53 protein-coding genes, 1 tRNA gene and 1 pseudogene (1 of these 55 cut by a window edge) are annotated in these 56950 nt (G+C 57.3%); 30 read left to right on the top strand and 25 right to left on the bottom strand.

From position 1 onward, the window contains the following. The 3 genes from Q1B46_RS18995 to Q1B46_RS18985 all read left to right on the top strand — a co-directional run. Window positions 1-783: the 3' portion of a hypothetical protein gene (locus Q1B46_RS18995; protein ID WP_299950580.1), read on the top strand. It extends 33 nt beyond the left edge of the window; 783 of the gene's 816 nt are visible here — the last part of the coding sequence; the start codon falls outside the window, past its left edge; its stop codon occupies window positions 781-783. Then, window positions 780-1589, top strand: coding sequence for a tRNA (guanosine(37)-N1)-methyltransferase TrmD (gene trmD / locus Q1B46_RS18990; RefSeq protein ID WP_299950577.1), 810 nt, complete (start codon window positions 780-782; stop codon window positions 1587-1589). Before Q1B46_RS18995 ends, trmD begins: the two co-directional genes overlap by 4 nt. A 134-nt stretch (window positions 1590-1723) precedes the next feature. Further along, complete coding sequence (locus tag Q1B46_RS18985; protein WP_299950574.1) at window positions 1724-2149, top strand: hypothetical protein; 426 nt, start codon at window positions 1724-1726, stop codon at window positions 2147-2149. On the opposite strand, the gene Q1B46_RS18980 is transcribed toward Q1B46_RS18985, so the two are convergent. Together Q1B46_RS18980 and Q1B46_RS18975 are read right to left on the bottom strand one after the other, a co-directional pair. Continuing rightward, window positions 2128-2949, bottom strand: a complete 822-nt coding sequence (locus tag Q1B46_RS18980) for a GH25 family lysozyme (protein WP_299950571.1) — start codon at window positions 2947-2949, stop codon at window positions 2128-2130. The genes Q1B46_RS18985 and Q1B46_RS18980 overlap by 22 nt on opposite strands. A gap of 14 nt (window positions 2950-2963) precedes the next feature. Next, entirely contained in the window at window positions 2964-3248 is a 285-nt protein-coding gene (locus Q1B46_RS18975; protein ID WP_299950566.1) for a hypothetical protein, read from the bottom strand. A gap of 82 nt (window positions 3249-3330) precedes the next feature. Between Q1B46_RS18975 and rplS the strand changes: the two genes are divergently transcribed. Next, window positions 3331-3714 (top strand): 50S ribosomal protein L19, encoded by a 384-nt coding sequence (rplS, locus tag Q1B46_RS18970; RefSeq protein WP_058273331.1) that lies wholly within the window; start codon window positions 3331-3333, stop codon window positions 3712-3714. Between the two features lie 11 nt (window positions 3715-3725). Beyond that, window positions 3726-3947 carry a 50S ribosomal protein L31 gene (rpmE, locus tag Q1B46_RS18965; protein ID WP_010437577.1) on the top strand — a complete coding sequence of 74 codons (222 nt, stop codon included), beginning with the start codon at window positions 3726-3728 and terminating at the stop codon, window positions 3945-3947. 48 nt (window positions 3948-3995) lie between these two features. Here rpmE and Q1B46_RS18960 read toward each other — a convergent pair whose 3' ends face one another. From Q1B46_RS18960 to Q1B46_RS18950, 3 genes are all read right to left on the bottom strand, one after another. Further along, entirely contained in the window at window positions 3996-6020 is a 2025-nt protein-coding gene (locus Q1B46_RS18960) for a cellulase family glycosylhydrolase (protein ID WP_299950563.1), read from the bottom strand. Window positions 6021-6188: 168 nt separating this feature from the next. Next, window positions 6189-7775 carry an MFS transporter gene (locus Q1B46_RS18955; RefSeq protein ID WP_299950560.1) on the bottom strand — a complete coding sequence of 529 codons (1587 nt, stop codon included), beginning with the start codon at window positions 7773-7775 and terminating at the stop codon, window positions 6189-6191. Window positions 7776-7918: 143 nt separating this feature from the next. Continuing rightward, a complete protein-coding gene (locus Q1B46_RS18950; RefSeq protein ID WP_299950557.1) occupies window positions 7919-8806 on the bottom strand; it encodes an AEC family transporter in 888 nt (295 codons plus the stop codon). Window positions 8807-9024: 218 nt separating this feature from the next. Between Q1B46_RS18950 and Q1B46_RS18945 the strand changes: the two genes are divergently transcribed. Both Q1B46_RS18945 and Q1B46_RS18940 read left to right on the top strand, forming a co-directional pair. Next, on the top strand, window positions 9025-9834 hold the full coding sequence (locus Q1B46_RS18945; protein ID WP_299666832.1) for a division plane positioning ATPase MipZ: 810 nt from the start codon (window positions 9025-9027) through the stop codon (window positions 9832-9834). 201 nt (window positions 9835-10035) lie between these two features. Further along, window positions 10036-10830 (top strand): class II glutamine amidotransferase, encoded by a 795-nt coding sequence (locus tag Q1B46_RS18940; protein ID WP_299950552.1) that lies wholly within the window; start codon window positions 10036-10038, stop codon window positions 10828-10830. 82 nt (window positions 10831-10912) lie between these two features. Here Q1B46_RS18940 and Q1B46_RS18935 read toward each other — a convergent pair whose 3' ends face one another. Together Q1B46_RS18935 and Q1B46_RS18930 are read right to left on the bottom strand one after the other, a co-directional pair. Next, window positions 10913-12148: an adenylate/guanylate cyclase domain-containing protein gene (locus Q1B46_RS18935; protein ID WP_299950547.1), complete on the bottom strand. Its 1236-nt coding sequence runs from the start codon at window positions 12146-12148 to the stop codon at window positions 10913-10915. A 62-nt stretch (window positions 12149-12210) separates the two neighbouring features. Then, window positions 12211-12663 carry a MarR family transcriptional regulator gene (locus Q1B46_RS18930; RefSeq protein ID WP_299950545.1) on the bottom strand — a complete coding sequence of 151 codons (453 nt, stop codon included), beginning with the start codon at window positions 12661-12663 and terminating at the stop codon, window positions 12211-12213. 58 nt (window positions 12664-12721) lie between these two features. Here Q1B46_RS18930 and hmgA point away from each other — a divergent pair, with 58 nt between their 5' ends. The 8 genes from hmgA to Q1B46_RS18890 all read left to right on the top strand — a co-directional run bounded on the left by hmgA (window position 12722) and on the right by Q1B46_RS18890 (window position 20000). Continuing rightward, a complete protein-coding gene (gene hmgA, locus Q1B46_RS18925) occupies window positions 12722-14077 on the top strand; it encodes a homogentisate 1,2-dioxygenase (RefSeq protein WP_299950542.1) in 1356 nt (451 codons plus the stop codon). A 66-nt stretch (window positions 14078-14143) separates the two neighbouring features. Further along, a complete protein-coding gene (gene fahA, locus Q1B46_RS18920; RefSeq protein ID WP_299950539.1) occupies window positions 14144-15400 on the top strand; it encodes a fumarylacetoacetase in 1257 nt (418 codons plus the stop codon). Window positions 15401-15486: 86 nt separating this feature from the next. After that, entirely contained in the window at window positions 15487-16437 is a 951-nt protein-coding gene (locus Q1B46_RS18915) for an MBL fold metallo-hydrolase (RefSeq protein WP_299950536.1), read from the top strand. 134 nt (window positions 16438-16571) lie between these two features. Continuing rightward, window positions 16572-18182: an FAD-dependent oxidoreductase gene (locus tag Q1B46_RS18910; RefSeq protein ID WP_299950534.1), complete on the top strand. Its 1611-nt coding sequence runs from the start codon at window positions 16572-16574 to the stop codon at window positions 18180-18182. A gap of 5 nt (window positions 18183-18187) precedes the next feature. Further along, complete coding sequence (locus tag Q1B46_RS18905) at window positions 18188-18385, top strand: DUF2783 domain-containing protein (protein ID WP_299950531.1); 198 nt, start codon at window positions 18188-18190, stop codon at window positions 18383-18385. A gap of 5 nt (window positions 18386-18390) precedes the next feature. Next, window positions 18391-18933: a VOC family protein gene (locus Q1B46_RS18900; protein WP_299950528.1), complete on the top strand. Its 543-nt coding sequence runs from the start codon at window positions 18391-18393 to the stop codon at window positions 18931-18933. A gap of 7 nt (window positions 18934-18940) precedes the next feature. Then, complete coding sequence (gene maiA, locus Q1B46_RS18895) at window positions 18941-19579, top strand: maleylacetoacetate isomerase (protein WP_299950524.1); 639 nt, start codon at window positions 18941-18943, stop codon at window positions 19577-19579. Between the two features lie 88 nt (window positions 19580-19667). Then, window positions 19668-20000 (top strand): DOPA 4,5-dioxygenase family protein, encoded by a 333-nt coding sequence (locus tag Q1B46_RS18890; RefSeq protein WP_299950521.1) that lies wholly within the window; start codon window positions 19668-19670, stop codon window positions 19998-20000. On the opposite strand, the gene Q1B46_RS18885 is transcribed toward Q1B46_RS18890, so the two are convergent. Then, window positions 19997-21625 (bottom strand): acyl-CoA synthetase, encoded by a 1629-nt coding sequence (locus tag Q1B46_RS18885; RefSeq protein ID WP_299950518.1) that lies wholly within the window; start codon window positions 21623-21625, stop codon window positions 19997-19999. The genes Q1B46_RS18890 and Q1B46_RS18885 overlap by 4 nt on opposite strands. Window positions 21626-21844: 219 nt before the next feature. On the opposite strand from Q1B46_RS18885, the gene Q1B46_RS18880 reads away from it, so the two are divergent. The 14 genes and pseudogenes from Q1B46_RS18880 (at window position 21845) to Q1B46_RS18815 (ending at window position 39007) form a co-directional block, all read left to right on the top strand. Continuing rightward, on the top strand, window positions 21845-23236 hold the full coding sequence (locus tag Q1B46_RS18880; protein WP_299666799.1) for an aminotransferase class III-fold pyridoxal phosphate-dependent enzyme: 1392 nt from the start codon (window positions 21845-21847) through the stop codon (window positions 23234-23236). Between the two features lie 157 nt (window positions 23237-23393). Further along, window positions 23394-24209 carry an ABC transporter substrate-binding protein gene (locus Q1B46_RS18875; RefSeq protein ID WP_299950512.1) on the top strand — a complete coding sequence of 272 codons (816 nt, stop codon included), beginning with the start codon at window positions 23394-23396 and terminating at the stop codon, window positions 24207-24209. A 1-nt stretch (window position 24210) separates the two neighbouring features. After that, complete coding sequence (locus tag Q1B46_RS18870) at window positions 24211-25044, top strand: amino acid ABC transporter permease (RefSeq protein WP_299666794.1); 834 nt, start codon at window positions 24211-24213, stop codon at window positions 25042-25044. Then, the gene (locus Q1B46_RS18865) at window positions 25044-25775 is read left to right on the top strand and encodes an amino acid ABC transporter ATP-binding protein (RefSeq protein ID WP_299950509.1); all 732 of its coding nucleotides are present in this window, start codon (window positions 25044-25046) and stop codon (window positions 25773-25775) included. The genes Q1B46_RS18870 and Q1B46_RS18865 overlap by 1 nt, the downstream gene beginning before the upstream one ends. A gap of 100 nt (window positions 25776-25875) precedes the next feature. Next, complete coding sequence (locus tag Q1B46_RS18860) at window positions 25876-27351, top strand: DNA polymerase Y family protein (RefSeq protein ID WP_299950506.1); 1476 nt, start codon at window positions 25876-25878, stop codon at window positions 27349-27351. Then, the gene (locus Q1B46_RS18855; RefSeq protein ID WP_299950503.1) at window positions 27348-30695 is read left to right on the top strand and encodes an error-prone DNA polymerase; all 3348 of its coding nucleotides are present in this window, start codon (window positions 27348-27350) and stop codon (window positions 30693-30695) included. Before Q1B46_RS18860 ends, Q1B46_RS18855 begins: the two co-directional genes overlap by 4 nt. A gap of 145 nt (window positions 30696-30840) precedes the next feature. After that, entirely contained in the window at window positions 30841-31827 is a 987-nt protein-coding gene (cobS, locus tag Q1B46_RS18850) for a cobaltochelatase subunit CobS (protein ID WP_299666784.1), read from the top strand. 120 nt (window positions 31828-31947) lie between these two features. Continuing rightward, a complete protein-coding gene (gene cobT / locus Q1B46_RS18845; RefSeq protein WP_299950499.1) occupies window positions 31948-33825 on the top strand; it encodes a cobaltochelatase subunit CobT in 1878 nt (625 codons plus the stop codon). 265 nt (window positions 33826-34090) lie between these two features. Next, complete coding sequence (locus tag Q1B46_RS18840; protein WP_299950496.1) at window positions 34091-35266, top strand: winged helix-turn-helix domain-containing protein; 1176 nt, start codon at window positions 34091-34093, stop codon at window positions 35264-35266. Between the two features lie 71 nt (window positions 35267-35337). Further along, complete coding sequence (locus Q1B46_RS18835; protein WP_299950493.1) at window positions 35338-37128, top strand: aminopeptidase P family protein; 1791 nt, start codon at window positions 35338-35340, stop codon at window positions 37126-37128. 63 nt (window positions 37129-37191) lie between these two features. Further along, on the top strand, window positions 37192-37536 hold the full coding sequence (locus tag Q1B46_RS18830) for a DUF427 domain-containing protein (RefSeq protein WP_299666773.1): 345 nt from the start codon (window positions 37192-37194) through the stop codon (window positions 37534-37536). A 557-nt stretch (window positions 37537-38093) separates the two neighbouring features. Further along, complete coding sequence (locus tag Q1B46_RS18825; RefSeq protein ID WP_299950490.1) at window positions 38094-38426, top strand: YegP family protein; 333 nt, start codon at window positions 38094-38096, stop codon at window positions 38424-38426. 98 nt (window positions 38427-38524) lie between these two features. Further along, window positions 38525-38644: pseudogene (locus tag Q1B46_RS18820) on the top strand (IS5/IS1182 family transposase); the annotation flags it as partial. A 123-nt stretch (window positions 38645-38767) separates the two neighbouring features. Next, complete coding sequence (locus Q1B46_RS18815) at window positions 38768-39007, top strand: hypothetical protein (protein WP_299950485.1); 240 nt, start codon at window positions 38768-38770, stop codon at window positions 39005-39007. A 103-nt stretch (window positions 39008-39110) separates the two neighbouring features. Here the strand turns inward: Q1B46_RS18815 and Q1B46_RS18810 are convergent. The 8 genes from Q1B46_RS18810 to Q1B46_RS18775 all read right to left on the bottom strand — a co-directional run bounded on the left by Q1B46_RS18810 (window position 39111) and on the right by Q1B46_RS18775 (window position 44479). After that, a tRNA-Phe gene (locus Q1B46_RS18810) sits at window positions 39111-39185 on the bottom strand. Between the two features lie 79 nt (window positions 39186-39264). Continuing rightward, window positions 39265-39447: a DNA gyrase inhibitor YacG gene (yacG, locus tag Q1B46_RS18805; protein ID WP_299950482.1), complete on the bottom strand. Its 183-nt coding sequence runs from the start codon at window positions 39445-39447 to the stop codon at window positions 39265-39267. After that, a complete protein-coding gene (locus Q1B46_RS18800) occupies window positions 39444-40466 on the bottom strand; it encodes a ribonuclease E/G (RefSeq protein ID WP_299950479.1) in 1023 nt (340 codons plus the stop codon). Before Q1B46_RS18800 ends, yacG begins: the two co-directional genes overlap by 4 nt. After that, window positions 40463-41041: a Maf family protein gene (locus Q1B46_RS18795; protein WP_299950475.1), complete on the bottom strand. Its 579-nt coding sequence runs from the start codon at window positions 41039-41041 to the stop codon at window positions 40463-40465. The genes Q1B46_RS18800 and Q1B46_RS18795 overlap by 4 nt, the downstream gene beginning before the upstream one ends. 10 nt (window positions 41042-41051) lie before the next feature. After that, entirely contained in the window at window positions 41052-41270 is a 219-nt protein-coding gene (infA, locus tag Q1B46_RS18790; RefSeq protein ID WP_005978431.1) for a translation initiation factor IF-1, read from the bottom strand. A 90-nt stretch (window positions 41271-41360) separates the two neighbouring features. Next, entirely contained in the window at window positions 41361-42236 is an 876-nt protein-coding gene (locus Q1B46_RS18785; RefSeq protein WP_299950472.1) for a carbon-nitrogen hydrolase family protein, read from the bottom strand. Window positions 42237-42377: 141 nt separating this feature from the next. Beyond that, window positions 42378-43076, bottom strand: coding sequence for a hypothetical protein (locus Q1B46_RS18780; RefSeq protein WP_299950469.1), 699 nt, complete (start codon window positions 43074-43076; stop codon window positions 42378-42380). 557 nt (window positions 43077-43633) lie between these two features. Further along, the gene (locus Q1B46_RS18775; RefSeq protein WP_299950466.1) at window positions 43634-44479 is read right to left on the bottom strand and encodes an alpha/beta fold hydrolase; all 846 of its coding nucleotides are present in this window, start codon (window positions 44477-44479) and stop codon (window positions 43634-43636) included. A 122-nt stretch (window positions 44480-44601) separates the two neighbouring features. On the opposite strand from Q1B46_RS18775, the gene Q1B46_RS18770 reads away from it, so the two are divergent. Continuing rightward, entirely contained in the window at window positions 44602-45618 is a 1017-nt protein-coding gene (locus tag Q1B46_RS18770) for a helix-turn-helix domain-containing protein (RefSeq protein ID WP_299950462.1), read from the top strand. Between the two features lie 308 nt (window positions 45619-45926). Here the strand turns inward: Q1B46_RS18770 and Q1B46_RS18765 are convergent, their stop codons facing one another. The 9 genes from Q1B46_RS18765 to Q1B46_RS18725 all read right to left on the bottom strand — a co-directional run bounded on the left by Q1B46_RS18765 (window position 45927) and on the right by Q1B46_RS18725 (window position 56424). After that, window positions 45927-47183, bottom strand: a complete 1257-nt coding sequence (locus tag Q1B46_RS18765) for an aminotransferase class V-fold PLP-dependent enzyme (RefSeq protein WP_299950459.1) — start codon at window positions 47181-47183, stop codon at window positions 45927-45929. A gap of 13 nt (window positions 47184-47196) precedes the next feature. Beyond that, window positions 47197-47898 (bottom strand): type 1 glutamine amidotransferase, encoded by a 702-nt coding sequence (locus Q1B46_RS18760; RefSeq protein WP_299950456.1) that lies wholly within the window; start codon window positions 47896-47898, stop codon window positions 47197-47199. Beyond that, window positions 47895-49637 carry a hydantoinase B/oxoprolinase family protein gene (locus tag Q1B46_RS18755; protein ID WP_299950453.1) on the bottom strand — a complete coding sequence of 581 codons (1743 nt, stop codon included), beginning with the start codon at window positions 49635-49637 and terminating at the stop codon, window positions 47895-47897. Before Q1B46_RS18755 ends, Q1B46_RS18760 begins: the two co-directional genes overlap by 4 nt. Window positions 49638-49640: 3 nt before the next feature. Beyond that, window positions 49641-51752 carry a hydantoinase/oxoprolinase family protein gene (locus tag Q1B46_RS18750; protein ID WP_299950450.1) on the bottom strand — a complete coding sequence of 704 codons (2112 nt, stop codon included), beginning with the start codon at window positions 51750-51752 and terminating at the stop codon, window positions 49641-49643. Window positions 51753-51842: 90 nt separating this feature from the next. Further along, window positions 51843-52532, bottom strand: a complete 690-nt coding sequence (locus tag Q1B46_RS18745; protein ID WP_299950446.1) for a glutathione S-transferase N-terminal domain-containing protein — start codon at window positions 52530-52532, stop codon at window positions 51843-51845. After that, window positions 52532-53536 (bottom strand): GlxA family transcriptional regulator, encoded by a 1005-nt coding sequence (locus tag Q1B46_RS18740; RefSeq protein WP_299950443.1) that lies wholly within the window; start codon window positions 53534-53536, stop codon window positions 52532-52534. The genes Q1B46_RS18745 and Q1B46_RS18740 overlap by 1 nt, the downstream gene beginning before the upstream one ends. 7 nt (window positions 53537-53543) lie before the next feature. Further along, window positions 53544-54851 carry a TRAP transporter large permease subunit gene (locus Q1B46_RS18735; RefSeq protein ID WP_299950440.1) on the bottom strand — a complete coding sequence of 436 codons (1308 nt, stop codon included), beginning with the start codon at window positions 54849-54851 and terminating at the stop codon, window positions 53544-53546. A gap of 11 nt (window positions 54852-54862) precedes the next feature. Beyond that, window positions 54863-55387, bottom strand: a complete 525-nt coding sequence (locus Q1B46_RS18730; RefSeq protein ID WP_299950437.1) for a TRAP transporter small permease — start codon at window positions 55385-55387, stop codon at window positions 54863-54865. A gap of 59 nt (window positions 55388-55446) precedes the next feature. Continuing rightward, window positions 55447-56424, bottom strand: a complete 978-nt coding sequence (locus Q1B46_RS18725) for a TRAP transporter substrate-binding protein (protein ID WP_299950434.1) — start codon at window positions 56422-56424, stop codon at window positions 55447-55449. Window positions 56425-56950: the final 526 nt, after the last annotated feature.

The raw sequence follows: 56950 nt of genomic DNA, 5'->3' as shown, positions 1-56950 counted from the left end.
AAGACCGGGACGACGGCGGCACAGTCCTTTCTGTTTGAAAACCGTTCCCTGATCTGGCCGCACCATGCGTTGGTCCTGCCTTATCGGACCCGAAAAACCGGCCTGTCCGAGGCCGCCACACGCTATTCCGTTTATGGAACGCCGGGCGCGCTGAGCGATTTCAGGGATCAGATGCGGCACTTTCTGAACTCACTGGAATTTGGCCAGAAACGCGGGCTGATCCTGAGCGAAGAGAATTTCTCGGGCCTGCGGCCCAGCCGAAATGTCGCTGTTGGTTATGAGGCTGCGCCCGAGCTCGCCTCTTGTCTGGTGGGTCTGATCCGGGACCGGTTTGCAGGCGAAGAGGTGCATATCACGCTCTACTACTCGCTGCGCCAACGCGGCAGCTGGTTGCGCAGCCTGTGGGCACATGATCTGCAGCGCACGCGACTGATTCAAGATTTTGAAGCCTACCGCGCCCGCCTGGAACCGGTGCCGTCGCCCCAGATCGCAGCCGAAGCGGTGCGCGACCGCCTGCCCTCGGTCTCGGTCCGGACCGAATGGTTGGAAGACCTGCAGGGCCTGCGCCATGGGTTGGGAAACGCATTTGCCGAGTTCCTTAATCTTCCCCGAGACACGGCTGCCGAACTGGTGGGCCCTACGCGGTCAAACCCGCGCTTGCCCGAAGATGTGTTGCAGCAGATGTTAGAGATGAACCGCTCATCGCTGGATGATGCGGCATTGATCGACCAAAAGGCGGCTTTGGTTCAAAGCGTCCAAAATGATCTGATCGGCACGAAATGACAGAGAAACCCGGAAAATCCCATGGCCGCAAAGCCATCCGTCCAACGCTGAAGCCGCGCGAATTGCTGACACCAACGCCTGATCTTCACGGGGTCTGGAAGGCCAAGATCATCACCCTGTTTCCATCCGCATTTCCGGGCGTGCTGGGTGAAAGCCTTACAGGCAAGGCCCTGCAAGAGGGGCTGTGGCAGCTTGAAACTGTCGATCTGCGCCAATTCGGGGTTGGCAAGCATCGCAACGTGGATGACACGCCTGCGGGTGGGGGCGCAGGTATGGTCCTGCGTGCCGATGTGTTGGGTGAAGCCATTGAGCACACGATGGATGGCATTCAAGGCAACTGGCCGCTGATCTACCTTAGCCCGCGTGGTCGGCGGATGGATCAGCAGATGATGCAAAATCTGGCCCGTTGCGATGGCATGACGTTGCTGTGCGGTCGGTTCGAGGGCGTCGATGAACGGGTGCTGGAACATTACGGCGTGCAGGAAGTCTCGCTAGGCGATTTTGTCATGACCGGGGGCGAGATCGCGGCACAGGCGTTGATTGACGCGACTGTGCGGCTGATCCCCGGCGTGTTGGGCAATCAGGCATCCGCCGAGGAAGAAAGCTTTTCCTCGGGCTTGCTGGAGCACCCGCAATACACCCGCCCCGCAGACTGGAAAGGCCGCCCGATCCCGGACATTCTGATGTCAGGTCATCATGGCCGCATTGCAGACTGGCGCCACGAGATGTCCGAACAGATCACCCGCGAACGGCGGTCTGATCTTTGGGACGCCTACCGAAAAGCACGAAACGAAACATCGGATTAGGCCACCTAGTGTGGCGCAGGTGCCGCAGAACCAGCCTTTTGGTGCACTCTTCTTGCAGCTGATCGAACGAATAAATACTCATGCTTCAGATGTTGCATGAAGCAATTTTTATTCAGTTCATAGCAGGTTGAAATATGAAAAAAGCCCTTTGCTTAGCTGTGCTTGCCGTATCGGCCTGCACTACCAAACCCATTGAAATGTCGGTCCCCACGCAAGCCGGTCATAATCTGCACTCTGCGCGCATCGCCGTGCAAAATTGCGCGACCGAGGCCGATATCGGTGGCAATGCTGCCGTGATCGGGGGGTACGCAACCAACGTACTGGTGTGGGGTATTATCTTGGGTCCTGCCATCACCGCCCCATTTGATGATCGGCTACGCAGACAAGGCGAAATCGATCAAGTCGACCGCTGCATGACCGAGCAAGGGTTCGAACGGCGTGAACTTAACGAAGGCGAACGCTTCTGGCTGCGCGACTCTGTCGGAGAGGAACGCGCGCGCCGTTTGGATCACCTTGTCGGCGGCGGCACCATAGAAACCTATGGTGTGCCCGAAACGTGAGGCGTTCCTGACTTCCACCGTGCCCAGGTCTCGGGCGTGCCGTTGAAGGTGTTGATGTCGACCTTGCCCTGAACCCCCGGCACCAAACCCGTGCCGGTATACTGCCAGAACCGCCAGATCGCGCGCGGGTAGACGTTGCGGGGGTGGCCTGCGACCGAACGCAGCCAAAACTCAGTTTTGGGCAGGCGGCCAATATCGGTGTCCTGATAGAAATCCACCGTCGTATAGACGATGGGTCGACGGCCGTAATGGCGCTCTAGAATATCAAGGAATTTTTGCGCCTCGGACCGAATAGTGCGGCCATCGGGACGCAGGGTGCACGTTTTCGAATGCGGCGTCCATTCCATGTCGAGCACATGCGGCAGGTCAGCGCCTTTGGGAACGTTGCGAATGAACCATCGGGCCTGTTCGGCGGCGGGACGACAGAAGTAGTAATAATGATAAGCGCCCCAAGGCACCCCGGCGGCTTGCGCGCCGCGCCGATGCTCATCAAACATTGGGTCAGAGAAATCTCCGCCCTCGGTGGCTTTGATAAAGGCAAAGCTGACACCCGATTTGCGCGCGGTGCGCCAGTCTATCGGTCCTTGCCAACGCGAGACATCCAGCCCGTGCACCGGGTAGTGTCCGGGATGGCGGCCCTCCCACGGGTGCGGATCGGCATCGCCAAAGGCTGGATAGATGATTGAGGGTGGGGTCGTATCCGCGAATGCCTGCGGTTCGACCGCCTGAGGTTGTGGGCCACGACGGCCACATGAGACAAGTGCCAACGCCAGAACGGCCAGCAGAAGTGCTTTGCGCATCTTATGGTCCTGTATCAAATATCTGCTCTTATAATTGAACCCAGTGTGCCTGATCTGACCGACAAGGCAACGATGTATTTGATGGTTGGCGAAAACACACCGGCATATACGATGAATAGTGCCAGTTTAGGCTTGATCCCTGCGTTCAAAGCCCGTAAAGCACCGCAATCCGGTGCCGTGTTATGCGACTCCGGTGTTTTGGTTTTCATCATGGCGTGACGCCCGGCTTTCTTCGGCCACGGCGCGTCGGGACAAACCGGACCAAAGGAACATTCGATCTGACCTCTGGCGGGCTGCATGGCAGGACCCGGTGAAGACCAAGAGCTCTCAGGCCGTGCCCAAACTTCGTGGACCAACCACGAGCATATAGGAGTACCTGCGATGGACCTGATCGCACAGCTTGAGGCGGAACAGATTGCCGCCCTGGGGAAAGACATTCCCGATTTCAAAGCCGGTGACACAATCCGTGTTGGCTTTAAAGTGACCGAAGGGTCACGCACCCGTGTACAGAATTACGAAGGCGTCTGCATCGCCCGCAAAGGCGGCAACACCATCGCCGGTGCGTTCACCGTACGCAAGATTTCGTTTGGCGAAGGCGTGGAGCGTGTGTTCCCGCTGTATTCGACCAACATCGACAGCATCACCGTTGTCCGCCGTGGCCGCGTCCGTCGTGCCAAACTGTACTATCTGCGCTCGCGCCGTGGTAAATCCGCGCGTATCGCCGAAGTCACCAACTACAAGCCCAAGGCTGGCGCCGAAGCGTAAGGAGCGGAAAGATGAAAAAAGACATCCATCCCGATTATCACGTCATCGACGTCAAAATGACCGATGGCACCGTAGTTCAGATGAAATCCACCTGGGGCGCCGAAGGCGACCAGCTGGCCCTGGAAATCGACCCCTCCGTGCACCCCGCATGGACCGGTGGTTCGTCGCGCCTGTTGGACGCTGGCGGCCGTGTGTCGAAGTTCAAAAAGAAATACGAAGGTCTGGGCTTCTAAATCCGCCTTGTTTCGAATGCGAAAGGCCGCCCCTAGGGGCGGCCTTTTCTATTGAGCCTGCTCAAGGTACAGCCAGCGCGCGCCTTTGATTTCGGCCAAATCAATCACATGCCGTCCCCCCTCATAGTGATGGGCATTGGATGGCAGGGCAGCGTTTTGATCAACAGACCTCAGCATCAGGCCAGCAGGGGCCTTGATCTGCAAAGTGCCGGTCACCGGTTCGACCCTGAAATCTGCCGATTTAGCCTCGACCGGAACACTTCGCCCTGTGATCGAGATCAGTATCCGACCCGATTGCGCAATCTCATTGCCGTCGAGGCTTTGGACCGCGACAGCTGCCATGGGGGTGGTGATCCCGAATACTACATCTCGGGTCTCGATGGTTTCGTCCTGAAAGCTCCCTGCCACGATCTGACTTTTGCCGGTATCAACCTTGAACCGGGCGTTGCCGAAATCGCGCTGAAACTCTCCGGTATCCGCGCGGACAACGGTCGCATCTTTGGGCAGATAGGATTTGTCGAGGTCAAGCAGGCGATAATCATCGCGATTCAATTCGGTTGCTGCGAGCCACGGCAATGCGCGGGTCTGGGGCATACATGTGACTAGCCTGCTTTGTTCAAACACGGTGCGAATGGCAACAGACGTCTCGGGCGAGACGGGGCGTCCAAAAAACTCGTCTTCGTCCAGGCAAATCGCATAGGAATTCTCGGCCTGCCGGACATGTCCTTCCCGAAAAAGAAGCGCTGCGGCTGGCATCATCCATATCAATCCGGGATCTTCGGCCATACTCCAATTGCTCGGCGCCGTGGATCCGTCAAGAGATTGCTGTGAGTATCCATAGATCATCATCGCATCCCAGCCTTGATGCGCCGCACTTGTGGCGACACGGAGCGGTGTGATGAAACGATCCTCAGCAGGAAATTCTCCGATGTTCCACTCGGAAACACTCAGCGGCATGCCTTCGACCTGAGCTATGGCGATCCATTCCATAGAGCCAGACCGCTGGCGCGGATCAAATCCGATTTCCCCGCCGGTGCCATAGCTATGCGCGTCGATTATGGAACCAACCGTCAGAGACGGCAGCCCCGAAATCGACATCGCGCCCCACAGGCTTGTTGTCGAGATCAGGCCCTCAAACCCGGTGTCGCGGACCGCAGGGATCAGTCTCCCATTGAAACGACGCTCCAGATCGCTTAGGAAAATCCTTGAGGCACCATGCTCCCATGTTCGCCACGTCTCATCTGGATCAAGGTCGTTCGAGCGCGCGAATTCATCTGCAAGAGCCATGAAAAGCTCACTATGCAAAGGCACGTTCTTGTTAGGCAGAAGGCTGTGACCGAAGTGATGGGTAAGATCATTTTCATTCGTCAACATCACGGCGACAACTGCCGGATCTTCGGCATAGGTCAGGCCCGTCATAGCATTCTGATGACTAAGATATGCCTCCTGGAACTCAACCATTCGCGCCTCGATCGTGGGCGAAATGTAATTGAAGCCCCGGACATCGGCTAAGCCTTCATCCTCTGCAATCTCGTCAAACCCTGAAATTCCATCCTGCTTTGTGAACCTCCGCCCGACATGGAGATCAAGCCAAACGTAAATTCCTTGATCTTTGAGCGCCGCGATCCAGGCATCAAGCTTTTGCATCGACGCAGGGTCGAGCCCAAGCGTGTCGGATGGCTTTGTTCCGAAGACATTGGGATGAACCCAGTGGGAATCGTGGTGATGGATTCGCACAAGATTGATCCCCAGGCGTGCCATCCTTTGCGCGTGTAACTCTATCGCGCTGGTGTTGGTATGAAACAGGGCGTAGGCCTGCAGGTTAACGCCCCAGAAACGGATTGGCGTTCCGTCCTCGAACACCAATGCCCCATCCTGTGTTTGAATTTTCCCATGAAGACCAGCGGGCTTGTGGTTTAATTCGCTCAGATCAGGAGTGGGCGCATCGGACGGCATTCCTTGTATCGGCCAGGTTTCCACATCCGGGCCTACCTGCGCCAACGTGCACACGGGCGTCACAAACAGGCACAAGAAGGCGATCAGAACCCGTTCTAGAGCGCCTTGTTTAATCATCAGCTTTTCTCGCACAAACACATTCACAATCGCACCATAGCCTCTGCTCCAACAGATTTTGTTCCTTACAGTAGTTCATCGGGTAGAACCGGAGGGGTTTGATGCCCCCTGAAACTCAGCCTGAGGCACAGGTTTCATCCGCACCTTTGACGCATAATTGCTTCTATACTAGCGCGTCAGGTCCGCCGCGCTGTGTACCGGTGGAACAGGCCCTCTGAGCAGCAGCAGGGCCAGCAACATTCCAGCCAGCGAAACGCTGGCCGCAACCAACATCACGCTGTCAAAAGCGTTATCCTGCAAATCACGCAGCGCGCTGGCAACCTTGCTGCTGATTGTAGGATCCAACCCGGCGATAAGCTGTTGCACCTGCCCCGAGGAGCCATGTGTCAGCGCATGAGCCAAATCGGTGCGTTCAACCGACCCCGCAGGCAACGCACCAATGAGCTCTGACAGGCCCCGCCGGGTGGTCAGGGATGCAGAAAGCCCGCCGACGACTGCCCCAAGTGTCGCACCGAAATATAGGCAGGCGTTAACCACACCCGACCCCTGCCCCATATGCTCTTCCGGCAGCAACCGCAGGCCAAGCCGGGGCAAGAGCGAAAAGCAGATACCAAGCCCGATACCGATGATCATCAGTTTCCACCAGATCCCTGTCATACCGGTTGTGTTCGTCGTCGTTGTCAAAAGCAGAAATCCGCAGGCCATGAACCCCATTCCAACGACCACGGGCCACCGAAAACTGTACGGTGCAAGGAAACGTGGAGCGATGACAGAGACCACGAACATGCTGCCGCTCAAAGGCAGGATCGCTATACCCGCCCCAACGGCGGACAAGCCGAATGCATCCGGCGATTGAACGAAGACGTTGAAATAAACAAAAAAGCTGAACAGCGCGAAGCCCGTTATGAACATCCCCGCTGCCGCCATGAAATAGCGGGGATGGCGGAAATAGCGCAGCTCGACCAGGGGGTCCGCGCTGCGGCGCGAGGTGATCACCAATGCAACCACGGCAAGCCCCGAAACACAAAGTGGGATCAGGGTCGATCTGCTGGCCCATCCGTGGCTTTCACCGTTGCTGAGCGCGAAGGACAGGGGACCTAGCAGCAGGACCAACGCGACGGCACCTGCCAGATCAAACTTTGCGCCTGCTTGACGGGTGTCGGGGACGTAATGCTCTTTGCTCACCCGCAGACCGATCACAAACGCCACAATGAGCAGCGCAAGATCGGTGGCGAATACGCCACGCCAGCTTAGGTAATGCGCGAATGCGCCACCAACGATTGGGCCAACGCCAATCGCCAACCCAACGATCGCACCCCATGCACCAGTTACGCTAGCCCGTTGATCCTCGGGCGTTGCGGCGGTTAACAGGGACAGCGAGGTGCCGAACAAGGCGGCGGCCCCGGCTCCCTGGGCGCCCCGGCCCACCAACAACATGGCTGCATCCTGTGAAAACAGCACGAGGGTCGAGCCAAGCGCAAAAACGATCATCCCTGCAAAGAACACGCCCATCTTTCCGGTGATGTCACCGAAACGGCTTACGATTGTGACCAGGGTCGCGCTCACCACCGTGTAAATCGCCATCACCCATTGCAGGCTTGATGGCGTGAGGTCGAAATCGGCTTTCAGGTTGGGCAGGATCGTCGCAACAGCCGTGGTGTTGAAGCCAACAACCATCATACACAAAGCGGTCATCATCAGGACCAGCCGTGCCCCGCCCGTGGCCGGCGTGTCTTCAATGGCGTCTTTTGGCATGTGCCTGCTCCTGTTCAGGAATAGCGCTCTGGTCTTAATGGCGCGCACTATTCAGCGCCGTGTTGTGTCTATTATTAAACGATTTTTTGTCGCCACGTATAGTATTTAGCTAACGGCACGTCCCGCTCGACCACCAGCGCTGGTCAGATCCAGTAGGACAGCGCCACCGGCAGAACCAGTATCGTCGTCAACGTCGAGACCAGAATGAAACCGGCCACGTCAGGCCCGTATTCGGGCATATGCTGGTCGATGAACAGATAGGTCGCCACAGATGACGGCATCAAACAGCACAGAATCACCGCGCCCCGTTCAGCTCCGGTGAAACCGAATATCCAAACCAGCGCGCCGGCAATGACAACCGCCATCGCCAGATGCAGCGCCGTCAGCAAAATTGCACGTCCAAGGCTTTTGATCCGCAGCGTCGCCAGAGTATGGCCCAACGTCAGCAGCATCAGCGGGATCGAGAGGCCGCCCAGTATGTCAAATGATTTGGCTATGGGTTGCGGCAAACTATAACCCGTGGCCATCAGTGCCAATGACAAAGCCACCGCATAGATGATCGGAGACGTCGCCAGCTTTTTGGGAGAAAACTCTCCGGCTGGAATCCACATGCCGATGGTGAAGATGCTGATCAGCACAACGACCACAAACCCCATCGTATAGGCCATGCCCGCATCGCCCAGCGCCAGCAGGGTTATAGGCAGACCAATATTTCCAACATTGCCATGCATCAGGGGTGTCAGAAATGCCCGCACCGGCAGCCGCAATAGCTTGAGTATTACAAACCCCAAAAGGCCAAATCCGGCAATCGCCAAGGCTGCGGCCGTCATCACGTCAAGAAAGGTGTCGACCGCAATCTTGGTGGTAGACAGATGCGAGATGATCAGCGTCGGATATCCGACTCGCGACACGATCCCGCCAATAACCTTGTTGTCGAAAGGGGCGCGGATAAGTGCGAGACAATAACCGATTCCAGCGCAGATCAGCACGGGCAGAACCACGTTCAGAACGTTCAGAAACAGGTGATCCAATGGCTGCCCTCGATCACAATACCCTGTTGGGGACAGTGAAACAGGGGCGACCTTTTGGCAAGGATTTACCCTAACCCCCAACCATCACGCGCTTTTCCGAAATAGAGTGTGATAATGCCTCTCAGGACGGTTCGAGGTTCTTCCATTCCCGGCCTACACAACATATAGTGGCTGCCAACAACGTGTAGGCAAACACGGCGGGACTTGGGAATACAGGCATGGCACATATCATTGTGGTCGGGAATGAAAAGGGCGGCGCTGGTAAATCGACCGTGTCGATGCATGTAGCGACAGCTTTGGCACGGCTGGGGCATAAGGTCAGCACACTGGATCTGGACCTACGGCAGCGCAGTCTTGGTCGATATTTTGAGAACCGCCTGAACTTTCTGAACGGGTCGGACCTGTCATTGCGCAGTCCGCGCCATCACGACCTGCCCGAAATCGATGCGAGCGCACTTAAGCCCGGTGAGAACATCTATGACCACCGTCTGTCGGCTGCCGTGGCCGAGCTGGAAAGCGACAGCGATTTCATTCTGATCGACTGCCCCGGCTCACACACCCGTCTCAGCCAGGTCGCCCATTCGCTGGCGGATACTCTGGTGACGCCTCTGAACGACAGTTTCATCGATTTTGACCTTCTGGCTCGGATCGATTCCAAGGGTGAGAAAATCCTTGGCCCCTCGGTTTATTCCGAGATGGTCTGGAACGCACGTCAGTTGCGGGCACAGGCCGGGCTGAAACCCATTGATTGGGTGGTGGTGCGCAACCGGGTCGGTACCCAGCGAATGGTCAACAAAGAAAAGATGCAACGCGCCATCGAAATGCTGTCGCAGCGCATCGGATTCCGCGTTGCGTCAGGTTTTTCTGAACGCGTTATCTTCCGCGAATTGTTCCCACGCGGGCTGACGCTACTGGACCTCAAGGATATCGGGGTCAAACAGCTTAACATCTCGAACATCGCCGCGCGTCAGGAATTGCGTGACATGATGAAGGAATTGAACTTGCCGGGTGTCGAGATCGATTTCTAGGATCTGGCCCCGGTGAAAATTCAGGCCTTTGACTAACTAGCTTTACAGAACCAGTCCGCAGGGTGGGATTTTGACCCACTCATGACACCATGTCGTCGTCATTTGATAGGCAAAACCACCGGAATTTACGAAGATTGGGGAACTCTTCTTTGTTCGCCGATGCTATTGATAGCCGGAATTCGTGCAATTTTGGAAAAACTGATGTGTCGATTTTTGGCGTGGGTTGGTGAAAACCGACACTTGGATGAGTTGGTCTTCAAACAGGAGCAGTCGCTTGTCGAACAAAGTCGCAACGCGCTTGTTGGCAAGACGCCCATAAATGCAGACGGGTTTGGCCTTGCTTGGTATTCGGATCGCGCAAATCCCTGTTTTTACAAAGACACCAATCCGGCATGGTCAGATGCCAACCTGCGGCAGCTAACGCATCACACTCGATCGAGCCTCTTTCTTGCTCATGTACGCGCGTCTACGGGAACTGCGACTTCACACAACAACTGCCATCCTTTTGGTTATGGCCGGTGGAGCTTCATGCACAATGGGCAAGCTGGCGGTCACAACCGCATCCGGCAGCAGCTTGACGCAATGATTCCAGCCAACCTGTATGAACACCGGTTGGGAGCCACAGAGAGTGAGGCCATCTTCCTGATTGCCCACGGAGAAGGCCTTGAGACTGATCCAATAGGCGCAATGCGCAGATCGGTCGAACGGGTCGAGGAATTGTCAAGGCAGAGCGGAGCCTTGCCGTATATGCGATTTGCAGCATGCTGGTCCGATGGGGAAAACCTTTATGCGGCAAGATATGCCTCGGATCGTTTTGCCCCAAGCTTGCACTACCGTGTATGCAGGGATGGGATCGTTGTATCTTCGGAACCTTTGGACGGAAATTGCGGCAACTGGCTCGAGATACCAGCAAATACGGCAATCGAAACCAATGGGAGCGAGGTGTGCGTACACGCGTTCCAACCCAAGGTTTCGTTCCAGCGTGACGTTGCATAGCCCCGAAATGAATTGGGTGAGGCGTCTGCGCGTAGACGACATCAGGCACAGACCTTAAACCCAAGCGGTCGAACCACGTGATCTATTTGGCTGGAGAGTAGACCGTAAACAACTCTTTCGGCTCTGGCACCCCCCGCAGCATATACCGACCCACTGAAATCAGCTCATGATCGCATGGATGTGCTGCGCGGGCCACATCATCCGAAATCAGGATGCGCTGGCCCAACGAGCGGTGCATACCCGCAATCCGCGAGGTCTGATTTACCGCAGGGCCAATGACAGTGAAATCCAAACGGCTGTCGGCACCGATATTGCCATAGAGAATCTCACCCGCATGCAAGGCCAGTGTATAGTTGGAAACCGGCTGGCCATTTTCTTTGCGCTTTGCATTCAACTCGGCCATTCGTTCTTGCAGCATGGTCGCAGCGGCCAGCGCTGCGCGGGCATCAGCGTCAATCTCGCCCACATCGAACATCGCCATGACACCGTCGCCCATGAACTTCAAAATGTTGCCATCGCATTGATGGACCACATCCACTACGACGGCGAGATAGTCATTCAGTATGTCGATGACCTCGATCCCCGGAAGTTCTTCTGACAGGCTGGTGAAGCCTTCGAGGTCAAAGTTCCAGATCACAGCGTCGATTTGCTGCAAGGATCCACGGCGGATTTCACCGGATAATACGCGCTGCCCGGCATCGCGCCCCAGATAGACGCGCATCAGATCTTTTGACACCCGCGCATTCGAGGCCGATTTCAGTGCCAGCCCCAAGTGAGGTAATACCGTTTCGATCACTTCCAGATCATCGTCGCGGAACCCTTCGGGCGCATAGCTGGCCCATGACATCAGCACGCCATCAATTGCCATTTTAGCATCATACGGGTTGGTTTGGCTTGGTACATCAAAGCTGATACCCGTCGCAAAATAGTCCGTGGCCCCATTTTCCCGCAGCTCATTCAGCAAGGGAAATCGGCTGGGTTCATTTTGATCGACCAGCCGTTCGCGGATCGCGTCGACGTCCTCATTCAAAATCACATAGAGCGGGCTTTGGGTCCAAACCTCGCTCGGCTCCTCGGAGTATTCGAATGTTTGGAAATCACCACCTTGCCCTTTATACCAGCTGTAGCCGGTTCCACCATAAACCGGATGCAATGCCGGTTGCGCCGCGTGGAATCGCATCAGAGGTACACCAAGATCAACCAACTGGTTGCAGTAGCCGTCAAGAAGCTCTTCTTTGTCGGCCCCTTCCAAACCTCGGGTCACAAGCCAATCGATCAGATCATGGGATTTTGCCGTTGGGGAGTCCGGCTTTGTCATGTCTCGTTCCTGTATTCGTTATGACGTTGATCTGGGGATCATGGCCTCAGATTACCAGAGTTCTAATCCATTCCGGCAAGACGTCGCAGCATCATGCGCAGCAATGCGGCCTCACCAGTGGTAAAATGTGCCGCAAGCTTGGCATCATAGTCGCGGGCAATGCCACGCAACTCTCGATATACGGTCTGACCAGAGCTTGTCAGCGACAGCCTTTCGACCCTGCGATCATTTTCGTCCCGTAATCGTTTCAGATATCGGCGCTGTTCAAGCCGACGCACGGCCCGACTGACTTTGGTCTTGTGGATTTTGGCACGCGCACCGATATCCCGGGCCGTCATCTCACCATAGTTTCCAAGATGGAACAGCACACGCCATTCCGTGCGCAACATTCCGTATCGATCCTTGTAGACGCGCTGAAACTCAAGCGAGCTTTCCTCTGCCGCCTGATTCAACAGGAACGGCAGGAAATTCCGCAGATCAAACTCATCTTTTTCGGCATTATTCTGCTGTGTCATCCTTGTTAGTTACAAAATCAACTATTATTCGACAAGCAGCAACTTGAAGGAGCGTCCGATGAATCGCCCCACCGATCCGCATAAAATGACCCAGGCCAGCACGCCTGTCGGCACTCATCCCGGCTATATGCCCGGCTTCGGCAACGATTTTGAGACCGAGGCCCTGCCCGGTGCGCTGCCGCAAGGTATGAACAGCCCGCAAAAATGTAACTATGGGCTATATGGCGAACAATTAAGCGGTACGGCCTTCACCGCCAACCCGCCCGAACGCACCTGGTGTTATCGCATCCGGCCTTCGGTGAAGCATTCGCACCGGTACGAGAAGATTGATCTGCCCTATTGGAAATCCGCCCCCTGCGTTGATCCGGATGTCATTTCTTTGGGTCAATATCGCTGGAACCCCGTGCCGCATTCTGAGGAAGGTCTGACATGGCTGACCGGTATGCGCAGCATGACCACCGCCGGGGATGTGAACACGCAGGTCGGCATGGCCAGCCACATCTATCTGGTCACCGAGTCGATGGTGGATGACTATTTCTTCTCGGCTGACAGCGAGCTTTTGGTCGTCCCACAAGAGGGTCGTCTGCGCTTTGCCACGGAAATGGGCATCATCGATCTGGAACCAAAAGAGATCGCGATCATTCCCCGCGGGCTGCTTTATCGGGTGGAAGTGCTCGAAGGGCCTGCGCGTGGATTCGTTTGCGAAAATTACGGCCAGAAATTCGAACTGCCCGGGCGAGGACCGATCGGCGCCAATTGCATGGCCAACCCACGTGACTTCAAGGCGCCGGTGGCGGCGTTTGAGGATCGCGAAGTACCCTCAACCGTGACGATCAAATGGTGTGGGCAGTTCCACACGACAAAGATTGGACACAGCCCGCTGGACGTTGTGGCATGGCACGGTAACTATACGCCGTACAAATATGACCTGCGCACCTATTGCCCGGTCGGTGCGATCCTGTTCGACCATCCCGACCCGTCAATCTTTACCGTTCTCACCGCACCCTCGGGTCAGCCGGGTACTGCCAATATTGATTTTGTGCTGTTCCGCGAACGCTGGATGGTGATGGAAGACACATTCCGCCCGCCTTGGTACCACAAAAACATCATGTCCGAGCTGATGGGCAACATATATGGTCAATACGACGCCAAGCCTCAGGGCTTCATCCCCGGTGGCATGAGCCTGCACAACATGATGATCCCGCACGGACCGGACAAGGAAGCCTTTGAAAAGGCATCAAACTCTAACCTTGGCCCGGACAAACTGGAAAACACAATGTCCTTCATGTTCGAAACCCGTTTCCCGCAGCACCTGACCGCATTTGCAGCGACCGAAGCCCCGCTGCAGGATGATTACATCGACTGCTGGAGTGATATCGAAAAGAAATTTGACGGCACCCCCGGCAAGAAATGAACACCCCCTGAGGTCTGAGATTTTTCGACGAAAAGTCTTGGCCCCTGACAAAGGTCTGGAGACAAAATGCCTTTGATGAAATCCTGGGTCGCAGCGGCCAACTCCGCCGACCACCCGTTCCCACTGAACAACCTGCCTTATGGTGTATTCTCAACCGAGAACACCGAACCACGCTGCGGCGTGGCTATCGGCGACATGATATTCGATGTGACCGCCGCTGAAGCCGACGGGCTGATCGCATTGTCGGACGAGCCGCTTTTTGACCTGCCTTTCTGGAACCCCCTGATGGAGGAAGGTCCAGCCGTCTGGGCCGCCCTGCGCGACCGTCTGACAGCACTTCTGTCCGAAGGCGCGGAGGAGCAACACAAAATCGAGGCCCTGCTGATCCCGCAGGACGAAGCCGAGATGCATATGCCCTTTGCCGTCAGCGAATACACCGATTTCTACGCGGGTCGGAACCACGCCTTCAATGTCGGCACCATGTTCCGCGGCCCTGAAAACGCGCTGCCACCAAACTGGCTGCACATTCCCATCGGCTATAACGGACGCGCTTCGTCCGTGGTTGTTTCGGGCACCGATATCCGCCGCCCTTGGGGTCAGTTAAAATCCCCCGATCAGGACCTGCCCGCCTTCCTGCCCAGCCGTCGTTTTGACATCGAGCTTGAGATGGGCGCCATCGTGGGCACGCCCTCTGACGGCCCGATCTCGGTGCAGGAAGCAGATGATAACATCTTCGGCTATGTCCTGCTGAACGACTGGTCGGCGCGCGATATTCAGGCCTGGGAATACCAGCCCCTTGGTCCGTTTCAGGCTAAGGCGACCGCAACCTCGATCAGCCCGTGGATCGTGACCAAAGCTGCGCTGGAACCCTTCCGCTGCGACACGCCTGCGCGCGAGTTCGAACTGCTGGACCACCTAAAAGACTGCGGCCCGATGCTGTATGACGTCGATCTGGCAATCACGATGGCCCCCGAAGGCCAGACGCCGACGACCATCGCCAACACCAATTACAACCAGATGTATTACTCGGCAGCGCAACAACTGGCGCATCATTCGACGTCGGGCTGCCCGATGAACACTGGTGATCTGCTGGGGTCCGGCACCATCTCGGGTCCGACCAAGCCGGAACGCGGATCACTGCTGGAACTCAGCTGGGGTGGAAAAGAACCGCTGACGCTGGACACCGGCGAAACCCGCACCTTCATCGAAGACGGCGACACCCTGACACTTACCGGCGCAGCGAAAGGCGACGGATATACCATTGGGTTCGGGGATTGCACCGGCTCTGTCCTGCCCGCATTGGATGACCCTTACAAAAGGTAAACCCGTCTCTTCTTCTTGTTGAAAATACGGCCGCCGGAGGCGTTACAACATCGCAACCGGTGCCGAACCCGAAAAAGGAACCCTACATGGCCAAGGCATTCGCGTCCCAAGGGGACATGTCGGAAAAGAATATCTCGTTCACCGAAGTGGGCGAAGGTCTTTACGCATTCACTGCCGAAGGAGACCCAAACTCGGGCGTTATTATCGGCGACGACAGCGTGATGATTGTCGAAGCGCAGGCCACCCCGCGTCTCGCTAACAAAGTGATCGAATGCGTGCGCTCGGTCACGGACAAGCCGATTACCCATGTGGCGCTGACCCATTACCACGCAGTACGTGTGTTGGGTGCAAGCGCTTTCGGCGCGCAGCAAATCCTGATGTCCGATATGGCGCGCGCCATGGTGGTGGAACGCGGACAGGAAGACTGGGACAGCGAATTCCAACGCTTCCCGCGTCTTTTCGAAGGGCATGAGAGCATTCCGGGCCTAACCTGGCCCACTACTACGTTCAGCGACACGATGACTGTTTATCTGGGCAACCGTCGGATCGACCTTATGCATCTGGGCCGCGCCCATACGGCTGGCGATATCGTGATCCACGTGCCCGATCAGAACGTGATGTTCACGGGCGATATCGTTGAATACCACTCGGCCTGCTATTGCGGCGACGGGCATTTCAGTGACTGGGGCGACACGCTGGATGAGATCAAGTGGTTCGACGTCGATGCCATCGCCCCGGGGCGCGGCGACGCTCTGATCGGCAAGGACATGGTCAACGCGGCCATCGAAAACACCCGCGATTTCGTGGAAAGCACCTATCGTCCGGCGGCAAAGGTCGCTGCACGTGGTGGCAGCCTGAAAGAAGCATGGAACGCCGTTCGCGCAGAATGCGATCCGAAATTTGCCGACTACGCGATCTACGAACACTGCCTGCCCTTCAACGTCGCCCGCGCCTATGACGAAGCCCGCGGCATCGACACGCCCCGCATCTGGACCGCCCAGCGCGATCTGGACATGTGGGAAGCCCTGCAGAGCTAAGATTTCCGGGCCGAATTTGATCCAGATCGTGGCGGCTCGGGTTTGACAGTGAAACGCTAACACCAACCCTCCGGTGATGTCACGCCGGAGTACAGATGAGATGTGCCCGCTGCACCAGAACTGGGAGAGAGACCGTGAACAAGATTTTCGAAGTTCCACTTTACGCCTACGAGGCCAGCCCGGACCAATCCGCCCCCGCACCGGTGCGCCACAAGGTTATCGTCGTAGGCGCTGGGCCCATTGGCTTGGCGGCCGCCATCGATCTGGCGCAGCAAGGGGTTGAGGTTCTGGTACTGGATGACAACGACAAAGTCAGCTTCGGCAGCCGCGCCATCTGTTTCGCCAAACGCCCGCTGGAAATCCTTGACCGGCTAGGCTGTGGTCAGCCCATGGTGGACAAGGGTGTTCTGTGGAACAAGGGCAAGGTGTTCTTTGACGAACGCCAGGTCTATGAGTTTGACCTGCAGCCCGACAGCGGCGATCAGCGCCCCGCCTTTATCAACCTGCAACAGTACTATTTCGAGCAGTTCCTAGTCGACCGCGTCCGCGAGTTGCAGGAACAGGGCGCGCCCATCGAAATCCGGGGCCGCAACAAGGTCGAGGCCGTGGGCACCCATCCCGATCACGTCAAGCTTGAGGTTGAAACACCCGAAGGCTCTTACACTATCGAGGCTGATTGGGTCATTGCCTGTGACGGCGCGGGCTCACCCATGCGGGCAATGCTGGGCAAGGATTTCGTAGGCCGCGTGTTCGAGGACAACTTCCTGATCGCAGATGTGGTGATGGAGGCCGACTTCCCCACGGAACGCTGGTTCTGGTTTGATCCACCATTCAACAGAGGCCAATCGGCATTGCTGCACAAACAACCCGATGGGGTCTGGCGGATCGACCTGCAACTGGGTTGGGACATCGACAAGGAACGCGAAAAGCGTCCCGAAAACGTCATCCCGCGCCTCAAGGCCATGCTGGGTGAAGATGTTCAGTTCGAGCTGGAATGGGTCAGCATTTACACCTTCCAGTGCCGCCGGATGGAGCAGTTCCGCCATGGGCGCGTGATCTTTGCAGGCGACAGCGCACATCAGGTCAGCCCCTTCGGTGCACGCGGCGCAAACTCGGGCGTGCAAGATACTGACAACCTGTGCTGGAAGCTGAAATTGGTGATTGATGGCAAAGCCCCGGAAACCCTACTCGACAGCTATGATGCCGAGCGTATTCAGGGCGCGGATGAGAATATTCTGAACTCGACCCGTTCCACCGATTTCATCACGCCGAAATCGGCCATGTCGCGCGTGTTCCGCGATGCGGTGCTGGATTTGAGTGAGCATTATGATTTTGCCCGCCCGCTGGTGAATTCAGGCCGGCTGAGCGTGCCTTGCATCTATGACGGATCGCCTCTGAACTCGGCAGATGCATTGAACGGACCGGCAGAAACCCGACCAGGCGCGCCCTGCCCCGATGCGCCCTTGGGGGATGCGTTCTTGCTGTCCAAGCTGGCAGGAGAGTTCACGTTACTGACCATCGACGCGGACGCGCCGGATGAGATCGAGGTGGACGGGATCGCCGTCAAACGCCTGGCCTTGTCGGTCAAGGATGATCCGACACAGACATTGAAACGCCGCTATTTGGGCGATGCTTCCAGCGCGGTTTATTTGATCCGTCCCGATCAGCATGTGGCGGCCCGCCGCGACACCTATGAAGAAAATGCATTCCGGCACGCGGTTCGCCGTGTCACAGGCAAGGAGTAAGCGATATGTCTGATCTGATCCTCTCACCCAACCTGACCCGTGCGGACGATTTCTATGCCGATCTGCTGGCCGCGCATGAAGGGCTTGAGCAAGCCGACAGCGATGCGCTGAATGCGCGCCTGGTGCTGGTGCTGGCGAACCACATTGGTGACAACGCCGTGCTGAAACAAGCGCTGGATGCTGCAGCACTGAAACAGGAGTAAGCGTTATGAAAATCGAACAGATTCACCACGTCGCTTATCGTTGCAAGGACGCAAAAGAGACCGTTGAATGGTACGGCAAGATGTTGAACATGGATTTCATTCTGGCCATTGCCGAAGACCATGTGCCCTCTACCCATGAACCTGATCCCTATATGCACCTGTTTCTGGATGCCGGGAACGGCAATGTACTGGCGTTTTTTGAACTGCCAACCAAGCCCGAAATGGGCCGCGACCCGAACACGCCGATCTGGGTGCAACACATCGCCTTCAAGGTAAAGGACCGCGACGAGCTGATCGCGTTCAAAGAACATCTCGAGGCCAACGGCGTCGAAGTTCTGGGTGTCACCGATCATTCGATCTTTCACTCGATCTATTTCTTCGACCCCAATGGTCACCGGGTGGAACTGGCTTGCCCTGACCCCGAGGAAGAGGCCATGCTGGCCCGGCTGGATTCGGTGAAATGGGATATGCTTGAAGAATGGTCGCGCACCAAACGAGCACCCCAACATGCTGACTGGCTGCATGCAAAGGAACTAAGCAAAGGCTGATCGCTGAATGACCGAAGTGGTACTGTATGACTACTGGCGCTCGTCGGCCAGTTACCGGCTGCGGATTGCACTGAATCTGGCGGGAATTGCCTATCGCCCTGTGGTGATCGATCTGGTTGGTGGGGCGCATCGCACAGCGGATCATCTGGCGCGCAATCCGCAAGGGCTGGTGCCCGTTCTGGACATCGACGGGCTGCGGCTGACGCAATCTCTGGCGATCCTCGATTATCTGGACGAGACCCGGCAAATGGGCCTGTTGCCGCAGGATCCGGCCCAGCGGGCAGCTGCGCGGGCGCTGGCGCAGAGCATTGCGGTGGATATACATCCGGTCTGCAACCTGTCCGTGGCGCGCCACGCCACACAGCTCAGCGCTGGCGCAGGCGACATGCCCGGCGACTGGATGCGCCATTTCATTCGCCCCGGCCTGCTGGCGTTCGAGGCGCTGCTGGGCAATTTCGAACAAAGCCCGTTCTGCACCGGTGACACACCCGGCCTGGCCGATATCTGTCTGATCCCGCAGCTTTACAATGCGCGTCGGTGGGAGGTTGACCTGACCGACATGCCGCGTCTGTTGGCGGTCGAGGCCGTCTGCTCGGACCACCCGGCGTTTGCCGCCGCACATCCTGATCTGCATGCCTCGGTCTGACCTTGTGCACAGGGTCTGTGTAGGTGCGCGGGTGTCAGAACGCTTCGTCGATCTCTAGGTTTCTCTGAAAAGAGATACGGAGACCCCGATGCCTGAGATCACCGGCTATCACGCCCATGTCTATTTCGACGCCGACACGCAAGACACTGCGCAGCAGGTCTGCGAAGAGGCTGCCCGCGTGTTTCCCACGGTCCAGATGGGCCGGATGCATGCGCGCAATGTCGGGCCCCACCCACGTTGGAGTTGCCAGCTGGGCTTTCCCGCCGATGCTTTCGATCAGGTCTTTCCCTGGCTGATCCTGAACCGGCAAGGACTGACCATCTTCACGCACCCCGAGACCGGTGATCATCTGACCGACCACCGCGACCGCGCCATCTGGATGGGTGAGATGCTGGAACTTGATCTGTCGATCTTTGATTAACTTAGCTCTCGTGCCCGATCGCGTAGGATGAACTTCTGGATCTTCCCGGTCGAAGTTTTTGGCAGCGCCCCGAAGACAACAGTTTTAGGCGCTTTGAAATGGGCCATCTGATCGCGGCAGAATGCGATGATATCGGTCTCACTCGCCTCCGCCTGTGGCTTCAGCTCGACAAAGGCGCAAGGCGTTTCGCCCCATTTCTCATCCGGTCGGGCGACAACCGCAGCCTCCATCACCGCGGGGTGTTTGTAGAGCGTATCCTCAACCTCCACGGACGAGATATTCTCACCGCCTGAAATAATGATGTCCTTGGATCGATCCTTCAGGGCGACATAGCCATCCGGATGCATCACCCCCAGATCACCCGAGGCAAACCATCCACCCTTGAAAGCTTTGTCGGTTGCTTCGGCATTCTTGAGATAGCCCTTCATGACAATATTGCCCTGCATGAATATCTCACCCATGGTTTCGCCGTCCGAAGGCACGGGTTCCATTGTTTCCGGGTCGGCAACCATTAGGCCGGAGAGCGCGACGTATTTCACGCCCTGTCGTACCTTCAGCGCGGCGCGATCCTCGGCGCCCTTCTCGTTCCATTCGTCTTTCCAAGCGCAAACGACGGACGGTCCGTAAGTCTCGGTCAAGCCATAGACATGGGTCACCTCGACCCCCATTCCTTCCATCGCCTCAATCACTTTGGCAGGTGGCGGCGCTCCAGCCGTCATCACCTTGATCTGCTGGCTGAAATCCTTGAGGTGATCCGGCGCGTTGGCCAACATATTCAGTACGATAGGCGCACCGCAAAAATGGGTCACACCCTCATCGCGGAAGGCGCGATAGATCGGTTCGTCCCGCACAGCACGCAGGCAAACAGACGTGCCCGCATTGGCCGCCATGGTCCACGGGAAACACCAGCCGTTGCAGTGAAACATTGGCAGCGTCCACAGATAGATCGAATGCTGCGGCATGCCCCAGGTCAGGATGTTCGAAGTCGCATTTAGCGCCGCGCCCCGGTGATGATAGACCACGCCTTTGGGGTTTCCGGTGGTGCCCGATGTATAGTTCAACGCAATCGCATCCCATTCGTCAGCGGGCAAAGACCAGTCGAAATCAGGATCGCCCTCATCCAGCAGGCCCTCATAGGTGAGATTGCCCAGCCGTTCGCCACCGTCAAAGCTCGGGTCTTCGATATCGATCACCAGAATGTCGTGATCGACCTGCCCTAACGCCTGTTTCACGACGCCCGAGAATTCTGGGTCGACCAACAGCACCTTCGCCTCGGCGTGGTTTAGGATGAACGCAATGATTGGCGCGTCCAGCCGCGTGTTGATCGCGTTCAGCACCGCGCCAGCCATGGGCACTCCGAAATGTGCCTCGTAAAGCTCGGGTATATTGGCGGCGATAATCGAAACGGTCTCGCCCGGTCCTACACCGCGCCCTGCCAGCGCACTGGTCAGCCGGCGGCATCGCGCATAGGTTTCGGCCCAAGTGTAACGGCGATCCCCGTAAACCACCGAAGCATAATCCGGATAAACCGCCGCAGTTCGTTCGAGATAGCTGAGCGGGGACAAAGGCGTGAAATTCGCTGGGGTTTTATCCAGATGCTGCTGGTAGATTGGTGTGTCTGTCATCCGGCGATCCTCCCAAACTCGGCAGATTGGCCCATTGAGCACAAAGAGTACGCTATAACAAACCCGTATTAATACGCGATTGTGGTACACTGGAGATATTCTATGGGCTAATCTGGCCCTACTTCCCGGGTCTCATTCGCGTTGATCTGCAGTATCACGTCACTATGCGCCCGATGAAATACTTTGATTCCCGCGCGCCTTATTTTGAAAGGACATGTCATGGACGGCACGTTCAACGAAAACGATCTTTCCCGCGTCGTCGAAGCCGACCGCGCGCATATCTGGCATCACCTGATCCAGCACAAACCCTTTGAAACCAATGATCCGCGGATCATTGTCGAAGGCAAAGGCATGCGCGTCTGGGATCAGAAGGGCAAGGAACACCTTGATGCTGTTTCGGGCGGCGTCTGGACCGTCAACGTCGGCTATGGCCGCGAATCGATCTGTAAGGCGGTCTATGACCAGCTGATGAAGCTGTGCTATTTCGCAAATTCCGCCGGATCGATCCCCGGTTCGATCTTTGCCGAAAAACTGATCAGCAAGATGCCGGGCATGAGCCGGGTTTATTATATGAACTCAGGCTCTGAGGCGAATGAAAAAGCCTTCAAGATGGTCCGCCAGATTGCGCACAAGAAGTATGGCGGCAAGAAGACCAAGATCCTGTATCGTGACCGCGATTATCACGGCTCAACACTTGCGGCCATGTCAGCCGGTGGTCAGGACGAGCGCAATGCGCAGTATGGCCCCTTTGCACCGGATTTCATTCGCGTCCCGCATTGTATGGATTATCGCAAACACGAATTGGATGGCGCGCCGGAAGAGAATTTTGGCGAATGGGCAGCGGATCAAATCGAAGAAGTTATCCTGCGCGAAGGTCCTGACACCGTTGGCGCCCTGTGTCTTGAGCCAGTCACTGCAGGCGGCGGAGTGATCGAAGCGCCTGAAGGCTATTGGCAGCGGGTGCAGGAGATTTGCAGCAAGTACGACATTCTGCTGCACATTGATGAGGTGGTTTGTGGCGTTGGTCGCACCGGCACGTGGTTCGGATACCAGCAATATGGTGTGAAACCGGACTTTGTGACCATGGCCAAGGGCGTAGCCTCGGGTTATGCCGCCATTGCTTGCTTGGTCACCACCGAAGAAATCTTTGACATGTTCAAGGATAACTCGGACGACCCGATGAACTATTTCCGCGATATCTCGACCTTTGGCGGCTGCACCGCTGGTCCGGCAGCGGCGATCGAGAACATGCGGATCATCGAAGACGAAAACCTGTTGGGCAATTGCGTCGACATGGGCGACCGCATGATGGGTAACCTGCAGGCGTTGATGGATAAGCACAAAGTCATCGGTGACGTACGCGGCAAGGGCCTGTTCCTGGGTGCCGAACTGGTCGCAGATCGCGGCACGAAAGAACCGGTGGACGAGAAACTGGCGCAGGCTGTCGTAGCCGACTGCATGGCACAAGGTGTCATCATCGGTGTTACCAACCGCTCCATCCCTGGTCGCAACAACACGCTGTGCTTCTCGCCTGCGTTGATCGCCACAGCCGACGATATCGATCAGATCACCGACGCTGTGGATGGCGCGCTGGGACGTGTCTTCGGCTGAGCCAGCCACTGAACTACCGCTAAACCGATGAAACCCGCCAGATCTTGGCGGGTTTCTTTTTTTGTTCATCGATCAATACCGGCCATGATCCGCTGGACAGGCCGGGTGGGCAGAACTACCGTAGCCGCAACTCAATCCAACAGGAGGTTTGTATCGGATGTCCAAGACACTCACGATCGCGGCAAGTTCGGTTCTGTTTCTCTCAACGGCGGCTTATGCGCAGGACCAATGCGCCGCTGGCAAAACTCTGACAGACGGCAAATTCACCATCGCAACGGGCAACCCGGCCTATTACCCTTGGGTGATTGATGACGCGCCTGAAAAAGGCGAAGGGTTCGAGGCCGCCGTTGCCTTTGCCGTGGCCGAAGAGATGGGGTTCGCGGCAGATGATGTCGTTTGGGTCCGATCCTCATTCGATGAGGCTATCCAACCCGGTGCCAAGGAATTTGACGTCAACATGCAGCAATACTCGATCACGCCCGAGCGGGATCAGGTGGTTGATTTCTCAGCCCCCTATTACACCGCCCCGATGGCGGTACTGGTCAGCCCCAATGCCACCGAGACAGCCCCAACGCTTGAAGCGCTGAAAGGTCTGCAATGGGGGGCCGTCGGTTCGACCACGGCAGTTCCGAAACTGGCCAGCATCATCCAGCCGGACAGTGACCCACTGCTTTACGGCGACAATGCCGATGTCAATGCCGCCATGTCGGCCAATCAGATTGATGCGGCCTTGTTCGACCTGCCCACCGCCCTGTTCCTGAGCGCGGTGATGATCGAAGGGTCAAAGGTCATCGGTCAATTTCCAGCAGACGAAAGCGACAACCCCGATCAGTTCGGCATGCTGATGGAAGACGGCAACCCGCTAAAAACCTGCGTTGATGAGGCGCTGGCAACCCTGGCCGAGAATGGCAAATTGGCCGAAATCGAAGCCAAATGGTTGCAGGACACCACCGGTGTCCCCCTGATCAAGTAACATGGCAGATCCTAAGGCGGCGGGGATGACCCGCCGCGAACGCTATGAGGCGCACCAACGGCGCAGGTCGTTGGTGATCGCCACGATAAGTACGGTCACCGTTGTTGCTGCGATTTACTTTCTGGTGCCGCTGGCTCCGGGATGGACGAAGGTTCAGCAGAGCTTTTTCAACGGCGAAACGCTGGTCAAAACCTTCCCGAAATTGCTTGAGGCGTTTCGGATCAATGTGATGATCTTTGCGTGGTCCGCGCCTGCCATTGCAGTGCTGGGCCTGCTGATTGCGCTGGCGCGGGACGCCAAATCGCCCGCGCTGTTTCCACTTCGCATTTTTGGCGCTGCGTTCACGGATGTTTTCCGCGGCGTGCCTGTCATCCTCACGGTCTACCTGATCGGGTTTGGCATTCCCGGGCTTGGCCTGCCCCGCCCGTGGAACTCGCCTTACATCTGGGGTTCGCTGGCTCTGATCCTGACCTACTCGGCCTATGTGGCTGAGATTTTCCGGTCTGGCATCGACAGTGTTCATCACAGCCAGCGCGCGGCCGCCCTGTCTCTGGGTCTGTCCGAGCGGCAGGTGATGCGGGACGTGGTGCTACCGCAGGCCATCCGCAATGTGGTGCCGTCACAGATGAACATGCTGATCGCGCTGCAAAAGGACGTCTCGCTGCTCAGCTTCATCGGGCCGGTCGAAATCTTCCGTCAGGCGGGTGTGTTCAAGTCGCTGCTGGCCAATTTCACCCCTTATGTGGGGGCCGCGATCATCTTCCTGATCGTCACCATTCCCGCCACCCGCTACGCCGATCACCTGATGGCGCGCCAAATGCGAGAGAGGCGCTGATGCCCAAACTGGAACTTCAGGGCGTCATCAAACGCTTTGGTGACCGTACGGTCTGTGACGGGATCAACCTGACTGTTGATGAAGGCCAGATGGTCTGCCTGATCGGTGCATCCGGGTCGGGAAAATCCACCCTACTGCGCTGCATCAACCTGCTGGAGCCCATCGAAGACGGCGCAATCTTTCTGGATGGCGAGGATATCTCGATCCCCGGTCTGAACCCGCAATCGGTGCGCGCGCGCATCGGGATTGTCTTTCAAAGCTTCAATCTGTTTCCGCACATGACTGCGTTAGAGAACGTCATGTTGGCCCCTCGCCGCGTACGCGGGCTTTTCCGCGCCGAATTGCAGCCTGAGGTCGAAGCACTATTCGCCCGGTTCGGGCTGGCCGACCGGATGCACAACTATCCCGACCAACTGTCGGGCGGGCAGCAGCAACGCGTCGCGATCGTTCGTGCGCTGGCCATGCAGCCCGAGGTCATGCTGTTTGATGAGATCACCTCGGCCCTCGATCCGCAACTGGTGGGCGAGGTGCTGGATGTTCTGCTGATGCTGAAGAAACAGGGCATGACGATGGTGATGGCCACGCATGAGATGGGCTTTGCCCGCGAGGCGGCTGACAAGATCTGTTTCCTCGACAGCGGACGGATCATTGAAGAAGGCCCACCCGAGGCGGTGTTTGACCACCCCTCGCACCAGACCACGCAGGCGTTTCTGGCACGGGCGTTGAAGTAAGCGCCCGGCTCTGAATCCCTGACGATCTGGCCCTCAAGGACTCGACTCTTTGAGGGTCAAGAACATATAAGAACAAATGTAGAACATTTGGGGGTTTTATATGTTCGGCGGGATGCAGCGCCGCATCGTTTCACTCTGGTTTCCCCGGCTGGCAAGTGACCGGGCTTTACGCGTGCGACCGATTGATGGGCCGTTTGTTCTGACATTGAAACAGAACAATGCAAACCGGGTGTATTGCCTGAATTCTCAGGCACAGCGGCAGGGCCTGGATCGCGGCATGCCCTATTCCGATGCCCGCGCCTTTTGCCCTGACCTGCAAAGCCATCCCGCTGACCCGCATGGGGATCAGCGGTTTCTGCACGCCCTGCGCCGTTGGGCAACGCGCTATTGCCCCTGGGTGGGGCTGGAAGGAGAGGATGGGCTGGTTCTGGACATCACCGGATCCGCGCATCTTGCAGGCGGGGAAGAGGCGATGCTGACCGATATGCGCAGGCGGCTGGCCCGGGCCGGGCTGGCGGTGCAGATCGGCCTTGCCCCGACACGCGGGGCGGCTTGGGCCTTGGCCCATTATGGCGAGGGGGTCGCAGCCGCGGATACGCTGAAAGCCATCCGCGCCCTGCCGGTGGCGGCGCTGCGGTTGGATGAGGACACCTCGGTCGCGCTGCAACGGCTGGGCCTGCGCCGGATTGGTGAGCTGGCGCAAACTCCGCGCGCGCCGCTGACGCGCCGGTTTGGCCCCGAGGTGCTGATGCGGCTGGATCAGGCGCTGGGGAACCAGCCCGAACAGATCACGCCGCTGGCCGATCCGCCCCATTACGGCGTGCGCATGACCCTGCCCGAACCCATTGGCCTGCTGTCCGATATGATGGCCGGGGCCGAGCGCCTGCTGCTGCGGCTCTGCGACAAGCTGAAAGCGCAAGAGGTGGGCGCGCGCAAGCTGTGCATGACCTTGCGCCGGGTGGATCAGGACCACCAACAGGTCGAGCTGCGTCTGGCCCGCCCCCTGCGCGATCCGCATCGCATCCTGCCCCTGTTCGAACGCGGGTTGGCCGAGGTGGATGCCGGTTTCGGCGTCGATCAGCTCCGGCTAGAGGCCACGCAGGTGGAACCCCTGCCAGTGCGCCAGATCAGCCGTGTTGCAAGCCGGGACAAAGACCAGTTGGACGACCTGATCACCCGGATCGGCACCCGGATCGGATTGGAGCAGGTCCATCGCCTGCTGCCCGCGCAAAGCCACATCCCCGAACGCAGCTTCATCATCTCGCCCGCCGCCTATTCCGACCCTGCAGGCGGGTGGTGCGCTCTGCGCCCCCGTCCCTTACAGCTATTTCCGCCGGAACCCATCGCAGGATCGGGTCCTCACCCGCCGCGCCGGTTTCGCTGGCGACGCATGTCCCTGACCACAGGCCGCTCAACTGGACCTGAGCGTATATGTCCCGAATGGTGGTTGGAGGATGAGAACTGGCGCACTGGCCTGCGCGATTACTGGCAAGTCGAGACGCGACAAGGGCGACGACTGTGGCTGTTTCACACACCGCAAAACCCCGGATGGTTCGTGCATGGAGAATTCGCATGAACAAGCCAAAGCCACCCAGTTCACACGCGCAAGAGCCCGGCTATGCCGAGCTGTGCGTGACCACCAATTTCACCTTCCTGACCGGGGCCTCACACCCCGAGGAGATGGTGACCCGCGCAGCAGAACTGGGCCTGAAGGCCATAGCGATCACCGACCGAAACTCGCTGGCCGGGGTGGTCCGGGGCTGGAACGCGTTGAAAGAGCTGCGGCGCGAGGCGGAAGGTGCGGTGCAGATCCGCTCGCAACACCGCCTCGATTCCTCATCTCGGCAAGAGGTCGGGCATGTGCAGCCGATCGACAAACCGGACGTGCCTGCCCTGCCCAAACTGATCGTCGGCTGCCGTCTGGTTCTGCGCGACAGCGCGGTGCACTGGCTGGCCCTGCCCCGCGACCGCGCCGCGTATCAGCGGCTGACCCGCCTGCTGACTTTGGGCAAACGGCGGGCCGAGAAAGGGGAATGCCATCTGGACATGAAAGACATGCTGGGGACCTGTCAGGGGATGATCCTGATCGCGCTGCCCCAGGCGGGATTGCAGCAGGCCATCCCGGATATCCAAGGGATCAGGCGGCAATTTCCCAACGCGGTCTTTCTGGGGGCCACGCCGCGCTATGATGGCAGCGATCGGGCTTATCTGGCGGCTTGCGCGCGCGCCGCGCAGAAAGCCTCGGCCCCCATGGTTGCGGTGGGGGATGTGCTGATGCACCGCGCCAACCGCCGCCAACTGGCCGATGTGCTGACCTGCATGCGTGAACATATCACGATTGACCAGATCGGCACCCGCGCCCTGCCCAATGCCGAACGGCGGCTGAAAGGCTATGCGGATATGGCCCGGCTGTTTCAGGACCACCCCGGCGCGCTGCGCCGCACGCTTGAGATCGCCGACCGATGCAGCTTTGATCTGAGTGAGCTGTCTTATGAATACCCCGACGAGATCGCCAGCAGCGAAACCCCGCTGGCGCGGCTGGAACGTCTGGCCCGCGAGGGGCTGAAACGGCGCTATCCCGATGGGCCGACGCAAAAAGCCATCAACCTGATGCAGAAAGAGCTGGCTTTGGTCGCGGATCTGGATTTCCCGGCCTATTTCCTGACCGTGCATGACATTGTGCAATTCGCCCGCTCGCAGGGCATTCTGTGTCAGGGGCGCGGATCAGCCGCCAATTCGATCCTGTGTTATCTGCTGGGCATCACCGATGTCAGCCCTGACATGATCGCCATGGTGTTCGAGCGCTTTGTCTCGAAATACCGGGGCGAGCCGCCGGATATCGACGTGGATTTCGAACACGAACGGCGCGAAGAGGTGATTCAGTGGATCTATGAGCAATATGGCCGCCACCGCGCGGGCCTCTGTGCCACGGTCATCCATTTCCGATCCCGCGCAGCGATCCGCGAGGTGGGCAAGGTGATGGGCCTGTCTCAGGACGTGACAGCAGGTTTGTCCGGACAAATCTGGGGCATGACCAATGGTGGGGTCGACATAGAGCGGATGCGCGAACTGGGTCTCGACCCCAAAGACAGGCGCCTGATGCAGACGATCCGCCTGATCGGTGAGATCATCGGCTTCCCGCGCCACCTGTCGCAGCATGTGGGCGGGTTCGTCATCACCAAAGGGCGGCTGGATGAGCTGTGCCCGATTGAAAACGCCGCAATGGAAGATCGCACCGTGATCGAGTGGGACAAGGATGACATCGATGCTCTGGGTATTCTGAAGGTCGATGTGTTGGGGCTGGGGATGCTCAGCTGCATCCGCAAGGCATTTGATCTGATGCAGCAACACAACGGCGAAACCCTGAGCATCGCCACCGTCCCGCAAGAAGATGTGGCGACCTATGACATGCTGTGTGCCGCCGATGCGGTGGGTGTTTTTCAGGTCGAAAGCCGGGCGCAGATGAATTTCCTGCCCCGCATGAGACCGCGAGAGTTCTACGATCTGGTGATTGAGGTCGCCATCATCCGGCCCGGTCCCATTCAGGGCGATATGGTGCAGCCCTATATCCGGCGGCGCAACGGGCTGGAAAAGCCGGAACCTTTCGGGCCTGAGCTGGAAAAGGTGACCGCGCGAACATTAGGTGTGCCGCTGTTTCAGGAACAGGCCATGCAGATTGCGGTCGTTGGCGCCGGTTTCTCGGCGGAAGAGGCCGATCATCTGCGCCGGTCGCTGGCGTCATTCCGGCGTATGGGCACGATTGGCACGTTCAAGGACAAGTTCACCGCCGGTATGCTGAACAAGGGCTATCCGCCCGAGATTGCCGAGCGCTGCTTTTCCCAGATCGAAGGCTTCGCCGATTACGGCTTTCCCGAAAGCCATGCCGCGGCCTTTGCGATGTTGGCCTATGTCTCAGCCTGGATGAAATGCCATCACCCGGCGATTTTTGCCTGTGCACTGCTGAATTCGCAGCCCATGGGGTTTTATGCGCCTGCACAGATCGTGCGGGACGCGCGTGAGCATGGGGTCGAGATTCGCCCGGTCTGCGCCAATGCCTCGACCTGGGACAATCTGCTGGAGCGTCGCGCCGACGGGGCGCTGGCCCTGCGGCTGGGCTTTCGCCAGATCAAGGGGTTCAAACAGGAAGATGCAGAGTGGATCGTGGCCGCGCGCGGCAATGGGTATCCGGACCCCGAAACGCTGTGGCTGCGGGCCGGGTTGCGCCCGGATGTGCTGACCCGTCTGGCCGAAGCGGATGCGTTTTCCGGCATGGACCTGACCCGGCGCGACGCCCTGTGGCATGTCAAAGCCATCCGCAGCCGGACCGCCCTGCCGCTGTTCAATGACCCGATCGATGGCGAGAGCATCAATGAGCCGCGCGTTGATTTACCGGTCATGCATCTGGGCGAGGAAGTGGTCGAAGATTACGTCTCGACCCGCCTGACCCTGCGCTCGCACCCGATGGAGCTGTTGCGCCCGTCCCTGCCCGGCCTTGTGCCTCATGCCACATTGCAGGACATCCCGCTGGGCCGTTACAGCGTGTGCGGGCTGGTGATTACGCGGCAACGGCCGGGGACCGCCTCGGGCGTGATCTTTCTGACGCTTGAAGATGAAACCGGGGTCAGCAATGTGGTTGTCTGGCCCAAGGTCTATGAACGGTTTCGCCGGATTGTGATGGGCGGGCGGCTGTTGCAGGTTCGCGGGTATCTGCAGCGCGAGGGGATCGTCGTGCATCTGATCGCACAAGAGATCGCCGATATGTCCCACAAGCTGTCAGAGCTTGGACATCCTCTGGACGAGGCCATCGGCATCACCCAACCGCAGGCGGATGATACCCCACGCGCGCGGCAGACCGCATCCAGCGCGCGGCATCCACGCGAACAGGCAAAGCGACTGTTCCCAAGTCGGGATTTTCATTAGAACCAGCGCCATCATAAGGCCAGTTTCAAAGAAACATCCTGCTAACGTGATCCGCTCACCGCTTCCCCTTGCCCTTGTCCGCAATATGTTGCACCACACACGGGTTCAAACCCGGTGAACGGGCCAAAGGATAAGGACAAGGCGCATGGCTGACGGATCGATCGACATCAACGCAAAACCCACCGAGGACATTTCGGTTCGCGAGGTGTTTGGCATTGACAGCGATATGGCGGTCAAAGGCTTTGCCGAGCGCAGCGACCGCGTGCCGGTGATCGACCCGACCTACAAGTTCGATCCCGAAACCACGCTGGCAATTCTAGCAGGCTTTACCCACAATCGCCGCGTGATGATCCAAGGCTATCACGGCACCGGTAAGTCGACCCATATCGAACAGGTCGCAGCACGCCTGAACTGGCCCGCCGTGCGTGTGAACCTCGACAGCCATATCAGCCGGATCGACCTGATCGGCAAGGACGCGATCAAGCTGCGCGACGGCAAACAGGTCACAGAATTCCACGAGGGCATTCTACCCTGGGCCCTGCGCAACCCTGTCGCCATCGTCTTCGACGAATACGACGCGGGCCGTGCCGACGTGATGTTCGTGATCCAGCGTGTACTTGAGCATGACGGCAAGCTGACCCTGCTGGACCAGAACGAGATCATCACGCCAAACCCGAACTTCCGCCTGTTCGCCACCGCGAACACCGTGGGTCTGGGCGACACCACCGGCCTCTATCACGGTACACAGCAGATCAACCAGGCGCAGATGGACCGCTGGTCGCTGGTCTCGACGCTGAACTACCTCAGCCACGATGCTGAGACGATGATCGTTCTGTCGAAAGCCCCGCATTACAACACCGCTGAGGGCCGCAAGACCGTCAGCCAGATGGTCACTGTTGCCGATCTGACCCGGACCGCATTCATGAACGGCGATCTGTCGACCGTGATGAGCCCCCGGACCGTGATCAACTGGGCCCAGAACGCTGAGATTTTCCGCAATGTGGGGTATGCTTTCCGCCTGTCTTTCCTGAACAAGTGTGATGAGCTTGAGCGCCAGACCGTCGCCGAGTTCTATCAGCGCTGCTTTGACGAGGAACTGCCGGAAAGCGCGGCGAGTGCGACACTGGGCTAAGAATCCGAATTGCGCCCTGCCAGGCGCAATGCCTCCGGCGGAGGTATTTTTGGCCAGATGAAGGGGGATCCAGTTTCGCATTGATGCGGTGGGTCACCAAAACACGAAGGGCGTGTGAACATGGCGCAGAAGAACGACAACCCTGCTGATCCGTTCAAGAAAGCCTTGGCCGAGGCCACCAAAGTTATGGCCGACGATCCTGAGTTGTCGGTGACCTATACGGTTGACCCGTCCGGTGTGTCGGGTGAATCGATGCGCTTGCCTCAGGTGTCGCGCCGAATGACACGGGAAGAGGTTTTGCTGGCCCGCGGTACCGCGGATGCCTTGGCGTTGCACCGCAAGTATCATGATGACGCGACCCATAACCGATATGCCCCCCCGGGTGATATGGCGCGGGATTTGTATGAGGCGATGGAGGTCGCGCGGTGCGAGGCGATGGGCGCGCGCGACATGCCCGGCACGGCCAGCAATATCGACGTCAAGATCGGACATGAGGCGATCCGGCGCGGCTATGACCAGTGCAAGCAGCCTGCGGATGCACCGCTTTCGGTTGCTGCCGGTTATTTGATCCGGCATCTGGCAACCGGGCGCGACATGCCTCCCGCAGCTGAGAATGTCATGAACCTGTGGCGCGGGTTTATCGAGGAACAGGCAGGTGGTGTGCTCGAGAACCTTGATGAGGTGCTGTCAGATCAGGCCGAATTTGCCCGGTTCGCCCGGCAGATGATCAAAGATCTTGGTTATGGCGACCAGCTGGGTGACGACCCCGATGAGCTGGATGACGAGCAGGATGACCAGGCCGAGGAAGACGCCGAAGAGCAGCCCGATCCCGACAGCACCGGTCAGGATGATCAGGACGAACAGGACGCTGATGCGACCCCTGAGCAAACTCAGGAAGAGCAGCAGGACCAGTCTCAGGCGCAGGTCTCGATGGACGAGATGGCCGAAGATGAGATGGGCGATGAGGCTGAAATGCCCGAGGGCGAAGCTCCGATGGAGCCGCCTGCCCCTCCGGCCGCGTCCGAGGCCGATCCCGATTACAAGGTTTATCTGAACACCCACGACGAAGAGATCGCCGCCGAGGATCTGGCAGAACCGGCTGAACTGGAACGGTTGCGTGCTTATCTGGACCAGCAGCTGGAACCGCTGAAGGGTGCTGTCAGCCGGTTGGCCAACAAGCTGCAGCGCCGCTTGCAGGCGCAGCAAAACCGCAGTTGGGAGTTTGACCTTGAAGAGGGCATTCTGGATGCCGGCCGTTTGGCACGCGTCGTGGCCAACCCGACCACGCCGCTGAGCTTCAAGGTCGAAAAGGATACAGAATTCCGCGATACGGTGGTGACGCTTCTGCTGGATAACTCGGGCTCGATGCGAGGGCGTCCGATCTCGATTGCCGCAATCTGTGCCGACGTTCTGGCGCGCACGCTGGAACGCTGCAATGTGAAGGTCGAGATTCTGGGCTTTACCACCCGTGCATGGAAAGGCGGTCAGGCGCGTGAGGCCTGGTTGAATGACGGCCGCCCACAGCAACCGGGCCGTCTGAACGATCTGCGCCACATCATCTATAAGGGCGCGGATGCACCGTGGCGACGTGCGCGTCCTAACTTGGGCCTGATGATGAAAGAGGGCTTGCTGAAGGAAAACATCGACGGTGAGGCGCTGGAATGGGCGCATCGCCGGATGATGGCCCGGCGCGAGGCGCGCAAAATTTTGATGGTGATCTCGGATGGGGCACCGGTTGATGATTCAACGCTCAGCGTTAATCCGGCGAACTATCTGGAAAAGCACCTGCGCGATGTGATCGCCATGGTCGAAAAGCGCAAGATGGTTGAATTGCTGGCGATTGGCATCGGCCACGATGTGACCCGATACTATGAACGGGCCGTGACCATCACTGACGTAGAGCAGCTGGCCGGAGCAATGACCGAACAACTGGCCGCGCTGTTCGACAGCGATCCACGCGCGCGGGCACGGGTTATGGGGATGAAGCGGGCTGGTTGACGGCTCGCCCGCGCCAGTGCAGACTTAAAGCCATCCAAGCAAGCCCGTTGTGCCATGTTGATCTATGCGGCCGATGGCGGCGTGCTGAATGGTGCAGCAGCGCTGTATCGAAGGGTAGGAACATATTCGGTCTCCTGTTCTATTGTTTGGATTGTGTCTCAACCGCATCCGACCCGCTTGAAGCCGGTCCTGAGATACGCGCTAGAAACCCTTGAGATTGTTGTTGAACCTTGTCGTTCCGCGAGAAACGGAGTGTATTTGCCCCATGCGCTATGAATTTGCAGACTGTATTCTGGACGTGGATCGCCACATCCTGACCCGCCGGGGTGAGCCCGTTGCAATTGAGCCTCAGGTGTTCGATCTGCTGGTGCTGTTGGCGGCGCATCCGGGGAAACTTGTGCCCCGGGACGAGATCATCGCGCGTGTTTGGAATGGCCGGTTTGTCTCGGATTCAACGATCAGCGCGCGGATCGCTGCAGCCCGCCGGGCCGTTGGAGATGATGGTAAATCGCAACGGATTATTCGGACGATCGTGCGACGTGGTCTGCAAATGGCAGCCGAGGTCAGTTGTGACAATTCCCTGACCTCGTCACCTAGGGCCCGAAAAACACAGCACCTGAAATATGCGCAGGGGCAAAATGGTCAGGCGATCGCCTACACGACCTCGGGCGATGGTCCCCCAGTGCTGCGCGTCGGATCGATTGTTTATGATCTGGAAGCGGAATGGCGATTGCCGTCGGAACGGGCCTACATCAACGCGATGGAGGCGAAATTCACTCTTCTGCGCTACAACAAGCACCAACAGACAAATTGGGGGGATCCCGGGCATATAGATTATGACGGCGTTACCGAGGATATACTGGCGGTCTCGCAGGCCGCAGGTTTTGACCGATTTGCGATTGTCGCAGAGTTCGGCGGTTTATTTTCAGCCTTGCGCTTTGCCGTCAATTTTCCCGACCGGGTCAACCGCCTTGCCATTGTCGGCGGTTGGGCTGAGGGTCGCAATCATCGCGATGATGTGGACGGGCCAGATTCAATCCGCAACCTGATTGTAGAAGGCTGGCAGGATCCGGGGAGCGGTTATGCTGTTGGTTCTCTGCTCAGTTATTTTCCGGAAGGCCCGCTTGAAACTGTGCGCGAGATCGTGGGTGAACTGCAGACGCTCTATTCCATGGAAGAAAAGCTGTACCAGCGCGATAGCGGGAACACGGCTTCGGTTTTGCATTTGTTGCCTCAGGTCCAATGCCCGACTTTGGTACTGCACGCGCGAAACAGTGCGGTTCATCCCTTGTCTGAGGCACGCAAACTGGCAGCGGGAATTCCGGGGGCGTCGCTGGCTGTTCTTGAAACAGCCAATCACATCCCGCTGCCCGGCAACGCAGTTTACGACATCTATATTCAAACCCTGACCGAGTTTCTGGAAACCCCCGCCGAAATCTGATCAGGCGCTGGACATTTCTCGGTTCAGCCCTCAGGTTCCACCGCATCCACACACACCCGATGAGGCCGTACATGTTCCAGACATTCGAAGTGACCGCACGCCCGGAACAAGGCCCCCCGCGATTGGCAGCATTGCGGGATGAACTGGCGCGCGAAGGCTTTCAGGGCTTCCTGATCCCACGCGCAGATGCGCATCAGGGTGAATATGTCGCCCCTCGGGATGAGAGGTTGGCCTGGCTGACAGGTTTCACGGGCTCTGCTGGGTTCTGTGCTGCGTTGACGGATATTGCAGGGGTCTTCATCGACGGGCGCTATCGCACTCAGGTGAAAGCTCAGGTGGCTGAGGATTACACGCCAGTGCCATGGCCCGATGTCAGCCTGAGCGCATGGTTGAAAGAGCAACTACCAAAAGGGGGCAAAGTTGGCTTTGATCCCTGGCTCCACGCGGCTGGTCAGATTTCCACCGCGCAGAAAGAACTTGAAGGCAGCGGGATCGAACTGATCCGCTGCGACAATCTTGTGGACCGCGTGTGGGCGGACCAGCCCGCGCCGCCTATGAAACCGGTCAGGGCCCATCCGCTTGAGTTCGCTGGCGAAAGTGCCGAAAGCAAGATCAAACGCCTTGCCGGTGAACTGCAGCGCGCCGATCACTTGGCAGCGGTGATCACCCTGCCGGATTCGATCATGTGGCTGCTGAATATTCGCGGCTCGGACATTGCATATAACCCAGTGGCTCATGGGTTCGCCATTCTGCATGCCGATGGCCGGGTGGACCTGTTCATGGCTGCCGCAAAACTCATCGGGTTAAAGGATCATCTGGGTTCAAAGGTGGCGCAACATGAACCGGAGGGGTTCCTGGCGGCGGTCGCGACGCTTGAAGGCAAAGTACAGGTTGATCCGGGCACGGTTCCGCAGATCGTGGCGGATGCGCTGGGGGACCGGATGGTCGCCGGAGGCGACCCATGCGCCCTGCCAAAAGCCCGCAAGAACCCCGCCGAAATCGCAGGCACCGCCGAGGCGCATTTGCGTGATGCCGTAGCGGTGGTGGACTTGCTGTGCTGGCTGGATGCACAAGCCCCGGGCACCATGACTGAAACGCAGGTGGTGACCAAGCTGGAGGAAAGCCGCAGCCGGGACAATGCCCTGCAGGACATCTCTTTCGACACCATCGCGGGCACTGGGCCAAACGGCGCCATCATGCATTACCGGGTGACCGAAGATACCGATAGCCGGCTAGAGGATGGTCATCTTTTGGTGTTGGACAGCGGCGGGCAGTATCTGGACGGTACCACTGATATCACGCGAACAATCGCAATCGGCGATGTGAGGGATGAGGAAAAGGCGTGCTTTACCCGTGTTCTCAAAGGCATGATTGCCATGTCGATGCTGCGCTGGCCGGTCGGATTGGCCGGGCGCGATATCGAATGCGTCGCGCGGCTGCCGCTGTGGCTGGCGGGGCAGGATTTCAACCATGGCGTTGGGCACGGGGTCGGCACCTATCTGAGCGTTCACGAAGGTCCCCAACGCCTGTCCCGGGTCAGCCACGTCCCGCTGGAGCCGGGCATGATCCTGTCCAACGAGCCGGGATATTACCGCGAAGGCGCATTTGGTATCCGGCTGGAAAACCTTGTGGTGGTGGAAAAGGCACCTACCCTGCCCGGCGGCGATGATGAGCGCGCCATGCTGACCTGGCGCACGCTTACATATGTGCCCATCGACCGGCGTCTGATCGTTGTCGACATGCTGACGCGCGAAGAACGCATGTGGCTGAATACCTATCACAGCGAGGTGGTGGAAAAAATCCGACCAAGACTGGGCGAAGCCGCTCAACTGTGGTTGGATGCCGCAACTGCGCCGGTCTGACACCGGGATGTTATATAGATTGGGCAGAGAACATGCCCTGAGACGACGAGGGAAGGAACAGGAATGACAGACACCATCACGATCCGCAAAGCGCCGGGCAAATGGAGCGTCCGTTCAGGCGGGGCAATTCTGGGCGAAACCACTGCAGCGCTGGAACTGCTTGAGGGTGACAAAGACCCGGTCATCTACTTTCCACGTACGGATATCGCGATGGCATTTCTGGACCGGACCGACAAGGTCATCCAATGCGCAGGCAAGGGAGAGGCCACGCATTTCTCGATCGTAAACAAATCATCGGTCACTGAGAACGCCGCATGGAGCTATGAAAGCCCGGTCGCTGCCATTGCCGAGATAAAGGACCATCTGGCATTTTATCCCGAAGACTCGGTCAAGGTGGAACGAATTTAGAAATCCGGATCATCTCTGATCCAAACACATTGTCCCACGGCATCGGCATTCTGAAAACCAAGGTTGATTAGGCAGACGGATTTGGGAAACGCGCCTGCCTTTGAACAACCTACATGTTCTATTTCGTATTGACGATTGGGGGCTGGGCGCAGCGTCCCAAGCAAGGGCTTCAAGTACGCTCCACAATAGGTTTCAAACTGAATGTTGCTGCTGAACGCATAGAGATTGTGACTGAAACTATCAGCCACACCTGCACTGACGGGCAGTTGCGTCTTTTGAGCGGCTCGTAAAAGGCATTGACAGTGCCATATGGTGAAGCATACGCGAAATCCTCAGATCCAAGGGACCATTGGCTGCCATTCAATTAAAAGTTAGCCAAGATGGACGCGCTTTGTGATGCCTTGTCGACAGAAATTTGGTGAACTCTGCCCAGATCCCCCTCTAATCCTGCAACGAAGCGACTTTCCACCCGCTTTGATTTTTTACCTTGTGACCGATCACCAAACGTAGCAACGTCGTGATGATGTTTATGGTTCTACAATAACGAGGTAAATCACATGGCTGGAAAATTTGAACTCTACGAAGACAAAGCTGGTGAATATCGGTTTCGACTAAAAGCTGGAAACGGTGAAATCATTTTGGCCAGCGAAGGCTACACTCAGAAAGCCAGTGCAGAAAATGGCATCGCGTCCGTCAAGACAAACTCTCCCAATGACGATCGATACGAACGCAAGGAAACCAAATCCGGTGGCCATATGTTCAACCTGAAGGCCAGCAATGGGCAGGTCATCGGCACCAGCGAGAGCTACACCAGTACCTCCGGGCGAGACAACGGTATCGAATCCGTCAAGCGCAACGCTCCTGACGCGCGTGTCGAAGATTTGACTTGAACAAGACATCGGGTGTGGCTCCAGAGCACCGAAGATCTGCTTCCCAGTGCAGTTCACGGCATTAGAAACGGAGCGGTGACTTTGGTGACCTTTGCTGACTGACCGACGAGCAGATAGCCAAGCCCACCCTTGTTTGCCCGAAGTTGCACGACAAGCCTCGGGCTTATGACAAACCGGTGTTGAGCGGAGTTCTCGTCATCAATCGCAATGGATTGCGCTGACGAGACGATAACCGTCAGGCCCCACATCCCCCTCTGCAGCCAGCAGAAGCATTGGGCCGAGAAAAGTGGCTCACGTGGCATGAAGCCTTAATTGAAGGTGCTCGGCCACGGGAAGTCCTCATGCCCAGCATACATCGCGTAGCCAGCTTAGTTGGCGTATCTGGCAATCCCTGCGCGACGGGCAAATGGACCAAACGGAGACTTTATCCAACCCGACTTTGCCTGGTTCGTTATGAGACGGTTCTGGTTTATCACCTCACCAAGATACTTGCCGTCCCGACCGAACACTTCATCACCTTGGAACTTTCCCACATGCTTGCCATCATTGGTCCACAAATCGTCGCCATCTCTGTAACCTAATCCCACATCCAATCCAATCTCAAGTTCCTCCAAAATATGTGAGAAAACCCGAGACAATGATCTATTGCGGTCAATCTAATTCTGGTCAAGCCGTTGATTTTAATGGTGCCCGGGGGCGGAATCGAACCACCGACACGAGGATTTTCAATCCACTGCTCTACCCCTGAGCTACCCGGGCACGGGAACGGCGAGTGCCGTTGGGTGGAGGCGTTCTATGACTTGCCAAAGGCAGTGTCCAGAGGCTTTTTGAGATTTTTTCAATGCGGACGAGGCTGGTAGCCGTCAGTAGGTTCCGAAGTTGTTTCGGCATCTTCTTCGCGTTGCAATGGAACCGCATAAGAGCCATTCAGCCACTTCGCCAGATCGATATCCGCGCAGCGTTTCGAACAAAACGGGCGAAAGGCGCGGAGTGTGTCTTCTCCGCAGAGAGGGCAGCTCATTTCAATATCTCCGCCAATGGGATACGACCGCGTTTGCGCTGCAGCTCGAAATGGCCCAGCGGGGTCCAACCAGCCAGAATCGTCTCATCGGGATCGGACTTAAACGCTGCTCGCAGAGCGGATTCAAAGCCCTTGCGGTCTTTCTTGGGCATCGGTGCAAGGTCCAGTGTGATCTGCCCCCCCAATCCGCGTACACGCAGGGCACGCGGCAAGACTTTGGCGCAAGCGAAGTTGGCCTTGGTACCGGCGGCCAGAGAGCTATCGGAGCCGGTGTTCACATCCACCGCGATCAATGCGCGGGTCGGTTGGATGTATACATGGCCACCACCCGACAACGGCTGGGAAATCCCCTGCGCCGTATCAAGCGCATCCAATACGCCATAGTCTTCGAAACCGCCCGGCGCGGTCGCCACCTCGGCCGGATCTGTCCAATCCCGCCACGCAAGGATATGCGGACCATCGCCCTCACTCAGGACCTCCGGCTCGGTGCCCGTATCACTCAGCACCTGTTCTGCCAAAGCCAGCATCGCTGAAATATCCTCGGCAATCTCGTCTGCATCGGCCTCCTGACAGCAAGAGCGCAAGATCAGCCCGTGCGCGCTGTCTCCCATTTGATCATGGGCGATTTCGAGCAGTTGATCCCGTTTATCGTCATCGCGGATACGGCGCGAGATGTTCAACCCGGGCGCCTCTGGCGTGACAATCGCATGACGGCTTTTGAACAGGATGCGGTTCGTGACCGGTATGGCCTTGCCGGGTTCGGCATATCCCGTCACCTGTACCAACAACATCGCACCTGGTGCCAAGCCTTTGACCTGCCTCAGAAAAGCGGGGCCATCGGGGGTGGACAGAAACATACCACCCTGACCTTTGACAGGCCGATCCGCCCGGGCGCGGTAAATTGTGCCAGGCGCAGGGGCATCTGCAGCGATCAGAAAATCGTCGAGGACACCGTCCACCATCAGCGCTGCGGCTTCGCGACCCTGGATGTGATCCAATATGATGGTGCGACCCTTCATGATACCTCGCGATACAACGGATAGCCGATGCCTTGCAGCAGAGCGGCGGTTTCGGACAAAGGCAGGCCAACGATACCGGTGAACGAACCTGAAATCCATGGGATAAAAGCGCCGGCTGGACCTTGAATGGCGTAGGCTCCTGCCTTGCCCTGCCAATCATTCGTCGCAAGGTAGGCATTGATTTCGGTGTCGGACAGGCGCTTTACCTTGACCTGAGAGACCACGTCGCGCTGGAGAATTCTTTCTCCGCACCGTACCGCAACCGAGGTGATCACCCGATGGCGTCGACCGGATAGGGCGTGCAGAAACTCGGCCGCCTGCCCCGCATCACCGGGTTTGCCAAGAATGCGTCGCCCCAGTGCGACCGTTGTGTCCGCACACAGGGTGATATCGCCATTATCTGCCTGAACAGCCTGCACTTTTTCTCGTGTGATGCGGCTGCAATACGGCACCGGCAGCTCGCCCTTTAGTGGCGTTTCATCGATGTCGGGGGGGCGGATCGCATCGGGCTTTACGCCAAGCTGCGCCAGCAGGTCCAGCCGCCGCGGGCTGCCCGATCCGAGGATAAACGCCATGTGTCAGACGTTACTTGAAGCGATAGTTGATCCGACCCTTGGTCAGATCATAAGGGGTCATTTCGACCTGAACTTTGTCACCGGCCAGAACACGGATGCGGTTCTTGCGCATCTTGCCTGCCGTATGTGCGATGATCTCATGGCCGTTTTCCAGCTCGACCCGAAACGTCGCATTAGGCAGGAGTTCCTTCACGACACCGGGAAATTCGAGCGTATCTTCCTTGGCCATGTTGTCTCCATCATTAGGTTGCACCTGCAGAATCTGCAGTTCGTGCGCTTAAATGAGCCTATTCCGGCCTTATTTCAAGGGCGGAATCGCCTAAAGGGCAGATATTGTGACTGAATTGACTCGTGTCTCCTGCTCGGCCCAATGGGTGCGGTTCAGCACACGCCCATCCGCACGGACATTTGCGATTGCTGACAGATCAACCTCGGAATAGGTCCAGCCGGGGGCATTCAATGTGCCCTCTGCAAGAACCCCTGTTGGCGGAAAGCCGATATCTGGCGGACCGAACACACCACCCATGCCCGTGTTCATGTCAACTGCTTCTGACCAATCATTGCTGCCAACGAGTGACGACATCACCGTAACACATTGATTTTCAAGGGCGCGCGACATGGCGCCGATCCGAACCCGCCAATACCCTGACAAGGCTTCAGTACAGGACGGCACAAGGATCAGATCCGCATCCTGCAAGGCACGGCCCAACAGTGGGAATTCACTATCATAACAAATGAGAACACCGATTTTCCCCAACGCCGTATCAAACAGCTTCAACGGACCACCAGAAACAACATCCCAAACATCGCGTTCGAACCGTGTCATGATCTGCTTGTCCTGATGGTCGTGACACCCATCTGGGGCATAGAAGGCGGCGCGATTCACCGGACGACCCTGCCCGGCAATTACCGGGGCTGACGCCCCCAGAATGTAGGTGCTGTGGGCTTTGGCAAGACGCGAATGCACGGCTTGCACATCCTCCATACGGTCGGAAACGGAATGGATTGAGCGCTCGAGATCACCGGCCACGTCTGGGCCGTCAAGCGTCGACAACTCCATCGCGCCGTATTCAGGAAAAACCAGAAGATCAGCCCCTTGATCCGCCGCGCGGGACACCCATGCCTCAAGCTTATCTTCGTACTGCGCCCAGCTGTCGAGCCAATCAAGGTTATAGGCGGCGGTTGCGATTTTCATGTGTGCTTCCTGCGGTCAGTATCTATGCAACATTAGAACAGCAGATCACGGTGCGTCATTCCAGATAACAATTGCAGTGGCTCTGAAATTCAATGCCGCATGAAATCCAGATTTGGAACAGCTAGCCCGTAGACTGCAGACCTACTCTGTTGGACGTGTGGAACCAGTTTTCAATGCGTCTCCAGCCGCAAATTCTCTGTTCTCTTTGACCTGCCTCAAAACCAAAACAAATCCCGCCAGGAAGAATGCCTCGGCCATAAGCTTGCAAACCTCTTCCAAAGCGCGCAGCGGTAACTTGAAATCCAGGACCTGGGCCTCTGGTATACCGATCCAAAGAAACAGCGCGTTATCATTCGTGACCGCGTCGAACACCACCGAAGCGGCCAAAAACGCAAACCCGATGAACAGGTATTGCAGCAATACTTGATGGCGAAGAATCTCTGCACGGCAACGATAGAGAATGCCTGCACCGATAAGCCCATAAATACCGATCAGAATGTCGTCGATCCTGTCAGTCAAGCTGGTTTGCGATATTCCGAAAAAGCGATGAAACGCCTTGTCCAGACCTTCGTGGATCTCGTACCCTTCATCAAAGGCGAGAAAGGTAAATCCCAGCGAGATCAGCAACCAGATGACGTGCCTCTGCCGCAGGAAAATCTGAAAATTCACCAGCGCGATCAAAGCGAGAAGTAAAATGGAAATATGGGTGCCGACCGTCCCTTCCCGGTAGTGCTTGGTCGGGTTGTCATGGCCAATATAGCCAATAACAACCATCAACAGATTCAGGACCGCGACAGTAAAAATGATGTGCCGCGCGGACACTTTCTGCAAAGCAAACACCTGAAACTCCTTGGTTATCTATCGCAACCGCTAGAAATTCATTTGTGAGGAATAGGGTTAATTCGTAGCGGCCTATCAGACAGGATTGTACTGTCACAAAAGTGTCTTAAACACGCTTGCCGAATGTTGTCAAACCGGGCCTTTGACCCGGGGGCCGGGACTCGCTCCCATTCGACAACCAGGATATAACCTCGACGCGGTTGCGGTGTTTGTAGCGGCGCTTGTCGTAGCTGACGATAACTTGCGTATCTTCCAGTCGTGGACCCACCAGACAATTTGCTGCCATTCGCTGCGAGGGCAAAATCTGGAGACCATCGAACTCACAATCTGCGGGACAGCGTTGCCGTTCCTGGCGTTTGCTGGCGCAGCATCCGCTTGCAGTGCGGCACGCTCAAAGCTGCGTTGCAGCCTCAGGCGTGAACTCCAAACCGCTCTTTCGCTATTGCCGGGACCAGCCATCGAAGAACGTAGCTTGCTTCCCATTCGCTGCATTTGCACCAAATGCGCCTTGCGGGGGGGTGAGCCGGGCACCTATGTGGTGCCCGCACGGTCCAAGCCTATTGTGCGTTCAGCCAGTCTCGAATGGCGGCCGTGTAGGTTGCTGGATTTTGGAACATGGCGAAATGGCTCACATCTTCCAAAGTTAGGAGTGTTGCTCCGGGAATAGCCTCGGCTATCGCTGCAGAATGCTCTGCCAAAATCGCCTCGTCATACTCGCTTTGCACAACGAGTGTCGGCACAGTGATCGTTTCGATCAGCTTCAATCCGTCCGCCTTGTCCGAAAACCACATCTCTGAAATGCCGCCAACGAAGGCTTCGAACCCGTCCGGTGTCGGAGACATCTTGGCGTAATCCCCCGCCATCATTCCTACATATCCGCCGAAAACCTCATTTGTCTCGACCGCCGGGTCGACACCCGCGAGGGTCACGTTACCGGCATGTCCAAAATGGCTGGCCAACCGATCAGGCGCGGTCTTCGATATCTCATACCCGATATTGGCACCATCCGACCAACCCACCAGGTGAACTTTTTCTACGTCGAGGGAGTCCAGCAACGAAAGATAGTCGGTCGCCAAGAGCTCGATGCTATAGGCGCTGCCATCGTTTGTAGATCGCCCATGCCCTCGCGTGTCTGCCACGATGACGCGGTAATCCGTCGACAGATCGGCAACCTGGCCGGCCCAGATATCGGCGTGCGCCAAGCCCCCATGGATCAACAGGATCGGTGTACCATCTGCGTTTCCGTAAGTCGCATAGTACATTGAGATGCCATTCACATCGGCCTGTCCTGCCTCTGCCGCGTCTGGCATGGCGGGTGGCACCGGAATGGACATCCACGCGTCCTCGGCAAAAGCGCTGGATGCAAAGCCTATCGTGGCGATCGTCGTCAAGATTTTGAACATCTGTCTCTCCCTGTTATTGTCCCGGCAGCTTCAAAGCCGCTGCATGCTCTGTTAGTTTACAAGGACGCGACAGGAACCGTTATCACGCCTGCGCAGGCTTCGGATCCCGGAGGATTGTAAAAGTGCGCATACTATCAAACGCTTGCGTCCCAAATTACTTGTTAAGTGCAAATCCGGGCGTCATACTTGACGCGCAGTACCATGATTTTGACGAACAGGCCGAACGGCTGGTCGGCTTTGATCAGAGCTATCTGCAATTGACACCCGGACCTTTTGTCGGGCGCTTTCTGTCCTGTTTTCTGAGCGACAAGGTCTCTATTCATTTGGAGCATTGTACGCAGGCGCTCGAACAATCCGTGACAGGGCCTTCGGACGCTGTGACCGTTGGCGTTTTGGCAAATGCGGACGAACCCTTTTGCCTGAATGGTGGTTCGTTCACTTCCGGCAATGTCATGATCGCGATGCCAGGTTCCACCTTTCATTTGCATAGTCCCATCGAAGGTGCAGTCATTGCGATCATTGTTCAAAAGGATCATCTGCAAGGCCATTCGGGGTTGTCTGCGCTGGCGAACGACTGGCTATTTGCACCTGAATTTGGCGCACAGCTTCTGAACGCCCCGCAACTTGCACGTCGCATTCGGGAAGATGTGGTTCAGGCCATTCAAGGCGCCAGCTTTGTAGAAACGGGGAAGGCATCCGCCGCTTATATTGGGGATGCTCTGCTTGCAGGACTTGTTTCCAAACTGTCACTAGAGATTTCGGGGCACGGAACCACTCTTTCGGGCACGATCGGTTCGGCGTCCTATGAAAAATTCCTAAAGGGTCGAAACGCGATTCATAAAAACTGGGATACAATTCACGGAGTGGACGATCTGCTTGCGGAAACCGGGGGCGGGCGCCGGGCACTTCAGAATTCGTTCGCCTCACACGTCGCACTAGGCCCGTTGAGCTATCACCGACTGTTGCGTCTGCATATGGCAAGGCGTGCGCTGGGGGATCCATCGCAATTCAGAGCTTCGATTGGGGATATTGCTGCACGTCACGGGTTCTGGGGTTGGAGCCAGTTTACGAAACTGTACCAATCACATTTCGGCCAGTTGCCTTCTGAAACACGCGCCGAAGCGGGTTTGTTGAATTGAATTTAAGTCGACGTTCGCTCAAGTTTCGGCATCAATCAACATTGTCCGTGAGTTTCCCGCCGTGCGAGGGTATAGCGCGAAAATTGTGGACAATGCTCATAGGTGATTACTGTTGGGCGGGACCAAGCGCAGCCATGCACAATATATGCGGCGCGCTATTCCCGCTGAATAAAAAAGTCTTGGGCGGGGCAACAAATCTCTTGGATCTCGGCTAGTTGTTCCTGGGTATTTGGCCGCGTCCGCCATGCGTTTGAAGTTCCTGAATACTCTTAAGCGAGTTTGCGGATTGTTGGACACGCAACCGATGATCAATCCATCGTGACTTCAGCAAGAACCGTTAGCAGGTCAGCTACTTCCCGCTCTGAGTTGTAGTGACAAAGCGAGATGCGGATACAGTCCGACAGACCAAGTGGGACAAGTACATTGCCGCTATAGTGATCGGCTTTCCTTGTATGTGTTCGGATACCTTGGGCATTCAAGTCTGCAACCACCTCTTCGGACGGTTTCCTATCAATGGCGATCGAGACCAGCCCCTCGCGCGCCGGATTGTCCGGGCCGCCCAGGATAGTCACGCCGTCCAGATCACGCAGCCCCTTCAAGTTGCCGATGCCGTTGATCATCGCTTCGGTCAGATACGTTTCATAGGCGTGGATCGCGCGGCCCGCTGCCTCGATCCGCTTGCGCCGGTCAGTTTCATTGGAGACTTCGCCGCCAAGCCAGTCGAAATAGGCCACCACATCAGACACCGTCGCGTATGACCCAGCATCGCGCGTGCCGAACTCCCACCCTGTTGCGGGCGCATCAATCAACATGTCATGAGGCACTGCGCTTAGCTTGTCAGATATCCATGCGATGCCGTATCCGTGGCGCGAGAAGACCTTGTAGGGCGAGATCGCGTAGCCATCAACATTGTAGGCGTCCAAATCAAGATGCCCATGCGCGGCGTGCTGGATGCCATCGACAATGATTATGCAATCCGGCGACACTGCCCGGATTGCCGCTGAAATGGCCGCCACATCCATTCCCATCCCGGTCACCGGTGAGGCGTGTAGGATCGTCGCCACGGCCACATCCGGCGTCATTAGCGCGGTGTAATCCTCTGCCGTCACAAGCCCCAATACGGCGTCATGGGGTACGTTCACATATTCAAGTCCAGCGATCTGGGCCCACCGGCGCGCAGCGCTGCGTGAGGCCGGGTGTTCGATTGATGTCCCAATGACCTTCGCGCCCTTCGGTGCGTTCACGCAGGCGGTGCGGATCATGCGGAACAACAGCTCGGTTCCGCTTTCGCCTGCGAAGAATTGACCAGAGGACGCGTTCATGAAGATTGCAAGATCAGCTTTGGCCTTGGTGATCACATCCTGAGTGCCCTGTCCCGCAGGATTGATGCGCCCGGGATTGTCGGGGATCCCAGCAAAAAATCCCGAGGTTTCCACCACCGATTTCAGCGTCAACGCACCACCGGCATTCTCGAAAAAAATGCGCTCTCCCTGGAAGGGGCACTTGTCGACATGGGCGAACCGGTCGCGAATGGCAGCTATCAGGTCAGGGCTGTCTTGGATCATCATAGCTCTCTTGTCAGGAACGCGTGGCGACGAGGGTTAAAAAACGGGTTAGAATGGAAAAGCCCGGATCAGAGGTGAAGCACTGTGATAGATAACCGTCTACATCGTGCCCTTTGGCCGTGAACCTTGTACGGTTCTGTTCGATCCAGACGCTGAGGTCATCGGCATTCATTTCGGGATGCGGCTGCACCCCCCAGACGGGACCATGCACCCAACGCCAAAGGTGGTTGGCGCATCCCGGCCCGGTGGCCAGCGTAATGATACCGTCGCATTCGGCCACGACTTCATCGCCATGCCAGTGATAAACTTCAAAGCTTTCAGGCAGATCCGTGCAAAGCGGGTCGTCTTTTGCTGCATCGGTCAGGCTGATTGCGCCGCGACCGCCTTCATGGGTCGCGCGTTTGAATACAGCATCCCGACCCAAAAGCGCCGAGGCCAGCACCTGTGTGCCAAAGCAGAGACCGATCATCGGAATTTTCCGCGCGGCGAGCTCTGGCAGCAGTTCATGCAGACGATGGATCCACGGCAGATCATCATAGGCACCGTCAAAACTGGGGCTGACATAGACGCCGGAATACGCGCGACCTTCCGGGAATTCGCCTTTGTTTGTCTCATAGGTCTCAACGGTCAACCCGCTTTCCTCCAGCGCGCGGTCAAAGCGTGTCTTGGGCTGCGATTCGTGCCAATTGTCGAGGTAGAGGAATGGTAAAGTCATTCAGCCGCACTTTTCATCGTTGAGCGTTGCGCCTGTGTGGCGCCGATATCGACGCGCATATCTGAGGTCAGCACCACGCCATATTCCGCGGCAGCGGCATCCACCGTGATCAGCTGATCGAGCACATCCTGCCGCACCAATTCAGGGTCGCGAGCCGTGGGGCTGCCATAACCACCCCCACCGGGCATTTCCAGCACCAGCTTTTGACCATAGGGTACCGTCTGACGCCCCTTGCTTTTCAGCGCTGTCCCGGCATCGGTTTTCACCACGCCAACAGCCCCATCCAGCCCCCCGTGTCGGCCCTTGGGTGCTTGCCAAGTCCGGTCAAACATCGCCGCGATGCTGAAGGGCGCGCCATCCTCGCAGCCGAATTCCAGCACCTGCCCCAGCCCGCCGCGATACTCTCCAGCGCCGCCTGAACCTTCACGGAACTCTTTGCGCCAGATAATCAGCGGATAATCCGCCTCAATCGCCTCGACGGGGGGCGTGCGCACGCCTGAGGGGAAGGCGGTGGTGGACATACCGTCCAGGGTTGGCCGCCCGCCTGTGCCGCCCGTGTTGAAGGTAATGACGTCGAAGTCACGGGTAAGGGTCGGGGAATTTTCTGCAACTTCCGGGTCAACAGCGGTCTTGCCGCCGCGGAACATCGGGTTCCACATTGCACCTGCACCTTCGGCTGGTACCCGGTCTGGCGCGGCTTGCGCCAGACAGCCGAACACAAGATCCGGCAGCATCTGCCCAATCACATGACGGGCAGAAACCGGCATGGGCCGCTCGACATTCAGTATTGAGCCCAGGGGCGCTTTCACATTCGCCACATTGATCGACCCCGCGTTACAGGGCACTTCCGGACCGACGATGCAATTGACGCCAAAGACAGTGTAGGCAATGCAGAAATTCATCACGACATTGATGCCAAAAAGGCTCGCCTCAGACGTACCGTCATAGTCGATGGTCAAGGCGTCGCCGACAATTGTCATCTTTGCCTTCAATCGGATCGGATCGGAAAAACCATCAAGCTCCGTCTCATTTTCATAGACCCCATCGGGCAAATCGCGGATCGCATTGCGGATTGAATCGCGGGATTGCTCGATGATGTAATCTCCCACCTCCTCGATATCATCCAAACCAAATTCTTCGAGGATCGAGACAAGCCGCCGCGCACCTTCGTCGTTGCAGGTCATCATGGCGTAGAAATCGCCCTCCATGTCCCGCGCATTGCGGACATTTGTGCGCAAAAGGCCCATCAGGTCTTCATTCACCACACCTTCGCGGGCGAGATGCATGATGGGGATGTTGATGCCTTCTTCATACACTTGTCGACTGTCGGGGCCAAAACCACGGCCGCCCATATCGACGATGTGGCAGGTGTTGGCCAATAGCCCCACCATGCGCCCCTTGTGAAAGGCAGGAGTCACAACAGTTACGTCGTGATAATGCCCGACCGAGAGCCAAGGATCGTTGGTGCAATAGACATCACCGGGCATCATCTCATCTACTGGGAATTTCTCGATGAAATGCTTGATGCAGATCGCCATCGCGTTCACATGGCCGGGCGTGCCGGTCACCGCCTGAGCCACCATATCGCCGCGCCTGTTGAAGACGCCGGCCGACAGATCGCCACATTCACGCACCGATTGACTGAAAGCGGTTCGGATCACGGTTTGCGCCTGTTCTTCGATTGCCGAGATCAGACGGCTCCAGATCAGTTGCTTCCGCAGAAGTTGAAGCTCTTGCATGTCTTACGCCTCCTTTGCCAGGGCACGTTTGGCCGTGCGCCTGAGGTCGATATCGCCGCCCTCCAGGACTCGTGCTTCAAAGACCGATGAAACGACGATGGACGTTTCCTTTTCCGTGATCACGGCAGGTCCTGCGACGGGGCCGACACTTGGTAGCGTGTCGCGGGGGACAATGGTGAAATCCATCTCGGTCTCGCTGGCGCTGTCAAATGCGCGGCGTGTACCACGTGCAATGCTGTCCACGCCACCCGAGGAGCTGGCCATCACATCGTCGTAGGGCTCGGTCGTTACAGTGACTGCAAGACTGACAATCTCGCCAGAAGCGATGTTGCCTATATTTCGACCAAAGACGATATTGTATTCCGCATCGAACAGTTTTTGCAGCTCAGAGGCCGCGTCATTTCCCAGCGGCCCTTCGGGTAGGACGACGGAAATCTCGTGCCCCTGACCATGATAACGCATGTAGGCCACGCGGCGCAGCGTCAGCTTGGCCCCATCCTCAGCCCCCAATTTGACATGAGCTTCGGCTTGGCGTTCCATCTGATTCAGTGCGGCATTGGCGGCACCGACATCGAAATGATCAAGCTGCTGGTAGTGGGTCTGGACCACCTCATAGGAGACAGGCGCCCGTAGAAACCCCACCGCAGAGCCGACACCGGCATTTGAGGGAATGATGATCCGGTCGATGCCCAGTTTGTCCGCCATCTGGCAGACATGCAGCGGGGCTGCCCCACCAAACGCGATCAGGGTGCGATCATCCACGTTCTTACCGCTTTCAATCGCATGAACCCGCGCTGCGCTGGCCATGTTTTCACAGACCATTTCCGTTACGCCATAGGCAGCTGCCAACGGGCTCATGCCCATCGGCTCAGCCACGGATTGGGCCAGGGCTGCATCAGTCGCACCGGTGTCTAGGTGCATCGAGCCACCGGCAAATCCCACAGGGTCAATGCGTCCTAAGGCAAGGTTTGCATCGGTCACGGTTGGCTGCGACCCACCCAAGCCATAGCAGGCAGGGCCTGGCGCGGAACCCGCGCTTTCCGGACCAACCGTCAGACGACCCAAGGCATCGACGCCCGCGATGGACCCCCCGCCTGCACCAATTTCGACCATGTCGATAACCGGGATGCGCAACGGCAGTCCGCTGTCCTTGCGAAAACGGTATACACGAGCGACCTCGAACCGACGGCTCGACTGCGCTTTGTAGTCGTCAATGAGGCAGATCTTGGCGGTGGTGCCGCCCATATCAAAGGAAATCGCTTGCCCGATGCTAAGACGCCGCGCCACATCGCACGCGAAAATCGCGCCGCCAGCCGGACCGGATTCGATTAGCCGCACCGGGAATACCCGCGCGGTCTGTACCGTCGTCAATCCGCCACTAGAGAGCATCATCAGCATCTCGCAACCATATCCTGCCGCCTTCAGCCGCTCCTGAAACTCGGCGAGGTATTTCGAAACCTGCGGCTGCACATATGCGTTTGTGCAGGTTGTCGAGAACCGTTCAAATTCGCGGAACTCAGGCGAGATGTCGAAAGAGCATGAGATCAGCCAATCAGGTCTTCTGGTGGCAAAGAAATCGCGCGCGGCGGCCTCGTGGACCGAGTCCACGTAAGCATGCAAAAAACAGATGGCCAATGCCTCTGTCCCGGCTTCGTCCAGCGACGGTAGTAACGCCTCAAGCGCTGCTTCATCGAGTGGTTTCAACACCTCCCCAGCGCTGTTGAGGCGCTCGGACACGGTAAACCGGCGTCGCCGCGGGACAAGCGGTTCGGGTTTCAGAATGTTGACGTCATATTGCTCGGGGCGGCCTTCTGTCCCAATCTCGATCACGTCGCGGAAACCTTCGGTCGTTACCATGGAGGTGACCGCGCCCTTGCGTTCGATCACTGCGTTGGTAGCCAGTGTGGTGCCATGCACGATGACGTCGATATCCCCCGGTGAAACCTTTGCTTCGGATACCACACGGCCCAGACCTTCCATGCAGGCATCCACCGGATTGTCAGGCGTCGTCAAAAGCTTGGCAGTATATCGCGTGCCCTTGGATTCCAAAGCCACATCGGTGAACGTGCCACCGATATCAATTCCAACACGCACTTGAGTTTCAGCAATTTGCATACGTCTCGCCCTTTGAACCGCTGCTAACCAGACTATTGCCCAGCTCTTTCTGGGTATGATCTTTTTCGCAGGGTGTACTGACCAAATCTGCTACCAATCGTAGCCGTCTGTCGCCGTGATGATGTCACGGTATCTTTCGAAAAGCCGCGCGCGCCAAAGATGCATGGGATCATCCGTGCCTAGCAGTTGGAACGGAGAGGTTCCGCAAACCCAAAGAAACAGCGCTCCGACAATATAGTCGCAATAGCCTGATGCATCTCCGTTCAAAAATGGCGTCCGAGCAAGGGTCGCACGGAGCGGCTCCATCGCAGCATATAGATCCTGTACCAGGGCCTCGCGATTTTCAGCGGCCTGTTCTAAACTACAGCCCAGCACGGCCTCGCGCGTGGTGCGATAATGGTTCTGTTCCTCCGGCAACACTTTGGTGACAACATCCTTGGCGATCATCGGCAGAATGATCGGGTAAAGGACACGTGGCACCCATTCATTGAGAAAGGCGGCATACCCCATCTGCCCAGCATCGGCGAACAGAGGGGTCGGGTGCGGATAGGCCTGGTGCAGATAGAGCGCGATGTTCCAGCTATCGGTGATCACATCCGTGTCCGTGATCAGGACTGGGGCCCGGGAATAATCTGTGATCCCGGCAAGTGCGGATTTGTCCAGAAATGTGATCTCTCGCGTCTCGTACATTAACCCTAGATGGGCGAGCGCGATCTTGCTGCGCCAGGCATAGGGGCTGAAACGGTGTTGACCCCGCCCACCAAAATCCACAAGAAGCATCAATCCTCCCCTTCGTCTGGCCCCAACAACCGACTGTTCCGGCGGTCTTCGATGGGTGAGCAGCCAAACTGTTTTCTGTAACTGCGAAAGAAATGCTCTGGCGATCGGAACCCACTTGCCAGCGCGACCTCGGTTGCGGACATGTTTGTTTGCTGCATCAGCCTTTGCCCGTGCTGCAGGCGCAGCCGATGATAATATTGCACCGGTGTGACCTGGAAATGGTCCTTGAAGAGCCGCGTCAGCGAGCGTTGCGAGATATTGGCGCGCGCGGCCAGTTCGGTGATACCCAGCGGGGTTTCGATATGGCTTTCCATTTCATCCACCGCAAAGCGCAAAGAAGATTGGGCAATGCCGACCCTTGCCCGCTCCATTCGGGGGAACTCAGTTTCGGGCTGATAAACTTCACCTGCGATGAACAGATCCGCCACTTCCGAGGCCAGATCAGGTCCGAAATGTGCTGCGATGGCATGCAGCATCAGGTTCATCGTCGCAGTGCCCCCCGCACAGGTAAAGCGGTTGCGGTCGATTTCGAATGCGTTTCGGGACAGGCGGATCTTGGGGAAGCTTTCCAGAAAGCTGTCGCGGTAATTCCAATGGATCGTCGCTGAATAACCGTCGAGCAGTCCCGCTTGCGCCAGAAACAACGCACCCGCTCCGGCTGCGCCCAAATGCGCGCCCTGCACAACCAGTTTGCGCAGCCAATTGGCAAGTGCGGGCGGCACCTCCATCAGTGGATCAAAGCCAATGAACATGAACACGTTGTCTGCGCGATGAATGTCGCCCATGGCGGCATCCACCTGAAACTCCATCCCGTTGATGGCTGTAACGGGCTTGCCATCATCAGAAATCAAGCGGGTTTCGAAAAGGGTTTTGCCGCTGACAAGATTGGCGATGCGCAGCGGGTCGATTGCGTTGATGAAAGGAACAATCGTGAAGCGATGGCCGATGAAGAAATCGACGCAGATTGGCTCGTCACCGGATCTGTGCTGAAAGACCCGCGCCATGGTGCTGTCACCCCTTCATAGTTGAAGGAAGCCACAGAGCAATCTGCGGGAACAGCGTGATCAACGCAGCCCCTGCAATCAACAAGAAGAAGAACGGCAGCGCAGCGCGGGCCACGCGGAAAATGCTGTGACCTGTAAGGCCTTGAATGACGAATAGATTAAAGCCAAGCGGTGGTGTGATCTGCGCGGCTTCGACCACGACAATAACAAAAATGCCGAACCATAGCAGATCAAACCCGGCCTGAGAAACCAAGGGAAGCACAACCGACGTGGTCAGAACAATCATCGAAATCCCTTCGATGAAGCAGCCGAGGATCACGTATAGCACGCAGAGCGCAATCATTAGTGTGTAGGGATGCAGTTCCATGCCGCCAACCCAGCTGGCCACCGCCGCCGGAATTCCGAGATAGGCGAATGAGGTGGTCAAAAAAGCGGCACCTGAGAGGATCAGGAAAATCATGCACGAAAGCTGCGTGGCATTCATCAGGCTGTCGCTCAGCATTTGGAGAGTGAGAGTGCGCGACCATGCAGCCAGAGCGAGAGCACCCAGAACACCGCCCGCCGCGGCCTCGGTCGCCGTGGCGACTCCGCCATAGATCGACGCGATTACGCCGAGAATTAACAACATAATCGGGAAAAGCCCCTTGGAGCGGCGGAGTTTCTCAGCAAAAAGTAGGCGCTCGCCGAAATCGGGCGCGACCTCGGATGAAAGCAAGGCGCGCACCACGATATAGCCCGAAAACAATGCCATGATCATCAGGCCTGGAAAGACACCAGCAAGGAACAGGCGCACGATGGAGACATCCGCCGCAACGCCGTAGACGATCATGATGATTGACGGCGGGATCAACAATCCAAGTGTGGCCGAACCGGCCAAGGAGCCAACCGCCAAGGTCCGGTCATAACCCAGCCTCTGTAACTCTGGCAACGACATCCGGCCCACCGTGGCGCAGGTTGCCGCAGACGATCCGCAGACTGCGGCAAAGAACCCACTGCCCACCACATTCACATGCAATAGTCGGCCCGGCAGCCAGCCGAGCCAAGGTGTCAGCCCTCGAAACAAGGTTTCCGACAATTTGGCACGGAACAAGATTTCCCCCATCCAGATGAACAGCGGTAATGCGGCAAGTGACCAGCTAGCATTGGTTTGCCATATTGAGGTCGCCAGTGATTTTTCAACCGGCACAGAGGTAAACAATGTCATACCAACCCAACCGACCCCAAGAAGGGACAGGGCAATCCACATTCCCGACCCCAGAAACAGGAACAGGAAAAAGACGATGGTTAGCGCAACCTGGGCTGTTTCAAATGACAATGGATGTGACCTCAGTCTAAATGTTGGTCGGCTGGATCGTTATGCTCTGCTGCCTGAACATAGCTTGGAGTTCGCCCAAAAAACAGGCAAAGCAGGTCGTCCAGTATGGCAATTGCCAGCACCATGGCCCCAATTGGGATAGAGGCTTGAGGGATCCAAAGCGGGATATTGATCAACCCTTGGGTCAAATCATCAAAGCGGATCGAGTCCCACACCATGTCTATCGAGGAGTAGGTAAGGTAGCCGGTAAAGAACAGGCCGATCGCCAAGACAGCAAATTCCATCACCGTCTTGAATCGGCCTGCCTTATCGATCAGCAGCGTCACTCGGATATGGCGCCCGTTGCGGAACGTGTAGGCCAGTGGCAGAAATCCTGCGGCCACGACGCTCCAGGCGGTCAGGTCGTCAGCACCTTTGACCTGCACGCCTAATTGTCGCCCCACGACCTGAACGACAATCAGAAGTCCGATAGCGACGATGAAAAACGCTCCTAGCAAAGCTGCGCCAAAATATAGTGAATTCAGAATTTTGCGCATAAGAGGAAGAACACCGCTGCTACAGGAAGATCAAGATCACTCACTACGAATAACGGGGCTTAGTCCAGCGCCTGATAAGCTTCATAGAACGCAGCGCCTTCATCACCGGCCTTGACCAGCCATTCTTCGACCATGGTCCCGCCGATGGCTTCGAGCTCGACCATAAGTTCGTCATTGGGCTGGGCCACGGTCATGCCATTGGCGGACAGGTTCGCTGTTAGTTCAGACTGAACCGCATTGGACATGATCCAGCCGCGCGCTTCGGCCTTGGCCGCCGCCGCCAGCACAGCATCTTGATGTTCTTCGGACAAGCCGTTGAAGGCATCGGCATTCATGATCACCATGTTCTTGTTGTTCATGGCGTTCACATCGTAATAGTGCGAGGTGAAATCCCAAGCCTTGGTGTAGTTGCCCGTCGCCGCAGAGGTGATCATCGCGCTTACAACACCGGTGGCAAAGGCTTGCGGGACTTCGGCAGATTGCACGGTAGTCGGCACAGCGCCCATCAACTCGGCGAAGCGCGCGGTGAGTGCGTTATAGGCACGGAATTTGACGCCTTCATAATCCGAGGCGGCGGTGATTTCCTTTTGCGCATACAGCCCCTGACCAGGCCACGGCACGGCAAAAAGTGGCATAAGCCCTTTTTCTTCCAAACGCGCCTCGATGTATGGCAGCGTCAGTTCATAAACCTGCCAGGCGGTCTTTTGGCCTTGCGACAGGAACGGAATGCCATCGACTTCAAAAAACGGGCTTTCCTGACCATAAGCAGAAAGCAGAATTTCCCCTGCCTGCACTTGGCCAGTTTGGACTCCGCGCATGATTTCGGGCATTTTCAGAAGCGACGCGCCGGTGTGAAGCGTGAACGTGACTTCTCCATCTGTCATTTCTTCCACCTCAGCTGCGAACTGCGCGATGTTCTGGGTGTGGAAGTTCGTGTCTTGATACGCCGTTGCTATAGAGATGTTCGTTTGTGCAAACCCTGCCGTCGACACAAGCGAGAAACCGATAATGGCAGCAAATTGTCTCACAGTTTTCATGGTGTTGTATCCCTGTTTTGGTTGGCCCAGCTATATTGGGTTGAATGGCGCAACGATGCACGGACCCCATCACGGCGCTCCCCACTATCAGGAGGAGTAGAAACAGAGAAAATGTTATGATCTTTTTTGCCTAGTTAGTGATATTTTTTTGACGCTTTATGGAGCTATTACACCACTCCTTCTGCGGTTGCTGTCATCCCATAGGAAATCGCTGTGCGCAAAGGTTGAGTTATCCGGTCTCTGACTTCAGCGACAAGCGTGACCTCGAATATGTCTCCCTCGCTTGTGCATCATCGTATTGCAAGTGACTCGATTGATCCCTGAGGGAGAAGCCTATACGATCGAACTTGTTGGGGAACTTGCGGGATTGCTTGCGTTGGGGAGCATCCCAGAATGAAGAAAGCCGCTTTGGACTTCGTGCCAGTGAGTTGTATTTGTGTAGGTTACATTTCGGTTTGGGAGTAGGGTTTGAGCGTTTGGCTTTCAGGTTATGAGCCTGACGAGGTTTGATCGTTGAGCAAACATT

The organism is uncultured Ruegeria sp. (assembly GCF_947500045.1).
In the GTDB taxonomy this organism is placed as follows: domain Bacteria; phylum Pseudomonadota; class Alphaproteobacteria; order Rhodobacterales; family Rhodobacteraceae; genus Ruegeria.
This window is presented reverse-complemented; position numbering and strand designations above follow the sequence as displayed.

Bases quoted from the DNA above. Each gene is read 5' to 3' on its own strand.
- Q1B46_RS18880 (WP_299666799.1), top strand. From the start codon at position 21,845: ATGGACGGCACGTTCAACGAAAACGATCTTTCCCGCGTCGTCGAAGCC.
- Q1B46_RS18940 (WP_299950552.1), top strand. From the start codon at position 10,036: ATGTGTCGATTTTTGGCGTGGGTTGGTGAAAACCGACACTTGGATGAG.
- Q1B46_RS18840 (WP_299950496.1), top strand. From the start codon at position 34,091: ATGCGCTATGAATTTGCAGACTGTATTCTGGACGTGGATCGCCACATC.
- Q1B46_RS18870 (WP_299666794.1), top strand. From the start codon at position 24,211: ATGGCAGATCCTAAGGCGGCGGGGATGACCCGCCGCGAACGCTATGAG.
- Q1B46_RS18915 (WP_299950536.1), top strand. From the start codon at position 15,487: ATGGCCAAGGCATTCGCGTCCCAAGGGGACATGTCGGAAAAGAATATC.
- Q1B46_RS18830 (WP_299666773.1), top strand. From the start codon at position 37,192: ATGACAGACACCATCACGATCCGCAAAGCGCCGGGCAAATGGAGCGTC.
- Q1B46_RS18800 (WP_299950479.1), bottom strand. From the start codon at position 40,466: ATGAAGGGTCGCACCATCATATTGGATCACATCCAGGGTCGCGAAGCC.
- Q1B46_RS18740 (WP_299950443.1), bottom strand. From the start codon at position 53,536: ATGGCGCGGGTCTTTCAGCACAGATCCGGTGACGAGCCAATCTGCGTC.
- Q1B46_RS18755 (WP_299950453.1), bottom strand. From the start codon at position 49,637: ATGCAAGAGCTTCAACTTCTGCGGAAGCAACTGATCTGGAGCCGTCTG.
- Q1B46_RS18885 (WP_299950518.1), bottom strand. From the start codon at position 21,625: ATGACAGACACACCAATCTACCAGCAGCATCTGGATAAAACCCCAGCG.
- Q1B46_RS18785 (WP_299950472.1), bottom strand. From the start codon at position 42,236: ATGAAAATCGCAACCGCCGCCTATAACCTTGATTGGCTCGACAGCTGG.
- infA (WP_005978431.1), bottom strand. From the start codon at position 41,270: ATGGCCAAGGAAGATACGCTCGAATTTCCCGGTGTCGTGAAGGAACTC.
- Q1B46_RS18730 (WP_299950437.1), bottom strand. From the start codon at position 55,387: ATGCGCAAAATTCTGAATTCACTATATTTTGGCGCAGCTTTGCTAGGA.
- Q1B46_RS18815 (WP_299950485.1), top strand. From the start codon at position 38,768: ATGCCCAGCATACATCGCGTAGCCAGCTTAGTTGGCGTATCTGGCAAT.
- Q1B46_RS18725 (WP_299950434.1), bottom strand. From the start codon at position 56,424: ATGAAAACTGTGAGACAATTTGCTGCCATTATCGGTTTCTCGCTTGTG.
- Q1B46_RS18865 (WP_299950509.1), top strand. From the start codon at position 25,044: ATGCCCAAACTGGAACTTCAGGGCGTCATCAAACGCTTTGGTGACCGT.
- Q1B46_RS18985 (WP_299950574.1), top strand. From the start codon at position 1,724: ATGAAAAAAGCCCTTTGCTTAGCTGTGCTTGCCGTATCGGCCTGCACT.
- Q1B46_RS18875 (WP_299950512.1), top strand. From the start codon at position 23,394: ATGTCCAAGACACTCACGATCGCGGCAAGTTCGGTTCTGTTTCTCTCA.
- Q1B46_RS18905 (WP_299950531.1), top strand. From the start codon at position 18,188: ATGTCTGATCTGATCCTCTCACCCAACCTGACCCGTGCGGACGATTTC.
- trmD (WP_299950577.1), top strand. From the start codon at position 780: ATGACAGAGAAACCCGGAAAATCCCATGGCCGCAAAGCCATCCGTCCA.
- maiA (WP_299950524.1), top strand. From the start codon at position 18,941: ATGACCGAAGTGGTACTGTATGACTACTGGCGCTCGTCGGCCAGTTAC.
- Q1B46_RS18975 (WP_299950566.1), bottom strand. From the start codon at position 3,248: ATGCAGCCCGCCAGAGGTCAGATCGAATGTTCCTTTGGTCCGGTTTGT.
- Q1B46_RS18765 (WP_299950459.1), bottom strand. From the start codon at position 47,183: ATGATCCAAGACAGCCCTGACCTGATAGCTGCCATTCGCGACCGGTTC.
- rplS (WP_058273331.1), top strand. From the start codon at position 3,331: ATGGACCTGATCGCACAGCTTGAGGCGGAACAGATTGCCGCCCTGGGG.
- Q1B46_RS18860 (WP_299950506.1), top strand. From the start codon at position 25,876: ATGTTCGGCGGGATGCAGCGCCGCATCGTTTCACTCTGGTTTCCCCGG.
- cobS (WP_299666784.1), top strand. From the start codon at position 30,841: ATGGCTGACGGATCGATCGACATCAACGCAAAACCCACCGAGGACATT.
- Q1B46_RS18745 (WP_299950446.1), bottom strand. From the start codon at position 52,532: ATGCTTCTTGTGGATTTTGGTGGGCGGGGTCAACACCGTTTCAGCCCC.
- rpmE (WP_010437577.1), top strand. From the start codon at position 3,726: ATGAAAAAAGACATCCATCCCGATTATCACGTCATCGACGTCAAAATG.
- Q1B46_RS18960 (WP_299950563.1), bottom strand. From the start codon at position 6,020: ATGATTAAACAAGGCGCTCTAGAACGGGTTCTGATCGCCTTCTTGTGC.
- Q1B46_RS18825 (WP_299950490.1), top strand. From the start codon at position 38,094: ATGGCTGGAAAATTTGAACTCTACGAAGACAAAGCTGGTGAATATCGG.
- Q1B46_RS18980 (WP_299950571.1), bottom strand. From the start codon at position 2,949: ATGCGCAAAGCACTTCTGCTGGCCGTTCTGGCGTTGGCACTTGTCTCA.
- Q1B46_RS18890 (WP_299950521.1), top strand. From the start codon at position 19,668: ATGCCTGAGATCACCGGCTATCACGCCCATGTCTATTTCGACGCCGAC.
- hmgA (WP_299950542.1), top strand. From the start codon at position 12,722: ATGAATCGCCCCACCGATCCGCATAAAATGACCCAGGCCAGCACGCCT.
- Q1B46_RS18930 (WP_299950545.1), bottom strand. From the start codon at position 12,663: ATGACACAGCAGAATAATGCCGAAAAAGATGAGTTTGATCTGCGGAAT.
- Q1B46_RS18775 (WP_299950466.1), bottom strand. From the start codon at position 44,479: ATGTTCAAAATCTTGACGACGATCGCCACGATAGGCTTTGCATCCAGC.
- Q1B46_RS18945 (WP_299666832.1), top strand. From the start codon at position 9,025: ATGGCACATATCATTGTGGTCGGGAATGAAAAGGGCGGCGCTGGTAAA.
- Q1B46_RS18955 (WP_299950560.1), bottom strand. From the start codon at position 7,775: ATGCCAAAAGACGCCATTGAAGACACGCCGGCCACGGGCGGGGCACGG.
- Q1B46_RS18750 (WP_299950450.1), bottom strand. From the start codon at position 51,752: ATGCAAATTGCTGAAACTCAAGTGCGTGTTGGAATTGATATCGGTGGC.
- Q1B46_RS18935 (WP_299950547.1), bottom strand. From the start codon at position 12,148: ATGACAAAGCCGGACTCCCCAACGGCAAAATCCCATGATCTGATCGAT.
- Q1B46_RS18835 (WP_299950493.1), top strand. From the start codon at position 35,338: ATGTTCCAGACATTCGAAGTGACCGCACGCCCGGAACAAGGCCCCCCG.
- Q1B46_RS18900 (WP_299950528.1), top strand. From the start codon at position 18,391: ATGAAAATCGAACAGATTCACCACGTCGCTTATCGTTGCAAGGACGCA.
- cobT (WP_299950499.1), top strand. From the start codon at position 31,948: ATGGCGCAGAAGAACGACAACCCTGCTGATCCGTTCAAGAAAGCCTTG.
- Q1B46_RS18855 (WP_299950503.1), top strand. From the start codon at position 27,348: ATGAACAAGCCAAAGCCACCCAGTTCACACGCGCAAGAGCCCGGCTAT.
- yacG (WP_299950482.1), bottom strand. From the start codon at position 39,447: ATGAGCTGCCCTCTCTGCGGAGAAGACACACTCCGCGCCTTTCGCCCG.
- fahA (WP_299950539.1), top strand. From the start codon at position 14,144: ATGCCTTTGATGAAATCCTGGGTCGCAGCGGCCAACTCCGCCGACCAC.
- Q1B46_RS18795 (WP_299950475.1), bottom strand. From the start codon at position 41,041: ATGGCGTTTATCCTCGGATCGGGCAGCCCGCGGCGGCTGGACCTGCTG.
- Q1B46_RS18760 (WP_299950456.1), bottom strand. From the start codon at position 47,898: ATGACTTTACCATTCCTCTACCTCGACAATTGGCACGAATCGCAGCCC.